This window comes from Ensifer sp. ENS11 (assembly GCF_014851895.1).
Taxonomy (GTDB): Bacteria; Pseudomonadota; Alphaproteobacteria; order Rhizobiales; family Rhizobiaceae; genus Ensifer; species Ensifer canadensis.
The window spans coordinates 1-55025 of record NZ_JACVAN010000002.1; the positions used below are offsets into that span (position 1 = coordinate 1).

At 59.9% G+C, this 55025-nt stretch carries 63 protein-coding genes and 4 tRNA genes; 16 read left to right on the forward strand and 51 right to left on the reverse strand.

All coding sequences use genetic code 11. From position 1 onward, the window contains the following. From IB264_RS04030 to IB264_RS04065, 8 genes are all read left to right on the forward strand, one after another. Positions 1-638, forward strand: a 638-nt coding sequence (locus tag IB264_RS04030) for a zinc-binding dehydrogenase (RefSeq protein ID WP_192433194.1), incomplete at its 5' end; no start/stop codon positions are given. Between the two features lie 80 nt (positions 639-718). Next, a complete protein-coding gene (locus IB264_RS04035) occupies positions 719-1159 on the forward strand; it encodes a YaiI/YqxD family protein (RefSeq protein WP_025426699.1) in 441 nt (146 codons plus the stop codon). 40 nt (positions 1160-1199) lie between these two features. Continuing rightward, entirely contained in the window at positions 1200-1847 is a 648-nt protein-coding gene (locus IB264_RS04040) for a DUF1345 domain-containing protein (RefSeq protein WP_025426698.1), read from the forward strand. 25 nt (positions 1848-1872) lie between these two features. Further along, the gene (gene fghA / locus IB264_RS04045) at positions 1873-2706 is read left to right on the forward strand and encodes an S-formylglutathione hydrolase (RefSeq protein WP_025426697.1); all 834 of its coding nucleotides are present in this window, start codon (positions 1873-1875) and stop codon (positions 2704-2706) included. A gap of 26 nt (positions 2707-2732) precedes the next feature. Further along, positions 2733-3110, forward strand: a complete 378-nt coding sequence (crcB, locus tag IB264_RS04050) for a fluoride efflux transporter CrcB (protein ID WP_025426696.1) — start codon at positions 2733-2735, stop codon at positions 3108-3110. Between the two features lie 37 nt (positions 3111-3147). Further along, the gene (locus tag IB264_RS04055) at positions 3148-4140 is read left to right on the forward strand and encodes an RluA family pseudouridine synthase (RefSeq protein ID WP_025426695.1); all 993 of its coding nucleotides are present in this window, start codon (positions 3148-3150) and stop codon (positions 4138-4140) included. Further along, on the forward strand, positions 4140-4805 hold the full coding sequence (locus IB264_RS04060) for an HAD-IA family hydrolase (RefSeq protein WP_025426694.1): 666 nt from the start codon (positions 4140-4142) through the stop codon (positions 4803-4805). Before IB264_RS04055 ends, IB264_RS04060 begins: the two co-directional genes overlap by 1 nt. Continuing rightward, on the forward strand, positions 4798-5583 hold the full coding sequence (locus tag IB264_RS04065; RefSeq protein ID WP_025426693.1) for an ATP12 family chaperone protein: 786 nt from the start codon (positions 4798-4800) through the stop codon (positions 5581-5583). Before IB264_RS04060 ends, IB264_RS04065 begins: the two co-directional genes overlap by 8 nt. A 60-nt stretch (positions 5584-5643) precedes the next feature. Here IB264_RS04065 and sugE read toward each other — a convergent pair whose 3' ends face one another. The 3 genes from sugE to IB264_RS04080 form a co-directional block, all read right to left on the reverse strand. Next, a complete protein-coding gene (gene sugE / locus IB264_RS04070; RefSeq protein WP_025426692.1) occupies positions 5644-5958 on the reverse strand; it encodes a quaternary ammonium compound efflux SMR transporter SugE in 315 nt (104 codons plus the stop codon). Positions 5959-6185: 227 nt separating this feature from the next. Continuing rightward, positions 6186-7493, reverse strand: coding sequence for a replication-associated recombination protein A (locus IB264_RS04075; RefSeq protein ID WP_025426691.1), 1308 nt, complete (start codon positions 7491-7493; stop codon positions 6186-6188). Then, positions 7490-8887: a DegQ family serine endoprotease gene (locus IB264_RS04080; RefSeq protein ID WP_025426690.1), complete on the reverse strand. Its 1398-nt coding sequence runs from the start codon at positions 8885-8887 to the stop codon at positions 7490-7492. Before IB264_RS04080 ends, IB264_RS04075 begins: the two co-directional genes overlap by 4 nt. 198 nt (positions 8888-9085) lie before the next feature. Here IB264_RS04080 and msrP point away from each other — a divergent pair, with 198 nt between their 5' ends. Beyond that, positions 9086-10033 carry a protein-methionine-sulfoxide reductase catalytic subunit MsrP gene (gene msrP, locus IB264_RS04085; RefSeq protein ID WP_025426689.1) on the forward strand — a complete coding sequence of 316 codons (948 nt, stop codon included), beginning with the start codon at positions 9086-9088 and terminating at the stop codon, positions 10031-10033. A gap of 2 nt (positions 10034-10035) precedes the next feature. Continuing rightward, positions 10036-10698 (forward strand): protein-methionine-sulfoxide reductase heme-binding subunit MsrQ, encoded by a 663-nt coding sequence (msrQ, locus tag IB264_RS04090; RefSeq protein ID WP_025426688.1) that lies wholly within the window; start codon positions 10036-10038, stop codon positions 10696-10698. Between the two features lie 40 nt (positions 10699-10738). On the opposite strand, the gene rplQ is transcribed toward msrQ, so the two are convergent. The 31 genes from rplQ to rpsL all read right to left on the reverse strand — a co-directional run bounded on the left by rplQ (position 10739) and on the right by rpsL (position 30080). After that, positions 10739-11164 carry a 50S ribosomal protein L17 gene (rplQ, locus tag IB264_RS04095; protein ID WP_025426687.1) on the reverse strand — a complete coding sequence of 142 codons (426 nt, stop codon included), beginning with the start codon at positions 11162-11164 and terminating at the stop codon, positions 10739-10741. A gap of 44 nt (positions 11165-11208) precedes the next feature. Then, positions 11209-12219, reverse strand: a complete 1011-nt coding sequence (locus IB264_RS04100; protein WP_025426686.1) for a DNA-directed RNA polymerase subunit alpha — start codon at positions 12217-12219, stop codon at positions 11209-11211. 103 nt (positions 12220-12322) lie between these two features. Further along, positions 12323-12712, reverse strand: coding sequence for a 30S ribosomal protein S11 (gene rpsK / locus IB264_RS04105; protein ID WP_003536496.1), 390 nt, complete (start codon positions 12710-12712; stop codon positions 12323-12325). A 228-nt stretch (positions 12713-12940) separates the two neighbouring features. Further along, on the reverse strand, positions 12941-13309 hold the full coding sequence (rpsM, locus tag IB264_RS04110; protein WP_025426685.1) for a 30S ribosomal protein S13: 369 nt from the start codon (positions 13307-13309) through the stop codon (positions 12941-12943). A 231-nt stretch (positions 13310-13540) separates the two neighbouring features. Continuing rightward, positions 13541-14119 (reverse strand): adenylate kinase, encoded by a 579-nt coding sequence (locus IB264_RS04115; protein WP_025426684.1) that lies wholly within the window; start codon positions 14117-14119, stop codon positions 13541-13543. Continuing rightward, entirely contained in the window at positions 14116-15456 is a 1341-nt protein-coding gene (gene secY / locus IB264_RS04120; RefSeq protein WP_025426683.1) for a preprotein translocase subunit SecY, read from the reverse strand. The genes IB264_RS04115 and secY overlap by 4 nt, the downstream gene beginning before the upstream one ends. Before the next feature lie 233 nt (positions 15457-15689). Beyond that, positions 15690-16160, reverse strand: a complete 471-nt coding sequence (rplO, locus tag IB264_RS04125; RefSeq protein ID WP_025426682.1) for a 50S ribosomal protein L15 — start codon at positions 16158-16160, stop codon at positions 15690-15692. A 13-nt stretch (positions 16161-16173) separates the two neighbouring features. Continuing rightward, positions 16174-16377, reverse strand: coding sequence for a 50S ribosomal protein L30 (rpmD, locus tag IB264_RS04130; protein ID WP_025426681.1), 204 nt, complete (start codon positions 16375-16377; stop codon positions 16174-16176). 12 nt (positions 16378-16389) lie between these two features. Next, positions 16390-16959 (reverse strand): 30S ribosomal protein S5, encoded by a 570-nt coding sequence (gene rpsE, locus IB264_RS04135; RefSeq protein ID WP_025426680.1) that lies wholly within the window; start codon positions 16957-16959, stop codon positions 16390-16392. Between the two features lie 128 nt (positions 16960-17087). Then, the gene (gene rplR, locus IB264_RS04140; RefSeq protein ID WP_025426679.1) at positions 17088-17450 is read right to left on the reverse strand and encodes a 50S ribosomal protein L18; all 363 of its coding nucleotides are present in this window, start codon (positions 17448-17450) and stop codon (positions 17088-17090) included. 12 nt (positions 17451-17462) lie between these two features. After that, a complete protein-coding gene (gene rplF, locus IB264_RS04145; protein ID WP_025426678.1) occupies positions 17463-17996 on the reverse strand; it encodes a 50S ribosomal protein L6 in 534 nt (177 codons plus the stop codon). Positions 17997-18036: 40 nt separating this feature from the next. Next, positions 18037-18435 carry a 30S ribosomal protein S8 gene (gene rpsH / locus IB264_RS04150; protein ID WP_025426677.1) on the reverse strand — a complete coding sequence of 133 codons (399 nt, stop codon included), beginning with the start codon at positions 18433-18435 and terminating at the stop codon, positions 18037-18039. A 12-nt stretch (positions 18436-18447) separates the two neighbouring features. After that, positions 18448-18753 (reverse strand): 30S ribosomal protein S14, encoded by a 306-nt coding sequence (gene rpsN / locus IB264_RS04155; RefSeq protein ID WP_025426676.1) that lies wholly within the window; start codon positions 18751-18753, stop codon positions 18448-18450. Positions 18754-18787: 34 nt separating this feature from the next. Continuing rightward, the gene (gene rplE / locus IB264_RS04160) at positions 18788-19345 is read right to left on the reverse strand and encodes a 50S ribosomal protein L5 (protein ID WP_025426675.1); all 558 of its coding nucleotides are present in this window, start codon (positions 19343-19345) and stop codon (positions 18788-18790) included. After that, a complete protein-coding gene (gene rplX, locus IB264_RS04165; RefSeq protein WP_025426674.1) occupies positions 19338-19649 on the reverse strand; it encodes a 50S ribosomal protein L24 in 312 nt (103 codons plus the stop codon). Before rplX ends, rplE begins: the two co-directional genes overlap by 8 nt. 14 nt (positions 19650-19663) lie before the next feature. Beyond that, the gene (gene rplN / locus IB264_RS04170; protein WP_003536525.1) at positions 19664-20032 is read right to left on the reverse strand and encodes a 50S ribosomal protein L14; all 369 of its coding nucleotides are present in this window, start codon (positions 20030-20032) and stop codon (positions 19664-19666) included. Between the two features lie 178 nt (positions 20033-20210). Continuing rightward, entirely contained in the window at positions 20211-20447 is a 237-nt protein-coding gene (gene rpsQ / locus IB264_RS04175) for a 30S ribosomal protein S17 (protein ID WP_025426673.1), read from the reverse strand. Positions 20448-20459: 12 nt separating this feature from the next. Then, positions 20460-20660 (reverse strand): 50S ribosomal protein L29, encoded by a 201-nt coding sequence (gene rpmC / locus IB264_RS04180; protein ID WP_025426672.1) that lies wholly within the window; start codon positions 20658-20660, stop codon positions 20460-20462. A 12-nt stretch (positions 20661-20672) separates the two neighbouring features. Then, the gene (gene rplP, locus IB264_RS04185; protein ID WP_025426671.1) at positions 20673-21086 is read right to left on the reverse strand and encodes a 50S ribosomal protein L16; all 414 of its coding nucleotides are present in this window, start codon (positions 21084-21086) and stop codon (positions 20673-20675) included. Between the two features lie 38 nt (positions 21087-21124). Beyond that, on the reverse strand, positions 21125-21838 hold the full coding sequence (rpsC, locus tag IB264_RS04190; RefSeq protein WP_025426670.1) for a 30S ribosomal protein S3: 714 nt from the start codon (positions 21836-21838) through the stop codon (positions 21125-21127). Next, the gene (gene rplV, locus IB264_RS04195; RefSeq protein WP_025426669.1) at positions 21838-22227 is read right to left on the reverse strand and encodes a 50S ribosomal protein L22; all 390 of its coding nucleotides are present in this window, start codon (positions 22225-22227) and stop codon (positions 21838-21840) included. The genes rpsC and rplV overlap by 1 nt, the downstream gene beginning before the upstream one ends. Positions 22228-22229: 2 nt before the next feature. After that, positions 22230-22508: a 30S ribosomal protein S19 gene (gene rpsS, locus IB264_RS04200; protein ID WP_025426668.1), complete on the reverse strand. Its 279-nt coding sequence runs from the start codon at positions 22506-22508 to the stop codon at positions 22230-22232. Positions 22509-22523: 15 nt separating this feature from the next. Further along, positions 22524-23363, reverse strand: a complete 840-nt coding sequence (gene rplB / locus IB264_RS04205) for a 50S ribosomal protein L2 (RefSeq protein WP_025426667.1) — start codon at positions 23361-23363, stop codon at positions 22524-22526. Positions 23364-23406: 43 nt separating this feature from the next. After that, positions 23407-23700, reverse strand: coding sequence for a 50S ribosomal protein L23 (locus tag IB264_RS04210; RefSeq protein WP_025426666.1), 294 nt, complete (start codon positions 23698-23700; stop codon positions 23407-23409). Beyond that, entirely contained in the window at positions 23697-24317 is a 621-nt protein-coding gene (rplD, locus tag IB264_RS04215; protein WP_192433197.1) for a 50S ribosomal protein L4, read from the reverse strand. Before rplD ends, IB264_RS04210 begins: the two co-directional genes overlap by 4 nt. A 12-nt stretch (positions 24318-24329) precedes the next feature. Continuing rightward, on the reverse strand, positions 24330-25016 hold the full coding sequence (gene rplC / locus IB264_RS04220) for a 50S ribosomal protein L3 (protein ID WP_025426664.1): 687 nt from the start codon (positions 25014-25016) through the stop codon (positions 24330-24332). A 140-nt stretch (positions 25017-25156) separates the two neighbouring features. Beyond that, the gene (rpsJ, locus tag IB264_RS04225) at positions 25157-25465 is read right to left on the reverse strand and encodes a 30S ribosomal protein S10 (protein ID WP_003507767.1); all 309 of its coding nucleotides are present in this window, start codon (positions 25463-25465) and stop codon (positions 25157-25159) included. A gap of 316 nt (positions 25466-25781) precedes the next feature. Continuing rightward, a complete protein-coding gene (gene tuf / locus IB264_RS04230; RefSeq protein ID WP_025426651.1) occupies positions 25782-26957 on the reverse strand; it encodes an elongation factor Tu in 1176 nt (391 codons plus the stop codon). Positions 26958-27029: 72 nt separating this feature from the next. After that, positions 27030-29129: an elongation factor G gene (gene fusA / locus IB264_RS04235; RefSeq protein ID WP_025426663.1), complete on the reverse strand. Its 2100-nt coding sequence runs from the start codon at positions 29127-29129 to the stop codon at positions 27030-27032. Between the two features lie 29 nt (positions 29130-29158). Next, positions 29159-29629 (reverse strand): 30S ribosomal protein S7, encoded by a 471-nt coding sequence (gene rpsG, locus IB264_RS04240; protein WP_025426662.1) that lies wholly within the window; start codon positions 29627-29629, stop codon positions 29159-29161. Between the two features lie 79 nt (positions 29630-29708). Beyond that, entirely contained in the window at positions 29709-30080 is a 372-nt protein-coding gene (gene rpsL / locus IB264_RS04245; protein WP_003507760.1) for a 30S ribosomal protein S12, read from the reverse strand. Between the two features lie 562 nt (positions 30081-30642). Here rpsL and IB264_RS04250 point away from each other — a divergent pair. Then, a complete protein-coding gene (locus IB264_RS04250) occupies positions 30643-30939 on the forward strand; it encodes a hypothetical protein (protein ID WP_025426661.1) in 297 nt (98 codons plus the stop codon). A gap of 119 nt (positions 30940-31058) precedes the next feature. Here the strand turns inward: IB264_RS04250 and rpoC are convergent, their stop codons facing one another. The 9 genes from rpoC to IB264_RS04295 all read right to left on the reverse strand — a co-directional run bounded on the left by rpoC (position 31059) and on the right by IB264_RS04295 (position 43502). Then, the gene (gene rpoC, locus IB264_RS04255) at positions 31059-35264 is read right to left on the reverse strand and encodes a DNA-directed RNA polymerase subunit beta' (RefSeq protein ID WP_025426660.1); all 4206 of its coding nucleotides are present in this window, start codon (positions 35262-35264) and stop codon (positions 31059-31061) included. Positions 35265-35450: 186 nt separating this feature from the next. Next, positions 35451-39590 (reverse strand): DNA-directed RNA polymerase subunit beta, encoded by a 4140-nt coding sequence (rpoB, locus tag IB264_RS04260; RefSeq protein WP_025426659.1) that lies wholly within the window; start codon positions 39588-39590, stop codon positions 35451-35453. Between the two features lie 266 nt (positions 39591-39856). Continuing rightward, positions 39857-40234 carry a 50S ribosomal protein L7/L12 gene (gene rplL, locus IB264_RS04265; RefSeq protein ID WP_025426658.1) on the reverse strand — a complete coding sequence of 126 codons (378 nt, stop codon included), beginning with the start codon at positions 40232-40234 and terminating at the stop codon, positions 39857-39859. 58 nt (positions 40235-40292) lie between these two features. Then, on the reverse strand, positions 40293-40811 hold the full coding sequence (rplJ, locus tag IB264_RS04270) for a 50S ribosomal protein L10 (RefSeq protein ID WP_025426657.1): 519 nt from the start codon (positions 40809-40811) through the stop codon (positions 40293-40295). A gap of 332 nt (positions 40812-41143) precedes the next feature. After that, positions 41144-41842 carry a 50S ribosomal protein L1 gene (rplA, locus tag IB264_RS04275; RefSeq protein ID WP_025426656.1) on the reverse strand — a complete coding sequence of 233 codons (699 nt, stop codon included), beginning with the start codon at positions 41840-41842 and terminating at the stop codon, positions 41144-41146. 4 nt (positions 41843-41846) lie between these two features. After that, positions 41847-42275, reverse strand: a complete 429-nt coding sequence (rplK, locus tag IB264_RS04280) for a 50S ribosomal protein L11 (protein ID WP_025426655.1) — start codon at positions 42273-42275, stop codon at positions 41847-41849. A 208-nt stretch (positions 42276-42483) separates the two neighbouring features. Then, on the reverse strand, positions 42484-43014 hold the full coding sequence (nusG, locus tag IB264_RS04285; RefSeq protein ID WP_025426654.1) for a transcription termination/antitermination protein NusG: 531 nt from the start codon (positions 43012-43014) through the stop codon (positions 42484-42486). Between the two features lie 16 nt (positions 43015-43030). After that, on the reverse strand, positions 43031-43231 hold the full coding sequence (gene secE, locus IB264_RS04290) for a preprotein translocase subunit SecE (protein WP_025426653.1): 201 nt from the start codon (positions 43229-43231) through the stop codon (positions 43031-43033). Between the two features lie 195 nt (positions 43232-43426). Next, positions 43427-43502, reverse strand: a tRNA-Trp gene (locus IB264_RS04295). A 276-nt stretch (positions 43503-43778) separates the two neighbouring features. Between IB264_RS04295 and IB264_RS04300 the strand changes: the two genes are divergently transcribed. Continuing rightward, positions 43779-44321, forward strand: a complete 543-nt coding sequence (locus IB264_RS04300) for a GrpB family protein (RefSeq protein ID WP_025426652.1) — start codon at positions 43779-43781, stop codon at positions 44319-44321. Positions 44322-44329: 8 nt separating this feature from the next. Here IB264_RS04300 and tuf (IB264_RS04305) read toward each other — a convergent pair whose 3' ends face one another. The 3 genes from tuf (IB264_RS04305) to IB264_RS04315 form a co-directional block, all read right to left on the reverse strand. Next, on the reverse strand, positions 44330-45505 hold the full coding sequence (gene tuf, locus IB264_RS04305) for an elongation factor Tu (protein WP_025426651.1): 1176 nt from the start codon (positions 45503-45505) through the stop codon (positions 44330-44332). Positions 45506-45777: 272 nt separating this feature from the next. After that, positions 45778-45851, reverse strand: a tRNA-Gly gene (locus IB264_RS04310). Between the two features lie 23 nt (positions 45852-45874). Next, positions 45875-45959 (reverse strand) — tRNA-Tyr (locus IB264_RS04315). 218 nt (positions 45960-46177) lie between these two features. Here IB264_RS04315 and IB264_RS04320 point away from each other — a divergent pair. Continuing rightward, on the forward strand, positions 46178-47053 hold the full coding sequence (locus IB264_RS04320; protein ID WP_025426650.1) for an RNA methyltransferase: 876 nt from the start codon (positions 46178-46180) through the stop codon (positions 47051-47053). Between the two features lie 179 nt (positions 47054-47232). Here IB264_RS04320 and IB264_RS04325 read toward each other — a convergent pair whose 3' ends face one another. Together IB264_RS04325 and IB264_RS04330 are read right to left on the reverse strand one after the other, a co-directional pair. After that, entirely contained in the window at positions 47233-47529 is a 297-nt protein-coding gene (locus tag IB264_RS04325) for a hypothetical protein (protein ID WP_025426649.1), read from the reverse strand. Between the two features lie 129 nt (positions 47530-47658). Then, a complete protein-coding gene (locus tag IB264_RS04330; protein WP_025426648.1) occupies positions 47659-48279 on the reverse strand; it encodes an FMN-dependent NADH-azoreductase in 621 nt (206 codons plus the stop codon). A 138-nt stretch (positions 48280-48417) separates the two neighbouring features. Here IB264_RS04330 and IB264_RS04335 point away from each other — a divergent pair, with 138 nt between their 5' ends. Beyond that, positions 48418-49359, forward strand: coding sequence for a LysR family transcriptional regulator (locus IB264_RS04335; RefSeq protein ID WP_025426647.1), 942 nt, complete (start codon positions 48418-48420; stop codon positions 49357-49359). Positions 49360-49478: 119 nt separating this feature from the next. Here the strand turns inward: IB264_RS04335 and IB264_RS04340 are convergent. After that, a tRNA-Thr gene (locus IB264_RS04340) sits at positions 49479-49554 on the reverse strand. A 159-nt stretch (positions 49555-49713) separates the two neighbouring features. Between IB264_RS04340 and IB264_RS04345 the strand changes: the two genes are divergently transcribed. Together IB264_RS04345 and IB264_RS04350 are read left to right on the forward strand one after the other, a co-directional pair. Next, complete coding sequence (locus IB264_RS04345) at positions 49714-50487, forward strand: NAD kinase (protein ID WP_025426646.1); 774 nt, start codon at positions 49714-49716, stop codon at positions 50485-50487. Positions 50488-50600: 113 nt separating this feature from the next. After that, positions 50601-51110, forward strand: a complete 510-nt coding sequence (locus IB264_RS04350) for a hypothetical protein (protein ID WP_025426645.1) — start codon at positions 50601-50603, stop codon at positions 51108-51110. Positions 51111-51252: 142 nt separating this feature from the next. Here IB264_RS04350 and prfB read toward each other — a convergent pair. Together prfB and IB264_RS04360 are read right to left on the reverse strand one after the other, a co-directional pair. After that, positions 51253-52384, reverse strand: a protein-coding gene (prfB, locus tag IB264_RS04355) for a peptide chain release factor 2 (protein ID WP_107027587.1) whose coding sequence is annotated in 2 segments (ribosomal slippage) — positions 51253-52314 and positions 52316-52384 — 1131 coding nt in all. Because the reading frame shifts where the segments join, the coding sequence is not laid out codon by codon here. A 97-nt stretch (positions 52385-52481) separates the two neighbouring features. Further along, positions 52482-54935 carry a penicillin-binding protein 1A gene (locus tag IB264_RS04360; protein ID WP_025426643.1) on the reverse strand — a complete coding sequence of 818 codons (2454 nt, stop codon included), beginning with the start codon at positions 54933-54935 and terminating at the stop codon, positions 52482-52484. Positions 54936-55025: the final 90 nt, after the last annotated feature.

The window sequence follows — 55025 nt, forward strand, 5'->3', positions numbered from 1 at the left end:
TCTGCTATATCGGCTGCGGCGTCACCACCGGCATCGGCGCGGTGATCAACACGGCCAAGGTCGAGATCGGCGCGACCGCGATCGTCTTCGGCCTCGGCGGCATCGGCCTCAATGTCATCCAGGGCCTGCGGCTTGCCGGCGCCGACATGATCATCGGCGTCGATCTCAACAACGACAAGAAGGCCTGGGGCGAACGCTTTGGCATGACCCACTTCGTCAATCCGAAGGAGGTTGGCGACGACATCGTGCCTTACCTCGTCAACATGACGAAGCGCGGGGCCGACCAGATCGGCGGCGCCGATTATACCTTCGATTGCACCGGCAACACCAAGGTGATGCGCCAGGCGCTCGAAGCCTCGCATCGCGGCTGGGGCAAGTCGGTGGTCATCGGCGTTGCCGGTGCCGGCCAGGAAATCTCCACCCGTCCGTTCCAGCTCGTCACCGGTCGCAGCTGGATGGGCACCGCCTTTGGCGGCGCCCGCGGCCGCACCGACGTGCCGAAGATTGTCGACTGGTACATGGAAGGCAAGATCGAGATCGATCCGATGATCACCCACACGATGCCGCTCGAAGACATCAACAAGGGCTTCGAGCTGATGCACTCCGGCGAGAGCATCCGCAGCGTGGTTCTCTACTAAGCTTAAAATCCGATTCAGGAAAGCGCCGGAATCGATTGTATTCCGGCGCTTTTTCGGTCCATTTGAGAAACGGATTCAGGATGATCTATGTCGATGCCGATGCCTGCCCGGTGAAGGCGGAAGTGCTGAAGGTGGCCGAGCGCCATGGCTTCAAGGTGACCTTCGTCGCCAACTCGGGCCTGCGACCGTCGCGCGACCCGATGGTCCACAACGTCATCGTGTCGGCAAGCTTCGACGCCGCCGACGACTGGATCGCCGAACGCGCGCATGAGGGCGATATCGTCGTGACTGCCGACGTGCCGCTTGCGGTTCGTTGCGTGGCCGCCGGCGCATTCGTCACCGGCCCGTCCGGGCGCGTCTTCGACAAGAGCAATATCGGCATGGCGTCTGCCATGCGCGACCTTGGCCAACACCTGCGCGAGACCGGCGAAAGCAAGGGCTACAATGCCGCCTTCACGCAACGCGACCGTTCGACCTTCCTCGAGACACTTGACCGACTCGCGCGCCAGACGAAAAAGTGAGGCGCGGCGTCAATCCGCAAGGGATCGCAGGGGCACTCCGATGACAGCGACGACAAGGCTCAGGCACTGGCCGTTCTACACCGCGCTCCCCTGTGCTCTTGCCAGCCTGCCCGTCATGTGGTTTGCCGCGCCGCGCTATAGTTTCGAAGTCTCAGCCGTCACTTTTTTCTGCGTCTACCTGATCATGAGCGCCCGGCGGCTGCGGATGATGACGGGCAAGCATCTCAAGACGCATGCGAGAAACACCGACGAACCCGAAGCGGTGATTTTCCTGGTCACTTTCGCAGCGGCCGCCACGGCGCTGGTCTCGCTGTTCTTCGCGTTGAACGGCGAAAGTAAGGGGCCAACGCTCGAACTGGCGCTAGCCTTTGCCTCGGTCGTTCTCGGCTGGGCGACCATCCACGTGATGGCGGCCATGCACTATGCCCATGTCTATTGGGTGCCTGACGACGGCGCGCAAACCCCTGCCCCGCAGCGCGGCCTCGATTTTCCCGAGACGCCGGAACCCGGCGGCTATGATTTCCTCTATTTTTCCTTCGTGATCGGCATGACCGCCCAGACTTCGGACGTCGCCATCACCACCACGGCGATGCGGCGCATCAACCTGATGCACGCCATCGTCTCCTTCTTCTTCAACACCGTGCTTGTCGCCGCTGCGGTCAACGCGGCCGTGCAACTCGCCGGCTGATCCCACGATATCCAAGGAGCATTTGATGAAAGTCCTTTCTCAGAACACCGCATTTGGCGGCATGCAGGGCGTCTTCTCGCACGAATCCGCGGCCTGCAAGGGCGAGATGACGTTTGCTGTCTTCGTCCCGCCACAGGCGATCAAGGAGCCGCGGCCGGTGCTCTGGTATCTCTCGGGCCTCACCTGCACCCATGCCAACGTGATGGAAAAGGGTGAGTACCGCCGTATGGCAGCCGAGCTCGGGCTGATCGTCGTCTGCCCCGACACCAGCCCGCGCGGCACGGAAGTTCCCGACGAACTCACCAACTGGCAGATGGGCAAGGGCGCAGGCTTCTACCTCGATGCCACGCAAACACCGTGGTCCGAGCACTATCAGATGTACAGCTACATCACCGAGGAGCTGCCGGCCTTCGTCAGCCAGCATTTTCGCATCGATATGAGCCGGCAGGGCATTTTCGGCCATTCGATGGGCGGTCACGGTGCAATGACCATCGCGCTCAAGCATCCGGACCGTTTCCGCAGCTGCTCGGCCTTTGCGCCGATCGTCGAGCCGTCGACGGCCGACTGGTCCATCGGCGCCTTCGAGAAATACCTCGGCGAGGACAGGGCCGCCTGGCGGCAATACGATGCCTGCGCGCTGGTCAAGGATGGTGCCCGCTTCCCGGAGTTCCTGATCGACCAGGGCAAGGCGGACAGTTTCCTCGACAACGGCCTGCGGCCATGGCTCTTCGAGGAAGCGATCAAGGGAACCGGCATCGACCTGACGCTGCGCATGCATGAGCGCTACGATCACTCCTATTACTTCATCTCGACCTTCATGGGCGATCATCTGAAGTGGCACGCCGAGCGGCTGGCCTGATCCCAGTGAAACGGCCGGAGGCTGCGATGTCCCAACTTCTTCTCGTCGGTGCCGGCGGCGCCATCGGATCGATGGCCCGCTATCTTGTCGGCCTTTGGACGGTTCAACGATGGGGCCCGGCCCTTCCATGGGGAACGCTCATGGTCAACGTCACCGGCTCGTTCCTGATCGGCTTGCTTGCGGAGCTGATCATGCGCAAGTTCGGCGCTTCGCCGGAGATGCGACTGTTCCTGATCACCGGCGTGCTGGGCGGTTACACCACCTTTTCGGCTTTTTCACTGGACGCCATTATGCTGCTCGAGCGTGGCGATGCTGCACTCGCGCTCGGCTACATCGCCGCCAGCGTCGTGCTTTCGATACTGGCGGTGTTTGCCGGGCTGGCCCTGATGCGCGCAATGGTCTAAAGGCTGCCTCTAAAGAACAGGAAGCAGGTTCGCTGAGATGGCAGGCATAGAACACAAGCAGGTGGACGGCGACGAGGCAGGCATGCGCCTCGATCGCTGGTTCAAGGTGCATTTCCCCGGACTGGGTTTCGGTCCGCTGCAGAAGCTGCTGCGCTCGGGCCAGATCCGTGTCGACGGCGGCCGCGTCAAATCCGACACGCGCCTGCAGACGGGCCAGACGGTCCGCATCCCTCCGCTTAACGTCGACGCCAAGGAGATAAAGACTGGCCCGATCGCCGGACGCGACCTTCGCCACTCGCCCGACGGGGAATTGCTGTCGCGCATGGTGCTGCACGAGGACGCGAAGGTTATCGTGCTGAACAAGCCGGCTGGGCTTGCGGTACAGGGCGGCTCCGGCGTCAACCGACACATCGACAAGATGCTCGAGGCATGGACCAACCAGCGTGGCGAAAAACCCCGTCTGGTTCATCGCCTCGACCGCGACACCTCCGGCGTTCTGGTGATTGCCCGCACGCGTGGCGCCGCGCAGAAGCTGACGGCTGCCTTCCGCGAGCGCGACACCAAGAAGACCTATTGGGCACTGGTGAAGGGCGTCCCGCGCAAGCGCGAGGACCGCATCTCGACCTGGCTGGTCAAGGAACAGACGCCGGACGGCGACCGCATGCGCATCGCCAAGCACGGTGAAGATGGCGCCGACCACGCCATTTCCTACTACCGTGTGCGCGAGCAGGCAGCACAGAACCTCGCCTGGCTGGAGATGGAGCCCTATACCGGCCGTACCCATCAGCTACGCGTGCATGCGCTGCACATCGGCCATCCGATCCTCGGCGACCCGAAGTATTTCGACGCCGATTTCAACTGGAGCCTGCCCGGCGGCATGCAGAACCGGCTGCACCTGCACGCACGCCATATCGATATCCCGCACCCGGATGGCGGTCGCCTGCGGGTGACTGCGCCGCTGCCGCCGCACATGGTCCAGAGCTGGAACCTGCTAGGCTTCGAAGAGAACGAGCCCGGCGAGGACGACTGATGAAACTGGCGCTTTTCGATTGCGATGGCACGCTGGTCGACAGCGGCGGTCTGATCCACGAAGTGATGGCACGGACCTTCGAAGCCTTCGAACTCGATCGACCCGAACTTTCCGCGACCAAGGGCATCATCGGCCTGACCCTTGACATCGCCATTGCTCGCCTGCTCGGACACGAGCATGTCGACGACCAGGCGCTGGCAATGACGGCCCATTACAAGGCGATTTTTGCCGGCGTGCGCGGCGAATCCGGATTTCAGGAGCTGCTGTTTCCCGGCATCGCGGAGATGATGCAGACGCTGTCCGGCCGCGACGAGCTGCTGATTGGCGCGGTCACCGGCAAATCGCGCCGCGGTCTGACGCATATCGCCGAGACCCACGGCTTCGACCGGATATTCTTCGTCTCGCGCACGGCCGACGACTGCCCTTCAAAGCCGCATCCAGCAATGGTCTCGGAATGCTGCTCGGAAGCCGGGATTGATCCGAGCGATACTGTCGTCATCGGCGATGCGATTTATGATATGCAGATGGCGAAGGCCGCCGGCGCCGCCGCCATCGGTGTTGCGTGGGGTTATGCCGACGTACCGGATCTCGTCGAGGCGGGGGCCGACTACATTGCACGGACGCCGGCCGACATCATGGAGTGGATGGAACACTATCATGCCTGATATTCGCGATGAACTCAGCGGTGCGTTGAGCCACGAGGACCCGGTCCGGCGCGCACAGATCCAGATGCTGAAGCCGCTGCCCAAGCGCTTCTACAAGGACGTCAGCATCGGCACTTCGGAAGACGGCGGCCACAGCGTGCTGCTTGACGGCCGACCGGTGCGCACGCCGGCGAAAAATCTGCTTGCGGTCCCGACCCTGAAGCTTGCCGAAATGCTGGCAGCCGAATGGGATGCGCAGGTCGAGGTCATCGACCCCGCCAAGATGCCGGTCACCCGGATCGCCAACACGGCGCTCGACGGTGTGGCGAAGGACCAGCGCTCGGTTTTCGAGGACATCTTACGTTTCGCTGGAACCGACTTGCTCTGCTACCGCGCGTCCAGCCCGGAAGGGCTCGTCGGACGGCAGAACGCCGTCTGGAACCCGGTGCTCGAATGGGCTGCGCAGTCGCTCGGCGCCCGCTTCATTCTGGCCGAGGGCGTCATCCACCAGGAACAGCCCGGTGAGGCAATCACCGCCTATGCAGAGGGCCTGCGCGCCTTTGCGACGCCGCTCGGCCTGACCTGCGTGCATACGATCACCACCTTGACCGGCTCGGCGCTGCTCGCGGTTGCGTTCGCGTCCGGCCGGCTGACCGCCGAACAGGCTTGGATTGCAGCCCATGTCGATGAGGACTGGCAGATCGAGCATTGGGGCACAGACGAGGAAGCGTTCAAGCGCCGCGAGGGCCGCTGGCAGGAGATGCAGGCGGCGACTGCCGTCCTCGACGCGCTGCGATAGCGGCGCGCCGGAACAGGCTGCGAAAGTCAGCTGCCCTTGCGAGAGATCTCTGACGTTGCGTTAGGCAGAAAGCTTCAGCCCGGCAATACCGGCAACGATCAGCGTGATGCAACCGAGGCGGACGAACGTCGCCGGCTCGGCAAAGAGGAAAATGCCGAGAATGACGGTACCGACCGTGCCGATGCCGGTCCAGACGGCATAGGCCGTGCCGAGCGGCAGCGTTCGGACCGCCAGACCAAGCAAGGCGATGCTAAGGATCATCGAACCGACGGTCAGGACCGTCGGCGTCAGCCGCGTGAAACCGTCGGTGTATTTGAGACCGATTGCCCAGCCGATTTCGAGGATACCGGCAAGCAGGAGGATTAACCAGGCCATTTCAAACTCCTAGAGTATGGAGCGAGGCCGTCCCCGCGGATGTTCGGTATCGAAAGTCTCAAAACCGTGCAGCCGTCTGCAACGCGGGTTCTATCTCACGGTTCTCTGACGGCAGCAAGATATGCCCGGGCAAATCAGCCCTGCACGCCCGGCAAGGCTTAAGCATTTCCAGCAAAAAGTGCGAAGCGGTTTCCCGCCAGGAAATGCGTCGCAACAGAGAGATGGAGTCAGTTCCGCTCACGCCGCAGCTTTGCCCACCATTCCAGCCGCTTGCGGATCTCTCGCTCGAAGCCGCGTTCCGGCGGGTCATAGAAGGTCTTGCGTCCCATCTTTTCCGGGAAATAGTCCTGGCCCGAAAACGCATCGGGCTCATCGTGGTCGTAACGATAGCCGTCGCCGTAGCCCTCGCCCTTCATCAACTTGGTCGGCGCGTTCAGAATATGCTTCGGCGGCAGAAGCGAACCGTTTTCCTTGGCCGCCCGCATGGCCGCTTTGTAAGCCATGTAGACACCATTCGATTTCGGTGCGGTCGCGAGATAGACGCAGGCCTGGGCCAACGCCAGTTCTCCTTCCGGCGAACCGAGATAATCATACGCATCCTTGGCGGCATTGCAGATCGCCAGTGCCTGAGGATCGGCAAGGCCGATATCCTCCACCGCCATGCGGACGAGGCGCCGTCCGAGATAGAGCGGATCCTCGCCGGCATCGAACATTCGGCAGAGATAATAAAGTGCCGCATCCGGGTCGGAGCCGCGCACCGATTTGTGCAGGGCCGAAATCAGGTTGTAGTGACCGTCCTGCCCCTTGTCGTAGACCGGCGCTCGTCGCTGCACGATCCTCTGCAGCGCGTCGACATCGAAGATCTCGTCCGCCCGCGCGGCGCGCCAGACCTCCTCGGCCAGCGTGAGCGCCGCCCGGCCGTCGCCATCGGCCATCCGGATCAGGCTTGCCCGGGCGTCCTCATCCAGCGGAAGAGGTTTGCCTTCCGTCTCTTCGGCGCGCTTCAGCAATTCTCGCAGGCTCTCTTCTCCATGCGGCTTGAACGTCAGCACACGGGCGCGTGACAAGAGAGCGGCGTTGAGTTCGAAAGACGGATTTTCTGTCGTCGCCCCGACCAAGATGACCGTGCCGTCTTCCATGACGGGCAAGAAGCTGTCCTGCTGGGCACGGTTGAAACGATGAATCTCATCGACGAAGAGCAAGGTCTGGCGGCCCGACATCCGCCGGGCCCTTGCCGATTCGAAAACCTTCTTGAGGTCGGCGACACCGGAAAAGATCGCCGAGATCTGCTCGAAGGCAAGCCCCGCCTCGCCCGACAGCAGCCGGGCGACCGTCGTCTTGCCCGTTCCAGGCGGTCCCCAGAAGATCATCGATCCGAGCGAGCCCGATGCGATCATGCGCGTCAACACGCCATCCACGCCCGTCAGGTGTTCCTGGCCGGTGACTTCGGACAGCGTGCGCGGCCGCAGACGATCGGCAAGCGGTCTTGCCGAGGTCATTTCCGGCGGCTCGGAGGACGAGAAGAGATCGCTCATCGGAAGAACTGACGAATGATCTGGCCATCGCGCTCGATTTCGACGCGCCAGAAGGAGGCACCCTCGGCCATCACGCTCTCCAATGTCTTCGAACTGTCGATCGACGCGCCGTTGACGGAGCGGATAATATCCTTCGGCGCCAGTCCGATGCGCGCGGCGGGCGAGCCACGGTTGATCTCGGTAACGACGACACCCTGCAGCGAGGTCGACATGCGCAGTTCGTCGGCCAATCGGGGAGAGAGATTGGCTACGACCGCACCGGCAAACGGATTGCGGCCCTCGATGAGGCGCTCGTCGCGGGGCGACGTCTCCGGTGCACGGTCGAGCTTCAGGCTGACATCGTGCGGTTTGCCGTTTTCGGAAACGGTGACGCGGGCCTCGTGGCCAATACCGACCGTGGTCAGGCGGTAGCCGAGGGCATCGGGATGTTCCACGGCGATGCCGTTGACCGCTGTGATCACCTGCCCCGGCTTGATGCCAGCTGAGGCTGCGGGCCCGTCGGTGACGACGGCGGTGACAAGCGCGCCGCGAGCGCGATCAAGGCCAAGAGCTTCCGCGACTTCTGAGGTCACGGGCTCGAAGGACGCGCCGATGAACGGACGCACGAAGGAGCCATTGCCGCCCTCGGCGGAGGCGACAAACACCTTTACCAGATTGGCAGGGATGGCAAAGCCGACGCCGTTCGAGCCGCCGCCCTTGGAGAAAATCGCGGTATTGATGCCGATCAGCGCACCGTTCATGTCGATCAGGCCACCGCCGGAATTGCCGGGGTTGATGGCGGCGTCCGTCTGGATGAAGAAGCCGAAATCGCCCGACGAAATCTGATTGCGGGCGAGCGCGGAAACGATGCCGCTCGTCACCGTCTGCCCGACGCCGAAGGGATTGCCGATCGCCAGAACGATATCGCCGACCTCGACCGCATCGGAATCGCCGATCGGGATGATGTCGAACGGACCATCGGACTGGATCTTCAGGACCGCAAGATCGAGGCGGTCATCCTTGAGCACGATCTTGCAGGGATATTCGCGGCCATCGGCAAGCGCCACCTTGATATCGTCGGCGCCTTCTATGACGTGGTTATTGGTAACGACGATGCCGTTCTTGCCGACGATCACGCCGGATCCGAGCGACGACTGCTTCTCGCTGCGGTTCGGCATGCGCTGCCCGAAGAACTCTTCGAAGAAGGGATCGCCCGAGAAGACCGACCGGCGCTCGACCACGCGCTCGGCATAGACGTTGACGACCGCATTCGCCGTCTGCTTGACCAGAGGCGAGAAGGAAAGCTGCATCTCGGTGCGCGACTGGGGCACGACCTTCGCATCCTGGGCCATTGCCGGACAGGCGAGAGAGACAGCGAGAACGAGCGTCGCAAGCGCCCTTGAACCAAAGATCATATGAAGCCTTCTCCTATTCGTCGCGGCTACGTTCAGATAGGATTTCGCAGGAAAAAAGGCAAACGTCACTGCGAGATACGCAAAGTCGGCGCCATCACGTAGAACGCACGAAAACGTGGTTATCCGCCTCTTTCTCAGTGATCGAAACTCTGGTCAGTTTGAGCAGACAAGACCCACACGTTGAAAGCGGAAAAGATCATGCCGGCCTATCGTCCACCGAGAATCGCATCGTCCGAAATCACGCCGGAGAGCTGCTTTCTCTCGCGCCGCGCCTTTCTAGCGACGACGGCAGGTGGTTTGCTGATTGCAGGCACTGGCGTCGGTTCGGTCCAAGCGGCTGCACTCGCCGCACCCAAGGGCAGATACACCGTCGAGGAGGATCTGACGCCGGAGGCCGACGTCACCGGCTACAACAATTTTTATGAGTTCGGGACCGGCAAGGCCGATCCTGCGGCCAACTCGGATACCTTCAAACCGACCCCATGGACCGTGAAGGTCGATGGTCTTGTCGGCAAGCCGAAGGAATTCGGGTTGGAGGAGCTTCTGGCGCTTCCAATCGAGGAGCGTGTCTACCGGATGCGTTGCGTCGAAGCCTGGTCGATGGTCATTCCCTGGACCGGGTTCCCGCTCGCAGCCCTGCTCGACAAAGTCGAGCCACTCGGCAATGCGAAATATGTCTCATTCGAGACCGTGGTGCGCCCCGAGGAGATGCCCGGCCAATCAGGCTTCTTTCAGGCTTTGCCCTGGCCTTACCGCGAGGGTCTGCGCCTCGACGAGGCGCGCCATCCGCTCACCATTCTCTCGGTCGGCGTCTATGGCAAGACCCTGCCAAATCAGAACGGTGCGCCGATCCGACTGGTCACTCCTTGGAAGTATGGCTTCAAGGGTATCAAGTCGATCGTGCGAATCTCGTTGACGGAAACGCCGCCGCCTTCGACATGGAACCTGTCGGCACCCAATGAGTACGGCTTCTATGCGAATGTTAACCCGACCGTCGACCATCCACGCTGGAGCCAGGCGACCGAAAACAGGATCGGTGGCGGTGGTTTCTTCGGCGCCAACCGACGCGATACCCTGCCCTTCAATGGCTATGCGGAAGAAGTCGCCGGTCTCTATGCCGGCATGGACCTGAGAGCGAACTTCTAAGAATGCCCAAGCTGCCCGCCCTGCCGAAACGCTTTCACTCCGCGTCCGTCTGGGGATTGTACGGGCTGGGCCTCTGTCCGGCCCTTGCCGCCTTTTACCTCGGCGCCACCGGACGCCTGCCTGGAAACCCCGTCAAGGAATTCGAGCACCTGCTCGGCATCTGGGCGCTGCGCTTTCTGGTCGCCACGCTGGCGATCACCCCCATCCGCGATATCTTCGGCGTCAACTGGCTGCGCTACCGGCGCGCACTCGGGCTGCTGGCGTTCTACTATGTGGTGATGCACTTCCTGGCCTATTTCCTGCTCGACCAGGTCCTGAACATCCCCGCCATCATCGCCGACATCGCCCGGCGCCCGTTCATCACCATCGGAATGGCCGGGCTGCTGATGCTCATCCCCCTGGCGCTGACATCCAACAATTGGTCGATCCGTAGGCTCGGCAGCAAATGGAACCAGTTGCACAAGCTTGCCTATGTGATCGCCGCGGCGGGAGCGCTGCATTTCGCCATGTCAGTCAAGGTGGTCGGCCTCGAGCAGATGACCTATCTGGCTTTGGTCACCTTGCTCCTTTGCTGGCGCCTGGTGCGCAAGCCCTATCTGAAGCGTAAACGGCAGGTCGCCAACCGACCGATCCGGACAGCGGAAACAGAAAAAGCGGCCGGGTGACGAACACCCGGCCGCTTTCAATTCAGCTTACCTGAAAAGATCAGGCTGCTTCTGCGGCGTCAGCTTCAGCTGCGACGCGAGCGCGATCCTTCGCACCCTTTGCATCGGTGTCGCGGTCAACGAATTCGATGACGGCGAGAGCAGCGTTGTCGCCCTGGCGGAAACCAGCCTTCATGATACGCAGGTAGCCGCCGTTGCGGGTGGCGTAACGCGATGCGATCGTGTCGAACAGCTTCGAAACGACAGCGGCGTCGCGGATCTGCGAGATCGCCTGACGACGAGCATGCAGGTCGCCGCGCTTGCCGAGAGTGACGAGCTTTTCAACGATCGGGCGGATTTCCTTAGCCTTCGGCAGGGTCGTAACGATCTGCTCGTGCTCGATCAGCGAAGCTGCCATGTTGGCAAACATCGCCTTGCGGTGGCTGGCGGTTCTATTCAGCTTGCGGCCGGCTTTACCGTGGCGCATTGCTATTCTCCTTCACTTGCAGGCATCTGCCCGCAGTCTAATGGTTAGTATTGGTCTTCGTAACGCTTGGCGAGATCTTCGATGTTCTCAGGCGGCCAGGACGGCACTTCCATGCCGAGGTGCAGGCCCATGGAAGCGAGAACTTCCTTGATTTCGTTCAGCGACTTGCGACCAAAATTCGGCGTGCGGAGCATTTCTGCTTCGGTCTTCTGAATGAGGTCGCCGATGTAGACGATGTTGTCGTTCTTCAGGCAGTTGGCCGAACGGACGGAAAGTTCCAGTTCGTCGACCTTCTTGAGAAGCGCCGGGTTGAAGGCGAGCTCGGTGACTGCCTCTTCCTCTGCTTCCTTCTGCGGCTCGTCGAAGTTGACGAAAACCGACAGCTGGTCCTGAAGGATGCGGGCCGCAAACGCGATCGCATCTTCACCGGTGACGGAGCCGTCCGTCTCGATGGACATCGTCAGCTTGTCATAATCAAGAACCTGGCCTTCGCGGGTGTTTTCCACCTTGTACGAGACCTTCTTGACCGGCGAGTACAGGCTGTCGACCGGGATGAGGCCGATCGGAGCATCTTCCGAACGGTTACGGTCAGCCGGAACGTAGCCCTTGCCGTTGTTGACGGTGAACTCCATGCGGATTTCAGCGCCCTCGTCGAGGGTGCAGATCACATGGTTCGGGTTGAGGATTTCGATGTCGCCAACCGTCTGGATGTCACCGGCGGTTACAACGCCCGGACCCTGCTTGCGCACAACCATGCGCTTTGCGTCGTCGCCATCCATCTTGATGGCGATTTCCTTGATGTTGAGCACGATGTCCGTCACGTCTTCCCGAACGCCCGGGATAGAGGAGAACTCGTGCAGGACGCCGTCGATCTGCACCGCGGTAACAGCAGCACCGCGAAGCGACGACAGCAGCACGCGGCGAAGCGCGTTGCCGAGCGTCAGACCAAAGCCGCGTTCAAGCGGTTCCGCGACCAACGTTGCCTTGGTGCGGCCCGAGGAGATGAACTCCACCTTGTTCGGCTTGATCAGTTCCTGCCAATTTTTCTGGATCATGTTTTGTGCCTTCCGTTCGTTGTCACCATCCAATCGTGACAACCGAGCCCCGAAGTCCGGGAGCACGCCGAAGCGCCCTCACCGGCATTTTGAACGCAAATGATCAGACGCGGCGCTTCTTGCGCGGGCGGCAACCGTTGTGCGGGATCGGGGTCACATCGCGGATCGAGGTGATCATGAAGCCCGCAGCCTGCAGCGCGCGAAGTGCGGATTCACGGCCGGAACCCGGACCGCAAACTTCAACTTCAAGCGACTTCATGCCGTGTTCCTGGGCCTTCTTGGCGCAGTCTTCAGCGGCGATCTGAGCGGCAAACGGGGTCGACTTACGCGAGCCCTTGAAACCCTTGGCACCGGCAGACGACCAGGCAATTGCGTTGCCCTGTGCGTCGGTGATGGTGATCATGGTGTTGTTGAACGACGAATTGACGTGCGCGACGCCAGACGTGATGTTCTTGCGTTCGCGACGGCGAACGCGGGTGGCTTCCTTGGCCATAGGATCCCTTTCTTAGATCTCTGCACCGCCGTAATTCCAGCGGCTCCACCGGGAAAGGAATTTTCGTCCCCTGCCCTGCTTCTTCAGTTTCATCCAGGACCGGTGGAACCGGCCCTGCAGGCATTTCGCAAAACCGGTTAGGCAATGCGACGGTCGGGCAACGCCCTTCCCAAACTGCAAAAGGAGGCCGGCGCGTGCGCCAGCCTCCCAATCTCCCTATTCGGGAAATTACTTCTTCTTACCGGCGATCGCCTTTGCCGGACCCTTGCGGGTGCGGGCATTGGTGTGGGTACGCTGACCGCGCACCGGCAGGCTGCGGCGATGACGCAGGCCGCGGTAGCAGCCCAGGTCCATCAGACGCTTGATGTTCATCGACGTGTCGCGACGCAGGTCACCTTCAACCTGGTAGTCGCGGTCGATCGTTTCGCGGATCTGAAGAACTTCAGCGTCCGTCAACTGATGCACGCGGCGATCAGCCGGAATACCGACCTTCTCGACGATTTCCTGTGCGAATTTCGGTCCGATCCCGTGAATGTAGGTCAGCGCGATAACAACGCGCTTTGCCGTCGGGATGTTGACGCCAGCGATACGTGCCACGTCTATTCTCCTTGCGTTCCAGTTGCCATCCGGCAATAGGTGCTTCGTTACGCGACTTCAAGAGCCGCACGTTGATTGAGGTTCGAGACACGTCAAAACCGACCGTACCCGGACTTCGTTTCGTTGAAGACCGCGCCGATCGCTCCCATGTCGCGAGTTGGCGCTGTCTTTGGCGGAATCAGCCGGAAAAGTCAACTCCCCGGCGGTTCCTTTTCGGCAAAGACCCAGGGTCTAGGCCAGAATCTTCTCGATCTGTGCAGTCACGGCGTCTACATCGGCCATGCCGTCGACCGTCTTAAGCTCACCGGTGCCGGCATAGTGCTCCGACAAAGGTGCGGTCTTTTCCCGATATTCCGTCAGCCGACGCTTGAAGGCTTCCGGATTATCGTCCGATCTGACCGAGCCGCCCGCAGCGATAGTTTCCGCTACGCGATTCTCCATACGCTTTACAAGCGCCGTCTCGTCGACCTTGAGCTCGATCACGGCATCGAGCTTCAAGCCCTTGCCTTTAAGCATCTGGCCGAGAGCGACCGCCTGCGGGACCGTGCGCGGATATCCGTCGAGGATAAAGCCGTTGGCACAATCCGGGGCGTCGATCCGGTCCGACACGATCTCGTTGACGATCGCATCAGAAACGAGCTGTCCGGCGTCCATAACAGCCTTGGCGCGCTTGCCGACGTCGGTCGCCTGGGCGACGGCCGCCCGCAGCATGTCACCTGTGGAAAGCTGCGGAATACCGTACCTCTCCGTCAGAAGCTTGGCTTGTGTCCCCTTGCCAGCTCCGGGCGGTCCCAAAAAAATCAGTCTCATCGTCCCCTCTTTCCTCCGCGCAGCTTCGACTTCTTGATCAGCCCCTCATACTGCTGAGCGATGAGGTGACCCTGGATCTGTGCTACCGTATCAAGGGTAACGCTGACAACAATCAAAAGCGACGTACCACCAAGGTAGAACGGCACGCCAGTCTGGGCGATGAGGATTTCGGGCAGGATACAGACGAAGATCAGGTAGATCGCTCCAAGCACGGTGATGCGCGTCAGAACGTAGTCGATGTATTCAGCCGTACGCTCGCCCGGGCGGATGCCCGGAATGAAGCCGCCATGCTTCTTCAGATTGTCGGCTGTGTCCTTCGGATTGAAGACGATGGCCGTGTAGAAGAAGGCGAAGAACGCAATCATGCCGCCGTAGAGCACCATGTAGAGCGGCTGGCCGTGACCGAGCGCGCTGACGATAGATGTGGCCCAGCCGGGCAACGCCGCGGTGTTGGCAAAACCAGCAAGCGTCGCCGGCAGCAGCAGCAGCGACGATGCGAAGATCGCCGGGATAACACCCGCAGTGTTGAGCTTCAGCGGCAAGTGCGACGTGTCGCCCTGGAACATGCGGTTGCCGACCTGGCGCTTCGGATACTGGATCAGAAGACGACGCTGGGCGCGTTCGACGAAGACGATGAGCGCGATGACGGCAACGACCATGACGATGATCGCCAGGATCAACGGGGTCGAAAGCGCACCGGTGCGGCCAAGCTCGAGCGTTCCGGCAAGAGCCGTCGGCAGATGGGCGACGATGCCGGCGAAGATGATCAGTGAGATGCCGTTACCGATGCCCCGCGATGTGATCTGCTCGCCGAGCCACATCAGGAACATCGTGCCGCCGAGCAGCGAGATAACCGTGGAAATACGGAAGAACCAACCCGGATCGTTCACGAGGCCGTTGCCGCTCTCAAGGCCGACGGCAATGCCATAGGCCTGCATGACGCCGAGAAGCACCGTGCCGTAGCGGGTGTACTGATTGATGATCTTGCGACCCTGTTCGCCTTCTTTCTTCAGCTGTTCCAGCGCCGGAACGACGGAGGTCATCAGCTGAACGATGATCGAGGCAGAGATATAGGGCATGATGCCGAGCGCGAAGATCGCCATGCGCTCCACTGCGCCGCCCGAAAACATGTTGAAGAGCCCGAGAATGCCGCCGCTCTGGCCTTGGAAGGCCTGCGCAAACGCGTCCGGGTTGAGGCCGGGCAGCGGGATATAGGTGCCAAGACGGTAGACCAAAAGCGCACCAAGCGTGAACCACAGTCGTTTCTTCAGATCTTCCGCCTTGGCGAAAGTCGAGAAATTCAGGTTCGAGGCGAGCTGTTCCGCTGCAGAAGCCATGCAATTCTCCGCGTACCAAATCTCGGAATCAGCGGGAGTACCCTGTCCGTTCCGGAAGGACTAACTTTTCGTCTTGAAAACCGGACGCGAGGCGATTGTGTCTGCAATCGGATGCCTCACCGTGGTTTCCGCTATGTCCGCCGAGGCGAGCGATTCGCCATCGCGGACGTGAGGCTCACATATGGGAGCAAAACCGCCCGGAGTGAAGCACCCCGGGCGGTTGATCAGTAATATTATTCGGCAGCAGCCGAAAGCAGCTTGATGGAGCCGCCAGCCTTTTCGATCTTTTCGATCGCCGGCTTGGAAGCACCTGCAACTTCGAGCGAGATCTTCGCCTTCAGTTCGCCATCGGCCAGGACGCGAACGCCGTCCTTTTCGCGACGGATCACGCCGGCAGCCTTGAGAGCTGCTGCATCGACGGTCTTCGAAGCGTCAAGCTTCTTGGCGTCGATAGCCGTCTGGATGCGGCCGAGCGACACGACAACAAACTCCGAAGCGAAGATGTTGTTGAAGCCGCGCTTCGGCAGACGACGGTAGATTGGCATCTGGCCGCCTTCGAAGCCGTTGATGGCAACGCCCGAACGAGCCTTCTGACCCTTCACACCGCGACCGGCAGTCTTGCCGGAGCCGGAACCGATGCCACGGCCAAGACGCTTGCGGTTCTTGGTCGAGCCTTCGTTGTCCTTGATTTCATTCAGTTTCATGAGCTTATCCCCCTCACTTCTCGTCGACGACGCGAACGAGGTGCTGGACCGACCGGATCATGCCGCGAACAGCTGGGGTATCTTCCAGCGTGCGAACCCGGTGCATCTTGTTGAGGCCCAGGCCGATGAGCGTCTGACGCTGTACGGCCGGACGGCGAATGGGGCTACCGATCTGCTCGACGGTAACCGTCTTCGCAGCGTTTTCTTTCTTAGCCATCTGTCAGCTCCCTTATTCTTCGGAAGCAGCGCCGGAGGAAACACGACGAGCCTGGAGCGTGGCGTACTTCATGCCGCGCTGAGCTGCGATGTCCTTCGGGTGCATCTGGTTCTTGAGGGCGTCGAACGTTGCGCGAACCATGTTGTACGGGTTCGACGAACCGGTCGACTTAGCGACGACGTCGTGAACGCCGAGCGTTTCGAAAACGGCGCGCATCGGGCCACCAGCGATAATACCGGTACCGGCCTTGGCCGAACGCAGCAGCACCTTGCCGGCGCCGTGACGGCCGTGAACGTCGTGATGCAGGGTACGACCACCACGCAGCGGGACGAAGATCAGATCGCGCTTGGCGGCTTCCGTTGCCTTGCGGATGGCTTCCGGCACTTCGCGCGCCTTGCCATGACCGAAGCCAACGCGGCCCTTCTGGTCGCCAACGACGACGAGAGCTGCGAAACCGAAACGACGACCGCCCTTCACCACCTTGGCGACGCGGTTAATTGCTACGAGCTTATCGACAAATTCGCTGTCGCGCTCTTCGCGGTTCTGGCGATCTTCGCGAGAACCCCTTCTTTCCTGTGCCATTGTCCTTTTCCTTTTTCTTTTCCGGGTGCAATCGGCAGATTGACAAAAGTCGCCCCCGTCCTGTGGATCGGAAGCGACCGGAAACTTATGAGGGTTCCAGGCGGGCGCAAGGCCCGCCTGGCAACCGATCAGAAGTTCAGACCACCTTCACGTGCAGCTTCGGCCAAAGCCTTGATGCGACCATGATAGATGAAGGCGCCACGATCAAAGACAACGTCCTTGACGCCAGCCTTTACGGCGCGCTCAGCGATGAGCTTGCCGACGGCAGCAGCAGCTGCCGCGTCAGCGCCCGTCTTCAAAGACGAACGCAGATCGGTGTCGAGCGTGGAGGCAGACGCAAGCGTCTTGCCGGCCACGTCGTCGATAACCTGTACGTAGATGTTCTTCGACGAGCGATGAACCGACAGGCGCGGACGGCCATTCGCGACCGCCTTGATTTGACGGCGCACGCGGTTGGCGCGACGCACAAGAGTATCTTTCCTGCTAGCCATTTCGCGTGATCCTTACTTCTTCTTGCCTTCTTTGCGGACAATCCGCTCGCCGGCATACTTGACGCCCTTGCCCTTGTAGGGCTCGGGGCCGCGGTATTCGCGGATTTCCGCTGCAACCTGGCCGACCTGCTGCTTGTTGATGCCGGAGACGACGATTTCCGTCGGCTTCGGTACAGCGATCGTGATGCCTTCCGGCGTCTGGTAGACCACGTCGTGGCTGAAACCGAGTGCCAGCTGCAAGTTCTTGCCCTGCAGCGAAGCGCGGTAACCAACGCCGTTGATTTCGAGCTTGCGCTCGTAACCGTCCTTAACACCCTTCAGGATGTTCTCGATCATCGTGCGGGACATGCCCCACTTGGAACGAGCATCCTTGCTCTGGTTGAGCGGCTGTACAACAACCGCGTTGTCTTCGAGCGCTACCGATACTTCGTCGTTTGCAACAAAGAACAGTTCGCCCTTAGGGCCCTTCGCCGTTACCTTCTGGCCATCAACGCTTGCCGTGACGCCTGCAGGAACTTGAACGGGCTTTTTACCGATACGAGACATTTTTATACCTGTCTGTTCGCTATGGAGATCATGTTACGTCTTAGAAGACGGAGCAAAGAATCTCGCCACCAACATTCTGTTCGCGTGCCTGATGATCGGCCATCACACCCTTCGGAGTCGAAAGGATGGTGATGCCGAGGCCGTTCGCGACCTGCGGAATGGACTTAACCGAGACATAAACTCGGCGGCCCGGCTTGGAAACGCGTCCGATCTCACGGATTACGGAAGCGCCTTCGTAGTACTTCAGTTCGATGTTCAGCTCGGCCTTGCCGTTGCCAAATACGACTTCAGAGTATCCACGGATGTAGCCTTCAGCCTGAAGGACATCCAGAACACGTGCGCGGAGCTTCGAAGCCGGCGTGGAAACGCTCGACTTGCGGCGTGCCGCGCCGTTACGGATACGGGTGAGCATATCGCCCAGCGGATCAGTCATTGCCATGTGCCCGTCTCCTTACCAGCTCGACTTGACAATACCCGGCACGCGGCCGGAATTGCCCAGTTCGCGAAGCGCAATACGCGACATGCGAAGTTTACGATAGTAGGCGCGCGGACGGCCCGTAACTTCACAACGGTTGCGGATGCGGGTCTTGGAACCATCACGCGGCAGTTCAGCCAGCTTGATGGTTGCCTTGAACCGCTCTTCGATCGGCAGAGACTGGTTCATGATGATTGCCTTCAGAGCGGCGCGCTTAGAGGCTTGCCCGGCAACCAGTTTGCGGCGGCGCTTGTTCTTTTCAACTGCGCTCGTTTTCGCCATAACAGTTATCCTTCTTTACGCTTGTCGTTACGGATTACTGACGGAACGGGAAGTTGAACTCTGTGAGCAGAGCGCGTGCTTCGTCGTCGTTAGTAGCCGTCGTGCAAACGATGATGTCCATGCCCCACATCTGATCAACCTTGTCGTAGTTGATCTCAGGGAACACAATGTGCTCCTTGACGCCCATGGCGAAGTTGCCACGGCCATCGAAGGACTTCGGGTTGAGGCCACGGAAGTCGCGAACACGCGGAAGAGCGATGTTCACGAGACGATCCAGGAACTCATACATCCGAACGCCGCGCAGGGTAACCTTGGCACCAATCGGCATGCCTTCGCGCAGCTTGAAGCCAGCGATGGAGTTGCGAGCGCGGGTGATTACCGGCTTCTGACCAGCAATCGCAGCGAGGTCGGCAGCTGCGACGGTCGGCTTCTTGGAGTCGCCGGTCGATTCTCCAACACCCATGTTGATGACGATCTTGTCGAGGCGCGGGATCTGCATTTCGTTGGCGTAGGAGAACTTCTCCTGCATAGCCGCACGAATACGCTCGACATATTCCTTCTTGAGCCGGGGCTCATAAGCGGACTTAGCCATCGATCACTACTCCCGAACGCTTGGCCACGCGGACCTTCTTGTCACCGTCGATCTTGAAGCCGACGCGGGTCGGCTTGCCGTCCTTCGGATCGGCAATCGCGATGTTCGAAAGATGGATCGAGGCTTCCTTGTTGATGATGCCGGCTTCCTGGCTCTGGGTCTGGCGCTGGTGACGCTTCACCATGTTCACGCCACGCACTACAGCCCGATCTTCCTTCGGCATAACCTGTACGACTTCGCCGGTACGGCCCTTGTCCTTACCGGTGAGAACGACGACCTTGTCGCCTTTACGAATCTTTTGCATCTCTCAACGCTCCCTTAGAGTACTTCCGGAGCCAGCGAGATGATCTTCATGTGGTTCTTGGCGCGAAGTTCGCGCGGAACCGGTCCGAAGATACGGGTGCCGATCGGCTCTTTCTTGTTATCGATAAGAACGGCTGCGTTTGTGTCAAAACGAATGACGCTGCCATCCGCACGGCGGATGTCTTTCGCGGTGCGAACGACAACAGCCTTCATGACATCACCCTTCTTCACGCGGCCGCGCGGAATGGCTTCCTTGATCGAAACGACAATGATGTCGCCGATCGACGCGTACTTACGCTTGGAGCCGCCCAGCACCTTGATGCACATGACACGACGTGCGCCGGAATTATCCGCCACGTCGAGGTTTGTTTGCATCTGAATCATGTCAGGTCGCCTTCTTGTTGTTACCAGGCCGGTTGGGTCTAGACCCCCTCGCCCGGCTTATTGTGCCTATCTCAAAGCAAAAGAACGCCCGGACTCGAGCGTTCCTCTACTTCAATTGCGTGCTTCATACAGATATTTGCCCAAGACGCAAGGGTCTCGCGGTCAAATCCCGTAGAAATCAAGCCTGGGCGGCAACCACCGTCCAGCGCTTATCCTTGGAGATCGGCGCGCATTCCTCGATGGAAACAACGTCACCAACCTTGTACTGGTTGTTTTCGTCGTGCGCCTTGTACTTCTTCGAACGGCGGACGGTCTTCTGGAGAATCGGGTGCGCAAAGCGGCGCTCGACTCTGACGACGACGGTCTTGTCGTTCTTGTCGCTGACGACTGTGCCCTGCAGAATGCGTTTCGGCATATTTTGTGGTCCTTAGGCCTTGGCTTCTGCCGCCTTCTGGCGGGCAATTGTTTTGACGCGTGCGATGTCCTTACGGACTTCGTCAATACGCGACGACTTTTCGAGCTGGCCGGTTGCCTTCTGGAAACGCAGATTGAACTGCTCTTTCTTCAGCTTGGCAAGCTCTTCGTTGAGTTGATCGGCGCTCAGAGCGCGAACATCTGCGGCTTTCATGAGATTCACTCCTTACTCTGCGATACGCTGCACGAAGCGCGTCTTGACAGAGAGCTTGGCAGCACCAAGACGAAGTGCCTCACGGGCGAGTTCTTCGCTGACACCATCGATCTCGAACATCATACGACCAGGCTTGACCTTGCATGCCCAGTATTCAACCGAGCCCTTACCCTTACCCATGCGGACTTCGGTAGGCTTGGCGGTGACCGGAACGTCAGGGAACACACGGATCCAGACGCGGCCGGCACGCTTCATATGGCGGGTGATCGCGCGGCGGGCCGCTTCGATCTCGCGCGCATTGACGCGGTTTGGTTCTTGAGCCTTCAGGCCGAATTCACCAAAGGAAAGATCAGATCCGCCCTTGGCTACGCCCTTGATGCGGCCCTTGAATTGCTTGCGATACTTCGTACGCTTTGGCTGCAACATTTTTTTAATTCTCCGATATTGGCTGCCACGCGCGCATGTTACGCGTTTTCGCGACGACGGTCTCTGCTGCTGCCGCCCTGGTTGTCACTCTCGATCGCGCGACGCTCGGAAGCCATCGGATCGTGCTCAAGGATCTCGCCCTTGAAGATCCAGACCTTGATGCCGCAGATACCGAAAGCGGTTTGAGCTTCAGACGTACCGTAGTCGATGTCCGCACGCAGAGTGTGCAGCGGAACGCGACCTTCGCGGTACCATTCGGTACGAGCGATTTCGGCACCACCGAGACGACCGGCGCAGGTGATCTTAATGCCTTCGGCGCCAAGACGCATGGCCGACTGAACAGCGCGCTTCATCGCACGGCGGAAAGCCACGCGGCGCTCGAGCTGCTGAGCGATCGACTGGGCAACGAGCGTTGCGTCAACTTCCGGCTTGCGCACTTCAACGATGTTGAGGTGGGTTTCGGAGTTGGTCATCTCGGAAAGCTTCTTGCGGAGCTTTTCGATGTCTGCGCCCTTCTTGCCGATGATCAGGCCCGGACGAGCCGAGTGGATCGTTACGCGGCACTTCTTGTGCGGACGCTCGATCACGACCTTGGCAATGCCAGCGGCCTTCAGCTCTTCCATCAGGTAAGCGCGGATCTTCAGGTCTTCGTGAAGAAGCTGACCGTATTCCGCGTTATCAGCGAACCAACGGCTATCCCAGGTCCGGTTGATGCCGAGACGGAAACCGATCGGATTAATCTTCTGGCCCATTATGCGGCCTCCCCTTTGGCTTCCACTTCACGAACGACGATCGTCAAGTGAGAGAACGGCTTTTCAACACGCGATGCACGGCCGCGACCACGAGCGTGGAAGCGCTTCATCACAATCGACTTGCCAACATACGCCTCAGCGACGATGAGCGAATCAACGTCGAGGTCGTGGTTGTTCTCAGCGTTTGCGATCGCGGATTCAAGCGTCTTCTTGACCGTTTCCGAGATCCGCTTGCGCGAGAACTCGAGTTCGGCCAGAGCGCGCTCGACCTTCTTGCCGCGGATCATCGCTGCAACCAGGTTGAGCTTCTGGGGGCTGACGCGGATCGTGCGCGCAATTGCCTGCGCTTCATTATCCTTCAGCCGGCGTTCGGCTTTTGCCTTGCCCATTGTTACTTCCTCTTTGCCTTCTTGTCCGCACCATGACCGTAATAGGTCCGGGTCGGAGAGAATTCACCGAACTTGTGTCCGACCATTTCTTCTGACACCGAAACGGGAACATGCTTGTTGCCGTTGTAGACGCCGAAGGTGAGACCCACGAACTGCGGAAGGATCGTGGAGCGACGGCTCCACATTTTGATCACTTCGTTACGACCGCCGTCACGAACCTTCTCAGCCTTCTTGAGAAGATAGCCGTCAACAAACGGACCTTTCCATACTGAACGAGCCACTTGAGACTTCCTCTCTTACTTCTTGCGCTGGTGACGCGACCGCATGATGAACTTGTCGGTCGACTTGTTGGAGCGCGTCCGCTTGCCCTTCGTCGGCTTGCCCCAAGGGGTAACCGGGTGGCGACCACCGGACGTACGGCCTTCACCACCGCCGTGCGGGTGGTCAACCGGGTTCATGACGACGCCGCGAACGTGCGGCTTCTTACCGCGCCAGCGCGAACGACCAGCCTTACCGTCATTGATGTTGCCGTGATCGGGGTTCGATACAGCACCGATGGATGCGAGGCAAGAGCCGTGCACGAGGCGCTGTTCACCCGAGTTCAGGCGAAGGATTGCCATGCCCTGGTCACGACCAACGAGCTGCGCGTAGGTACCGGCCGAGCGAGCCAGCTGGCCGCCCTTACCCGGCTTCATTTCCACGTTGTGGATGATGGAGCCGACCGGGATGAACTGCAGCGGCATGGTGTTGCCGGGCTTGACGTCGACTGCTGCCTTTTCCGAAGCGATGACCTTGTCGCCGGCAGCGAGACGCTGCGGAGCGAGGATGTAGGCCTGTTCGCCATCGGCGTAGGTTACCAGCGCGATGAACGCGGTGCGGTTCGGGTCATATTCCAGACGCTCGACGGTGCCTTCTACGTCGAACTTGCGACGCTTGAAGTCGACCAGACGGTAGGTCCGCTTGTGACCGCCGCCCTGGAAGCGAACGGTGATACGGCCGAGGTTGTTGCGACCGCCCTTGGAGTGCAGACCTTCGGTCAGCGCCTTTACCGGCTTGCCCTTGTAGAGGCCGGACCGGTCAACGATGACCAGCTGGCGCTGGCTCGGGGTCGTCGGATTGAAACTTTTCAATGCCATTTTATTGTTCCCTTTTGGGTTTTTACCCTAATGGGCCTATCCGTTAGAGACCGGTGGAGACGTCGATGGACTGACCGTCGGCGAGCGTGATGATCGCCTTCTTCACGTCCTTCTGCTTTCCGGTAAAGCCGCGGAACCGCTTGGTCTTGCCCTTGCGGACGAGCGTGTTCACGGCCGTAACCTTGACGCCGAACAGAGCTTCGACAGCAGCCTTGATTTCAGGCTTCGAAGCACCCTTGGCGACGTTGAAGACGATCTGGTTCTGTTCGGAAACCAGCGTCGACTTTTCAGTGATCGAGGGAGACACGATCACGTCGTAGTGGCGAAGATCCGTCATTTGAACCGCTCCTCCAGAGCTTCCACGGCAGCCTTGGAAAGCACGAGCTTGCCACGGCGCAGAATGTCGTAAACGTTGATGCCCTGAACCGGCAGAACGTCCACATTCGGGATGTTCTGAGCGGCGAGCTTGAAGTTGTTCTCGATTTCAGCGCCGCCGATGATCAGAGCATTGGTCAGACCGAGCGAGGCGAATACGCCAGCCAGGGTCTTCGTCTTTGCTTCTGCGGCAACGAGATCATCGAGAACGATGATGTTTTCAGCCTTCAGCTTGGCAGACAGAGCGTGGCGAAGGCCGAGTGAACGAACCTTCTTCGGCAGGTCATGGGCGTGGCTGCGAACAACCGGGCCATGAGCCTTACCACCGCCACGGAACTGTGGAGCACGAGCGGAGTGGTGGCGGGCGCGGCCCGTACCCTTCTGCTTGTACATCTTGGCGCCGGTGCGCGAAACTTCCGCGCGGCCCTTGGCCTTGTGTGTGCCCTGCTGCTTCTTAGCGAGCTGCCAGCGAACGACGCGGGCGATGATGTCTTCACGGGGTTCGAGACCGAAAATGGCGTCCGAAAGGGAAACCTTTCCCGCGTCCTTGCCCTCGAGGGTTTTGACGGTGAGATCCATTATTCGGCTCCCTTACTTCGATGCTTCGGCGCGCACGGCCGCGGGGCGCGGTGCGCCTTCCGGGGTGCCCGACTTGATGGCGTCACGAACGACGATCCAGGCACCCTTGGAGCCGGGGACAGCGCCCTTGACCAGGATCAGACCGCGGTCTTCATCGGTCGATACGACTTCGAGGTTCTGCGTGGTGACGCGCGTCTGGCCCATGTGACCAGCCATGCGCTTGCCCTTCCAGACGCGGCCCGGATCCTGGTTGGAACCGGTCGAACCATGCGAACGGTGCGATACGGAAACGCCGTGCGTTGCACGCAGACCGCCGAAGTTGTGGCGCTTGATGGCGCCGGCAAAGCCCTTACCGATCGTGGTACCGGTGACGTCGACGAGCTGGCCCGCAACGAAATGGTTGGCGGTCAGTTCGGAGCCGATGTCGATCAGATTGTCCGCGGAAACGCGGAATTCGACGAGCTTCGCCTTCGGTTCGACGTTGGCGGCAGCAAAGTGGCCGCGCATCGCCTTCGGCGTGTTCTTGACCTTGGCAGTGCCGGCGCCCAACTGGACAGCGGTATAGCCGTTCTTGTCGTCCGTGCGCTGGGCTACCACCTGGCAGTTTTCCAGCCGCAATACTGTTACCGGGATATGCTCGCCGGCGTCGTTGTAGACGCGCGTCATTCCCACTTTCTGTGCAATCACACCTGAACGCATCGGTTCATTCCTCTTGAGAGTTAACGTCGGGGCGAACCCCTTCGCATCTCTTGTTTAAGGTCTCCCTCTGATCCTTGCGGAACGCCGGGTCGCCCGTTTCTGGAAGCCGTTGGACCGAAGCCCACGTACCTTCCTTGTTATTAAAGCTTAATTTCCACGTCGACGCCGGCAGCGAGGTCGAGCTTCATCAGCGCGTCAACGGTCTGCGGAGTCGGATCTACGATATCGAGAAGGCGCTTGTGGGTACGCATTTCGAACTGTTCGCGGCTCTTCTTGTCGACGTGCGGCGAACGGTTGACCGTAAATTTTTCAATGCGCGTCGGCAGCGGTACTGGACCGCGCACGCTGGCACCGGTGCGCTTGGCCGTCGAGACGATTTCGCGTGTCGAGGCATCGAGGATCCGGTGATCAAACGCCTTGAGGCGGATGCGGATGTTCTGGCCGTTCATACGACTTATCCTTGTTCATGTTAGTTGCGGTTTCCGTGGAGAAACGCGCATTGAACTTCGTTTGATGTTCGGCCAGTCCGCTAATTTTTCAAAGATCGGAGGGACAAGGTTTCCCCTGCCCCTTCCTATTTGAGCGGCCGTGGCCGGCCTGTACTTTCGCGATCGCACTATGCCGACGCACCATGCAAATCACGCTTGCGCGCCATTTGCACTATTTCGGCGTCGTCGGCAAGCCGTGCGACCAACTAAATCATGCTGGGCGGCTATGTCCGAGGCGCATAACAATGCGCCTCGCCTCATTCCGCCCGTTCGCCGATTACTCGACGATCGAAGCGACGATGCCGGCGCCGACGGTACGGCCACCTTCGCGGATAGCGAAGCGCAGCTTTTCTTCCATCGCGATCGGAACGATCAGCTCAACGGCAACCGTGACGTTGTCGCCAGGCATAACCATTTCCGTGCCTTCCGGAAGCGTAACGATACCCGTCACGTCCGTCGTGCGGAAGTAGAACTGCGGACGGTAGTTCGTGAAGAACGGCGTATGACGGCCGCCTTCTTCCTTCGTCAGGATGTAGGCTTCGGCCATGAACTTCTTGTGCGGCTTGACCGAACCCGGCTTGCACAGGATCTGGCCACGCTCAACGCCGTCACGGTTAACACCACGGATCAGCGCGCCGATGTTGTCGCCGGCCTGGCCCTGGTCGAGCAGCTTGCGGAACATTTCAACGCCGGTAACCGTCGTCTTCGACGTGTCGCGGATGCCGACGATTTCAACTTCTTCGCCAACCTTGACAATGCCGCGCTCAACGCGACCGGTCACAACCGTACCACGGCCCGAGATCGAGAACACGTCTTCGATCGGCATCAGGAACGGCAGGTCGATCGGACGCTCAGGCGTCGGGATGTAGGCGTCAACAGCGGCCATCAGCTCGCGGATCGCGTCTTCGCCGATCTTCTTGTCCGAATCTTCAAGAGCAGCAAGTGCCGAACCCTTGATGATCGGAATGTCGTCGCCCGGGAATTCGTAGGACGACAGCAGTTCGCGAACTTCAAGCTCGACGAGCTCGAGAAGCTCGGCGTCGTCAACCTGGTCGACCTTGTTGAGGAACACGACGATGGCCGGAACGCCAACCTGGCGAGCAAGCAGGATGTGCTCGCGGGTCTGCGGCATCGGGCCGTCAGCAGCCGAGCAAACCAGGATCGCGCCGTCCATCTGCGCTGCACCGGTGATCATGTTCTTGACGTAGTCGGCGTGGCCGGGGCAGTCGACGTGCGCGTAGTGACGGTTCGCCGTCTCATACTCAACGTGAGCCGTCGAAATCGTGATACCACGGGCCTTTTCTTCCGGAGCAGCGTCGATCTGGTCGTACGCCTTGTACTCGCCGAAGTACTTCGTGATCGCTGCAGTCAGCGACGTCTTGCCATGGTCAACGTGGCCAATCGTGCCAATGTTAACGTGCGGCTTGTTGCGCTCAAATTTGCTCTTTGCCATTTTCGGCTCTCCGTTTCCTGTCCCCTGTCGGGGAAACCTTATCTATCTGTTTTCAGCGAAAGGGTATTCCGGTCACTTCTGACCGGAATACTTTGCCTGGATTTCCTGTGCGACGTTCGACGGGACCGGCGAGTAATGATCGAAGGTCATCGTGTACTGGGCGCGGCCCTGAGACATCGAGCGCAGGTTGTCCACGTACTTGAACATGTTCGCCAACGGGACGTTCGCATTGATGACGACGGCAACACCGCGTGCTTCCTGGCCCTGGATCTGGCCACGGCGCGAGTTCAGGTCGCCGATAACGTCACCGACGTAATCTTCCGGCGTTACGACTTCGACCTTCATCATCGGCTCGAGGAGCTGAGCGCCGGCCTTCTTGGCTGCTTCACGGAAGCAGGCACGCGAAGCGATTTCGAACGCCAGAACCGACGAGTCGACGTCGTGGAAGGCACCGTCGATGAGCGTCGCCTTGACGCCCAGCATCGGGAAGCCAGCCAGCGGACCCGAAGACAGAACGCTTTCGATGCCCTTCTGGACGCCGGGGATGTATTCCTTCGGAACAGCACCGCCAACGATCTTGGACTCGAACTTGAAGTCTTCGCCATCCGGGTTCGGTTCGAAGACGATCTTGACGCGCGCGAACTGGCCGGTACCACCGGACTGCTTCTTGTGCGTGTAGTCTTCTTCGTGCTGACGCGTGATGGTTTCGCGGTAGGCAACCTGCGGCGCGCCGACGGTTGCTTCGACCTTGAATTCGCGACGCATGCGGTCAACCAGGATGTCGAGGTGGAGTTCACCCATGCCTGCGATGATCGTCTGGCCGGACTCTTCGTCGGTCTTGACGCGGAACGACGGGTCTTCTGCAGCCAGGCGGTTGAGCGCGAGGCCCATCTTTTCCTGGTCGCCCTTGGTCTTCGGCTCGATCGCGATCTGGATAACCGGCTCCGGGAATTCCATGCGCTCGAGGATAACCGGCTTCAGCGGGTCGCAGAGCGTATCGCCAGTGGTGGTTTCCTTGAGGCCAGCCAGAGCAACGATGTCGCCAGCAAAGGCTTCTTCGATGTCTTCACGGCTGTTGGAATGCATCTGAAGCATACGGCCGACGCGCTCGCGCTTTTCCTTGACCGTGTTCATGACCGACGTGCCCTTTTCGAGCTTGCCGGAGTAGATACGGGCGAAGGTGAGCGAACCGACGAAGGGGTCGTTCATGATCTTAAAGGCGAGCATCGAAAGCGGCTCGCTGTCGTCAGCGTGGCGCTCGGTCTCGGCTTCGGTCTTGACGTCGATGCCCTTGATCGCCGGGATGTCCATCGGCGACGGCAGGTAGTCGACAACGGCGTCGAGAAGCGGCTGAACGCCCTTGTTCTTGAACGCGGTGCCGCAGAACATCGGGTGGAACTTCACGTCGATGGTGCCGCGGCGAACGAGCGCACGGATCTGGTCGTTATCAGGCAGGTTGCCTTCGAGATACGCTTCAGTCGCAGCTTCATCGATCTCGACAACGGTCTCGATCAGAAGTTCGCGGTACTTCTGCGCTTCTGCCTTCATGTCATCAGGAATTTCGACGACGTCCCACTGGGCGCCGAGCGATTCGTCGCGCCAGATGAGAGCGTTCATCTCGATCAGGTCGATGACGCCCTTGAACTCGGTCTCAGCGCCGATCGGCAGCTGCATGACGACCGGGATCGCACCGAGGCGCGACTTGATCATCGAGACAGAGCGGTAGAAGTCAGCGCCGGTCTTGTCCATCTTGTTGCAGAAGATCATGCGCGGAACGTTGTACTTCTCAGCCTGACGCCAGACGGTTTCCGTCTGAGGCTCAACACCGGCGTTGGCGTCGAGCAGCGCGATGGCGCCGTCGAGAACGCGCAGCGAACGCTCGACTTCGATGGTGAAGTCAACGTGGCCGGGGGTGTCGATGATGTTGAAGCGGCGGGTCTTGCCATCACGACCCTTCCAGAAGGTCGTGGTCGCAGCAGACGTGATAGTGATGCCGCGTTCCTGCTCCTGCTCCATCCAGTCCATGGTAGCGGCGCCGTCGTGGACTTCGCCGATCTTATGGGACTTACCGGTGTAGTAGAGAATACGTTCGGTCGTCGTCGTCTTGCCGGCGTCGATGTGCGCCATAATACCGAAATTGCGGTAGTCTTCGATTTTGTATTCGCGAGCCATAGGGACTCCCTTTCGAAATTGGTCGTCGATTACCAGCGGTAGTGCGAGAATGCACGGTTGGCGTCGGCCATCTTGTGCGTGTCTTCGCGCTTCTTGACGGCGCTGCCACGGTTGTTCGCAGCGTCCATGAGTTCGCCGCAGAGGCGATCAACCATGGTCGTTTCGTTGCGCTTGCGGGCAGCAGCAATCAGCCAGCGGATGGCGAGCGCCTGACGGCGTTCCGGACGAACGTCGACGGGAACCTGGTAGGTTGCACCACCAACGCGGCGCGAACGGACTTCGACGTGCGGAGCGATGTTGTCGAGGGCCGAATGGAACACGGCGATCGGCTCCTGCTTCAGCTTGCCCTGAACGGCATCGAAGGCACCGTAAACGATGCTTTCAGCAACCGACTTCTTACCATGAAGCATGATGGCGTTCATGAACTTGGTGACAACCAGATCGCCGAACTTCGGATCCGGGTTGATCTCGCGCTTTTCTGCACTGTGACGACGTGACATACGTTTTGTCTCTCAACTGTTGACTGGCGCCTTAACACGCGGAGAACCTCGCGCAGCGCCGAATTCGTGAAACCCGAAATTACTTCGGACGCTTCGCACCATACTTGGAGCGGCGCTGCTTGCGGTTCTTGACACCCTGCGTATCGAGAACGCCACGGATGATGTGGTAACGGACACCCGGAAGGTCCTTTACGCGGCCGCCGCGGATCATGACAACCGAGTGTTCCTGAAGGTTGTGACCTTCACCCGGGATATAGCCGATGACCTCGAAACCGTTGGTCAGGCGAATCTTGGCAACCTTACGCAGAGCCGAGTTCGGCTTCTTCGGGGTCGTCGTGTAGACGCGGGTGCAAACACCACGCTTCTGCGGGTTTTCCTGCAGAGCAGGAACCTTGTTGCGCTTTACCTGTGCCTGACGCGGCTTGCGGATCAGCTGGTTTACGGTAGGCATGTAACCATCCCTTGCAAAATCTTGTCTCGTTACCCTTGCGGGCGGATCGTTGCCGTCTCCGGCGATACGGACACCTGTAAAATGCGCAAACGAGGACCGATCCGCTTTGTCGCGGATGGCCCTACAAAAAGCAGAGGACACAGCATTTCGCGCGTCATGCGTGCAGCATTTTTTGTAGTCAGCGTGCGTTTCGAACCTTGTTTGAGGCGAACTCCAGAACGCGACGTTCCGAACCAGCCAGCCTCACATGGGCTCCGATGCGGCGGGGTGTACTGATTTCAAGGCCGACAGTCAAGGGCAATTAACAAATATTCTCCCGCCAACAGACCCGCCATGCCCGGAAAACAAGGCTTTGGCGGGTGTCGGGGTGGGTCCTGGCGACCCTGTCTGCACTTGAACACAGACAGCTTCGAACAGGGTTAAGGAATCGGCAACCAGTTTGTGACGGTTTTCCACCGCCATGATTCTGCCGAGTCGCCAAAGCCTGTGGCCTCGCAGCTATTTCTTTCGCGCTGCACTGAAAAGGGCGCTAAAGTCGGCCGCGCACTCGAAAGGATATTCAATGAGCGTCACGCCTGACAACGACAATGCACCGGACGAGCCGATGGTCTTCATCATCATCGGCAAGGCCTATGAGACCGACGGAGACGACGAAGGCGTGGACATTCACGTGATGTTGCGCGCACCCGACGACGATACGGCCGTGCGCGAGGCGCTGAACGCGCTCGCCGAGGAAGGCTTCCTGGAGGCCGACCTCGATCAGATCGGCACACTGACAGACGTGCCGAACGAGGAGCCGCATGCCTCGGCCTACCAGGGCGCCCTCGAAGGCGAAGTTGCGATCATCCGTTTCAGCTGAGGCCGTCGACGCCCCAACGTCGCCTCCCCTTCCAGCCTACCACAATGAAAAAGCCGCCCGGATCGCTCCGGGCGGCTTTTCTGATTTGAGGAAACGAGGGCGAGAACGCCCTCCTCCCATTATTCGGCCGCTGCGTTTTCCTTCGCGAGATCGGCGAGCATCGGGGTGGCAACATCTGCGCCCGTACCCTTGCGACGCTCTTCGAGAATCATCTCGTCGCGCGCCGTCGCGATGCGGCGGATCTGCGTCATCGTTCCGCCGGTACCAGCCGGGATCAGACGGCCGACGATGACGTTTTCCTTCAGACCCTGCAGGCCGTCGACCTTGCCGGCGATCGCCGCTTCGGTCAGCACCTTGGTGGTTTCCTGGAACGACGCCGCCGAGATGAACGACGGTGTCTGCAGCGAGGCCTTGGTGATGCCGAGCAGGACCGGATCGCCGTATGCCGGCTTCTTGCCCTGTTCGATCAGGCCGTCGTTGACGTCTTCGAGCTCGATGCGATCGACATTGTCACCGACGATGTAGGTCGAGTCGCCGGCATCGGTGATTTCCACCTTCTGCAGCATCTGACGAACGATGACTTCGATGTGCTTGTCGTTGATCACAACGCCCTGCAGTCGGTAGACTTCCTGGATTTCGTTGACCAGGTAGGAAGCGAGTGCTTCCACTCCCTTGATCGCCAGGATGTCGTGCGGCGCCGGGTTGCCGTCGAGGATGTAGTCGCCCTTTTCGATGTAGTCGCCATCCTGAAGATGGAAGGGCTTGCCCTTCGGGATCAGGTATTCGACCGGCTCAACACCGTCTTCAGCAGGCTCGATCAGAACGCGACGCTTGTTCTTGTAGTCGCGGCCGAAGCGGATCGTACCATCGATCTCAGCGATGACGGCGTGATCCTTCGGACGACGTGCTTCGAACAGTTCGGCAACGCGCGGCAGACCACCGGTGATATCCTTGGTCTTGGCGCTTTCCAGCGGCGAACGTGCCAGCACGTCACCCTGGGAAACCTTCGTGCCCGGTTCAACCGAGAGAATGGCGTCAACCGAAAGCATGAAGCGGGCGTCACCACCACGCGACAGCTTCAGGACCGCGCCGTTCTTGTCCTTGATGACGATCGCCGGCTTCAGGTCGGTACCGCGCGGCGTCGAACGCCAATCGATAACCTGACGCTTGGTGATGCCGGTGGACTCGTCGGTCGCTTCGAGCACGGAGATGCCGTCGACGACGTCTTCGAAGTGAACGGTACCTTCCACTTCCGTCATCATCGGACGGGTGTAGGGGTCCCACTCGGCAAGACGCTGACCGCGCTTCACCTTGTCACCATCGTCGACGAAGATCTTCGAACCGTAGGCGACACGCTGCGAGGAGCGCTCGACACCACGTTCGTCGAGGATCTGGACGGCCATGTTACGACCCATGGCGACAAGGATGCCGTCAGAGTTGCGCAGCATGTTGCGGTTCTTGATCTGTACCGTGCCTTCGTAGGACGCTTCCAGGAACGACTGGTCGACCACGGTCGCCGTACCGCCCAAGTGGAAGGTACGCATGGTGAGCTGGGTGCCCGGTTCACCGATCGACTGTGCAGCGATAACGCCAACCGCTTCGCCCATGTTGACCGGCGTACCACGTGCCAGGTCGCGGCCGTAGCAGACGCCGCAAACGCCCGTCTGGATTTCGCAGGTCAGCGCCGAACGGATGCGGATCGACTGGATACCAGCCTTTTCGATCTCGATGACGTCGGGTTCCAGGATCATCCGGCCGGCGTCGACGAGACGAACGCCCGTGACCGGGTGATCGATGTCGTCCAGAGCCGTACGGCCAAGAATACGAGCGCCAAGCGAAGCCACAACCTGACCGGCATCGACGATCGCCGTCATGGTGAGGCCATTCTCGGTGCCGCAATCGACGGAGTTGACGATGCAATCCTGCGCCACGTCGACGAGACGACGCGTCAGGTAGCCCGAGTTCGCGGTCTTCAAGGCGGTGTCGGCCAGACCCTTACGGGCACCGTGGGTCGAGTTGAAGTACTCGTTAACGGTCAGACCTTCCTTGAAGTTCGAGATGATCGGCGTCTCGATGATTTCACCCGACGGCTTGGCCATCAGGCCGCGCATGCCGCCCAGCTGACGCATCTGGTTCGGAGAACCACGGGCGCCGGAGTGCGACATCATGTAGATCGAGTTCATCGGCTTCTGACGGCCGTTGTCGTCAAACTCCACAGCCTTAATGCGGGCCATCATTTCGTCGGCGACCTTCTCGGTAGCCTTGCCCCAGGCGTCAACGACCTTGTTGTACTTTTCGCCCTGGGTGATGAGGCCGTCATTATACTGCTGCTCGTATTCCTTCACGAGCGCTTCAGTATCGCCGACGATCTTCACCTTGGTGTCCGGAATGACCATGTCGTCCTTGCCGAACGAAATGCCGGCGCGGCAAGCATGGGCAAAGCCGAGCTGCATGATGCGGTCGCAGAAGATGACCGTGTCTTTCTGACCGCAGTGACGGTAGACCGTGTCGATCATCTTGGAGATGTTCTTCTTGGTCATTTCCTGGTTGCAGGTCTCGAACGGCACGTTGACGTTGCGCGGCAACAGTTCACCGATGATCATGCGGCCAGGCGTGGTTTCGTAGATCTTCGAAACCGGGTTGCCCTCGGCATCGACGGTCTTGAAACGGCCACGGATCTTGGCGTGCAGTGTCACGGACTTGGTTTCGAGCGCGTGATGCAGCTCGCCCATGTCAGAAAACGCCATGCCTTCGCCGGGCTCGTTCTGGTTCAGGATCGACAGATAGTAGAGACCCAGAACCATGTCCTGCGACGGAACGATGATCGGCGCGCCGTTAGCCGGGTGCAGAATGTTGTTCGTCGACATCATCAGCACGCGTGCTTCGAGCTGCGCTTCGAGCGACAGCGGCACGTGAACGGCCATCTGGTCGCCGTCGAAGTCGGCGTTGAAGGCCGTGCAGACGAGCGGGTGCAGCTGGATGGCCTTGCCTTCGACCAGGGTCGGTTCGAAGGCCTGGATGCCCAGGCGGTGCAGCGTCGGTGCGCGGTTCAACAGAACCGGATGCTCGCGGATGACCTCGTCCAGGATATCCCAGACTTCCGGCTTTTCCTTTTCGACGAGCTTCTTGGCCTGCTTGACGGTCGAGGAATAACCCTTGGCGTCGAGGCGAGCGTAGATGAACGGCTTGAACAGCTCGAGCGCCATCTTCTTCGGAAGACCGCACTGGTGCAGCTTCAGCTCCGGACCGGTCACGATAACCGAGCGGCCGGAGTAGTCGACGCGCTTGCCGAGCAGGTTCTGACGGAAGCGGCCCTGCTTGCCCTTGAGCATGTCGGACAGCGACTTCAGCGGACGCTTGTTGGCGCCGGTGATGACGCGACCGCGACGGCCGTTGTCGAACAGCGCGTCCACAGATTCCTGCAGCATGCGCTTTTCGTTGCGGATGATGATGCCTGGAGCGCGCAGTTCGATCAGACGCTTCAGACGGTTGTTACGGTTGATCACGCGGCGATAGAGATCGTTCAGATCCGACGTCGCGAAACGGCCGCCGTCGAGCGGCACGAGCGGGCGCAGGTCCGGCGGGATCACCGGAACGACCTTCATGATCATCCATTCCGGGCGATTGCCGGAATCCATGAAGTTCTCGACGATCTTCAACCGCTTCATCAGCTTCTTCTGCTTCAGATCCGAGGTGGTCTCGGCCAGATCCGAACGCAGATCGCCAGCGATCTTCTCGAGGTTCATCGAAGCGAGCATTTCATAGATCGCTTCAGCACCGATCATCGCGGTGAACTGATCTTCGCCGAACTCGTCGACGGCGAGCATGTAGTCTTCTTCGCTGAGGAGCTGGTTTTCCTTCAGCGACGTCAGACCGGGCTCGGTGACGATGTAGTTCTCGAAGTAGAGAACGCGCTCGACATCCTTCAGCGTCATGTCGAGCAGCGTCGAAATGCGGCTCGGCAGCGACTTCAGGAACCAGATGTGGGCAACGGGAGCGGCGAGCTCAATATGGCCCATGCGCTCACGGCGAACGCGCGACAGCGTAACTTCAACGCCGCACTTTTCGCAGATGATGCCCTTGTACTTCATGCGCTTGTACTTGCCGCACAGGCATTCGTAATCCTTGATCGGACCGAAGATACGAGCGCAGAAGAGACCGTCACGTTCCGGCTTGAACGTACGATAGTTGATCGTCTCCGGCTTCTTGATCTCACCGTAAGACCAGGAAAGAATCTTCTCCGGCGAGGCGATCGAAATCCGGATGGAATCGAAAGTCTGTGCAGGCACCTGCGGATTGAAAAGATTCATGACCTCTTGGTTCATGCCTGTCTCCTTTACGGGCTTAACGCCCTGAGCTTGGCGAGAGTGCCGACAAATCCCGGGCGCCGGCCCCTCTGCCCCATAAACAGCTAAAACCGCATTTGATGCGGCCCCGTTCCTCTCGCTTGCCAATGAAGCCTTGCGGAGGAAGCGGTGCGCGCCGCGACGCGGCACGCACCTTGATGTTTCTTATTCGGCTGCGTCAGGCAGCTGCGCTGCACCGAGTTCGTCGACCTTGGTGTTCTCGAGTTCGACCGAGAGGCCCAGCGAGCGCATTTCCTTGACGAGAACGTTGAAGCTCTCGGGAATGCCCGCTTCGAAGGTATCGTCGCCACGGACGATCGCTTCGTAGACCTTCGTACGACCGGCCACGTCGTCCGACTTCACCGTCAGCATTTCCTGCAGGGTGTAGGCGGCGCCGTAGGCTTCGAGCGCCCAGACTTCCATTTCCCCGAAGCGCTGACCGCCGAACTGCGCCTTGCCGCCCAGCGGCTGCTGGGTGACGAGCGAGTAAGGACCGATCGAACGGGCGTGGATCTTGTCGTCGACAAGGTGGTTCAGCTTCAGCATGTAGATGTAGCCGACGGTCACCTGGCGGTCGAATTGATCGCCGGTACGGCCATCATAAAGCGTCGACTGACCGGTTACCTTCAGGCCCGCCTGCTCCAGCATCTCGTTGACGTCAGCTTCGACAGCACCGTCGAAGACCGGCGTCGCGATCGAAACGCCACGACGGGTCTGCTCGGCAAGCCGTACGATCGACTCGTCGTCGTACTGCTTGATCGGCTCACCCTTCGGGCCCGACCCGATGACGCTGTCGATGGTGTCGCGCAGCGGCTGGATATCGGCACCTGCCTTGTAGGCATCGAGCATCGCGCCGATCTTCTTGCCCATGCCGGCGCAAGCCCAGCCAAGATGGGTTTCGAGGATCTGGCCGACGTTCATGCGCGAAGGCACGCCGAGCGGGTTCAGAACGACGTCGACGTGCGTACCATCTTCCAGGAACGGCATGTCTTCGATCGGCACGATACGCGACACGACACCCTTGTTGCCGTGACGGCCGGCCATCTTGTCGCCCGGCTGGATCTTGCGCTTAACAGCGACGAAGACCTTGACCATCTTCATGACGCCCGGAGGCATTTCGTCGCCGCGCTGGACCTTTTCGACCTTGTCCATGAAGCGCTGTTCAAGGCGCGACTTGGATTCGTCGTACTGGGCGCGAAGCGCTTCGATCTCGCCCTGAGCCTTCTCGTCTTCGATGGCAAACATCCACCACTGCGAGCGGGGATATTCGCTGACGACGAGGTTGGACAGCTCAGTGCCCTTCTTGAAGCCCTTCGGACCTGCAACCGCGGTGTGACCGCGCAGCATGTCGACGAGACGTGCGTAGACGTTACGATCGAGGATCGCCTGTTCGTCGTCGCGGTCCTTGGCCAGTCGTTCGATTTCCTCGCGCTCGATCGCCATCGCGCGCTCGTCCTTCTCAACGCCGTGGCGATTGAAGACGCGAACTTCGACGACGGTGCCGAACGTGCCCGGGGGCATGCGCATGGACGTGTCGCGCACGTCGGAAGCCTTTTCACCGAAGATGGCGCGCAGAAGCTTTTCTTCCGGCGTCATCGGGCTTTCGCCCTTCGGCGTGATCTTGCCGACCAGGATATCGCCCGGCTGAACCTCAGCACCGATGTAGACGATGCCGGCTTCGTCGAGATTACGCAGCGCTTCTTCCGAAACGTTCGGAATGTCGCGGGTAATTTCTTCCGGACCCAGCTTGGTGTCACGCGCCATCACTTCGAATTCTTCGATGTGGATGGAGGTGAACACGTCGTCACGCACGATGCGCTCGGACAACAGGATCGAGTCTTCGTAGTTGTAGCCGTTCCACGGCATGAACGCGACGAGCGCGTTGCGGCCGAGTGCCAGATCGCCGAGATCGGTCGACGGACCATCAGCAATGATGTCGCCCTTGTTCAGAACGTCACCGACGGTGACCAGCGGGCGCTGGTTGACGCAGGTGTTCTGGTTCGAACGCTGGAACTTCTGCAGACGGTAGATATCGACGCCCGACTTCGACGGATCGAGGTCTTCGGTGGCGCGGATAACGATACGGGTCGCATCGACCTGGTCGACGACACCGCCACGACGGGCTGCAATGGCAGCGCCGGAGTCGCGGGCAACGACCGGTTCCATGCCGGTACCGACGAACGGAGCTTCGGCGCGCAGCAGAGGCACGGCCTGACGCTGCATGTTCGAGCCCATCAGTGCGCGGTTGGCGTCGTCGTTCTCCAGGAACGGGATGAGCGCCGCGGCGACCGAAACGAGCTGCTTCGGCGAAACGTCCATCAGGTTGATGTTGTCACGCGGTGCCAGCATAACTTCGCCGGCATGACGGCAAACGACGAACTCTTCCGAGAACGCACCATCGCTATCGAGAACCGAGTTTGCCTGGGCGACGTGGTACTTCGCTTCTTCCATTGCGGAGAGATAAACGACGTCGTTCGTCACCTTGCCGTCAACGATCTTACGGTACGGGCTTTCGATGAAGCCGTACTTGTTGACGCGGGCAAAGGTTGCAAGCGAGTTGATCAGACCGATGTTCGGGCCTTCCGGCGTTTCAATCGGGCAGATACGGCCGTAGTGCGTCGGGTGAACGTCACGGACTTCGAAGCCTGCGCGCTCGCGGGTCAGACCACCCGGGCCAAGTGCCGAAAGACGGCGCTTGTGGGTGATTTCCGAAAGCGGGTTCACCTGGTCCATGAACTGCGACAGCTGCGAGGAGCCGAAGAATTCGCGGACGGCGGCGGCAGCCGGCTTGGCGTTGATCAGGTCCTGCGGCATGACGGTATCGATTTCGATCGACGACATGCGTTCCTTGATCGCGCGCTCCATGCGCAACAGACCAAGGCGGTACTGGTTTTCCATCAGTTCGCCGACAGAACGAACACGGCGGTTGCCGAGGTTGTCAATGTCGTCGATTTCGCCCTTGCCGTCACGCAGCTCGACCAGCATCTTGACGACAGCCAGGATGTCTTCCTTGCGCAGGATACGAACGGTATCAGCCACTTCAAGGTCGAGACGCATGTTCATCTTCACGCGACCGACGGCCGAGAGGTCGTAACGCTCGGCATCGAAGAACAACGTGTTGAACATGGCTTCCGCAGAATCCATGGTCGGCGGTTCGCCCGGACGCATTACGCGGTAGATATCGAACAGAGCATCCTGACGGTTCTCGTTCTTGTCTACGGTCAGCGTGTTGCGGATGTAGGCGCCGACATTGATATGGTCGATGTCGAGAACCGGGATTTCGTCGAAGCCGGCCGACAGAATGACGGGAAGCGTCTTCTCGTCGATCTCGTCGCCTGCTTCGAGGTAGATTTCACCGGTCGAGAAGTTGACGATGTCTTCGGCAAGGTAGTTGCCATAGAGGTCGTCATCGGTCGCTTTCAGGGCCTTGAGACCCTTGTCCTGCAACTGGCGCAGCAGGCGCGGCGTCAGCTTCTTGCCAGCTTCGACAACCACTTCGCCGGTATCGGCGTCGACCATCTCGGTGATCGCCTTCTGGCCCTTCAGCGCATCCGGCTGGAACGGCACGCGCCAGCCAGCGCCGTCGCGCTGGTAGAGCGACTTCGTGTAGAAGGTGTCGAGGATCTCCTCGCCGTCCATGCCGAGCGCCATCAAAAGCGAAGACACGGGGATCTTGCGGCGGCGGTCGATACGGGCGTGGACGATATCCTTGGCATCGAACTCGATGTCGAGCCAGGAACCGCGATACGGGATCACGCGGGCAGCGAAGAGCAGCTTGCCGGAAGAGTGGCTCTTGCCCTTGTCATGGTCGAAGAACACGCCCGGAGAGCGGTGCATCTGCGAAACGATAACGCGCTCGGTGCCATTGACGATGAAGGTACCGTTGTCGGTCATGAGCGGCATATCGCCCATGTAGACGTTCTGTTCCTTGATGTCCTTGATCGACTTCGCGCCGGTATCCTCGTCAATATCGAACACGATCAGGCGCAGGGTCACCTTGAGCGGTGCTGCGTAGGTCAGATCGCGCTGACGGCATTCTTCGACGTCGAACTTCGGCTGTTCGAATTCGTAGGACACGAACTCGAGCATCGAAGCGCCGGAGAAATCCTTGATCGGGAAAACCGATTTGAAAACGGCTTGAAGGCCCTCATCAGGGCGTCCGCCCTTGGGCTCTTCAACCATAAGAAACTGGTCGTAGGATGCCTTCTGAACCTCGATGAGGTTCGGCATTTCTGCGACTTCTGGAATTTTACCAAAAAACTTGCGTACGCGCCTGCGACCGTTAAACGAAAGGGTCTGAGCCATCGTCGCTCCTTGTCAATCTTGCATCCGGGCCTGCAACGGACGGGAACCGATGGCCAGTCGACCCCGTCAATCAATGAGTAGTTCAATCTCGTCTAACTTGCGGAAAACGCCCAGCGCGGATTGCTGTGCTGAATTCCGTTCGAGACCATCCTCTTGAAGAACCCATTACCCAAAAGCCGTTTTGCGACAGGCTTTTGGGTAATATGTTCTAAAAACGGTCAAAGAGAGGCGGCCGAAATGGCCACCTCCCCTTGCAAAACGCCGAATTACTTGACGTCAACCTTGGCGCCAGCGTCTTCGAGCTTCTTCTTGAGGTCAGCAGCTTCAGCCTTCGAAACGGCTTCCTTGACCGGCTTCGGAGCGCCTTCGACCAGGTCCTTGGCTTCCTTGAGGCCGAGACCGGTGATGGCGCGGACTTCCTTGATGACGTTGATCTTGTTGGCGCCAGCGTCAACGAGGATAACGTCAAATTCGGTCTTTTCTTCTTCGACCGGAGCAGCAGCACCGGCGCCGCCAGCAGCAGCAACAGCTACCGGAGCAGCTGCAGAAACGCCCCACTTCTCTTCGAGCAGCTTGGAAAGCTCAGCAGCTTCCAGGACGGTCAGCGAGGAGAGGTCTTCAACGATCTTTGCGAGATCAGCCATTTTACTTTTCCTTTTGTTCGGTTCGAACTGGTTTTAAATACAACAGCGAAAATCCGCCTTAGGCGGCTTCGTCCTTCTTGGCATAGGCGGCGAACACGCGGGCAAGCTGGCTTGCCGGTGCTGCAACAACCGTAGCAACGCGGGTTGCCGGGGCATTGAGAAGGCCCAGCAGCTTTGCGCGCAGCTCGTCCAGCGAAGGCAGGGTCGCAAGCGACTTGACTGCTTCGGCGGTGAGCGTGGTTGTTCCCATGGAACCACCGAGAACAACGAGCTTGTCGTTGGTCTTGGCGAAATCCATGACGACCTTAGGAGCCGTGATCGGGTCTTGGCTGAATGCGATCAGCGTCTGACCCTTGAAGAGATTTGTCATCCCTTCCGACTCGGTGCCCTGAAGAGCGATCTTGGCCAGGCGGTTTTTCGCGACTTTGACGGTGCCGCCAGCAGCGCGCATCTTCGAACGGAAGTCGTTCATCTGCGCAACTGTGACACCAGCATAGTGGGCCACGACAACCGAACCGGAAGCCTTGAAGACTTCGTTCAGCTCCGTGACGAATTCGCGTTTTTCCGCTCTTTCCACTGTCTGTCTCCAGTTGACAGGGTTGCATGAACTGCAGCCCCTGCCGGGTTTGCCTTTGTCACCAGGGATCTCAAAAAAGATCCCAAGTAACGCTTGAGGATCCTGTCCCTTGGCGTTCCCGGAAAGCCGGGTCTGACACAAGGCAAGCGAGGCTCGAACCGAATTTCGACGCCTCCGGCGTCATCGTGAAATTCAGATCTTACCCGTCTCATGCAGGCCGAAGTGATTAAGGTAAAACCACCCGCAATCTCGGACAGGAGTTCCGGATCGAGATCCGGATTTCCGGCCCCGAAGGGCCGGAAATTATTGCTCGGGCCGAAGCCCGAAATTCATTAGGCGACGCTGAGCGTTGCCGGGTCGATCTTCAGGCCCGGGCCCATGGTCGACGAAATCGCTACGCGCTTGACGTAGTTGCCCTTGGCGCCAGCAGGCTTCGCCTTGACGACCGCGTCAGCGAAGGCGCGGATGTTTTCTTCCAAAGCCTTGGCGTCGAACGAAGCCTTGCCGATGCCGGCGTGGATGATACCAGCCTTCTCGACGCGGAATTCGACGGCGCCGCCCTTGGATGCCTTGACGGCACCGGCAACGTCCATGGTGACCGTTCCGACCTTCGGGTTCGGCATCATGCCGCGCGGGCCGAGAACCTTACCGAGGCGGCCGACGAGCGGCATCATGTCCGGGGTCGCGATGCAACGATCGAAGTCGATCTTGCCGCCCTGAACGATTTCGACGAGCTCTTCAGCGCCGACGATGTCTGCACCGGCAGCCTTGGCTTCATCAGCCTTGGCACCACGTGCGAACACGGCAACACGAACCGTGCGGCCCGTGCCGTTCGGCAGGTTGACGACGCCGCGAACCATCTGGTCGGCGTGGCGCGGGTCAACGCCAAGGTTCATCGCGACTTCAACAGTCTCGTCGAACTTGGCAGTTGCACGTTCCTTGACCAGCGATACGGCTTCGGTGAGGCCGTAGATCTTCGTCGGGTCGATGCCCTCGCGGGACTTCTGTACACGCTTTGCAATCTTCGCCATGGTCTTAGCCCGCCACTTCCAGGCCCATGGAGCGGGCAGAGCCCTCGACCATTGCCATTGCGCCTTCGATATCGGCCGCGTTGAGGTCCTTCATCTTGGCCTCTGCGATCGTGCGGATCTGAGCCTTGGTGATCGAGCCAGCCTTGGCCTTACCTGGGGTCTTCGAACCGGACGTGATCTTCGATTCACGCTTCAGGAAGTAGCTGACCGGCGGCTGCTTCATGACGAAGGTGAACGACTTGTCCTGGTAATAGGTGATGACGACCGGGATCGGCATACCCTTTTCCATTTCCTGCGTGGCGGCATTGAACGCCTTGCAGAATTCCATGATGTTAATGCCACGCTGACCGAGTGCAGGACCGATCGGCGGGGACGGATTGGCCGACCCTGCCTTCACCTGCAGCTTGAGCTGGCCTGCAACTTTCTTAGCCATTTCTCTCTGCCTCTCATTGCCTCATCGCGACGGATCGAAACGAGGAACTGTTGCGCCGGTTTCCCGGCATGTAGCCGATCAGGGATCGGCGGCTGCGGTTGCGTGGTGCGGACCCTTCGTCCCGGCTAAGGCCGACGTCCTTCCACGCGCATGCGGATTTCTCCGCCAGGGCAGGCCTAAACGACTTGCCCAATCTCTTTTGATCTTCTCAGACCTTCTCGACCTGGCCGTATTCCAGTTCGACCGGGGTCGCACGACCGAAGATCGAAACCTCGACCTTCAGGCGCGACCGCTCCTCGTCGACATCCTGAACGATGCCGTTGAACGAGGCGAACGGACCATCCGAGACGCGAACCTGCTCGCCGATCTCAAAGGAGACGGACGGCTTCGGACGCTCGACGCCATCCTGGACCTGGCCGAGGATACGATCGGCTTCATGATCCGGAATCGGAACCGGCTTGCTGTCGGTCCCGAGGAAACCGGTGACCTTCGGCGTGTTCTTGATGAGGTGAAAGGCCTCATCCGTCAGGTTGGCGCGCACCAGGACGTAACCCGGGAAAAACTTGCGCTCGGCATCAACCTTGCGGCCGCGGCGAATCTCGACAACCTTTTCGGTCGGAACAAGGATCTTCTCGAACAGATGCGAAAGACCTTTTTGCTTGGCCTTTTCCTCGATCGATTCAGCTACCTTCTTTTCGAAATTCGAATAGGCGTGAACAATATACCAGCGTGCAGCCATACTACCCTCCACCCAATCAAGCGCCAGCGTTGAGGACTAGGCCAATCAGCCAACCCATCAACTGGTCCGCAGCAAAGAAGAAGGCAGCGGCAAAAAAGACCATGACAAAAACCATCAGCGTCGAGATCATCGTCTCGCGCCTGGATGGCCAAGTTACTTTCGACGCCTCTGAGCGAACCTGCTGCAGAAACGTAAACGGATTCGTTTTGGATGCCATGTAATGCTCACGCCATTACGGCGCGTAAAGCCGATGATTCAGCCCCACGCACCGCGTGTCTGTTTGGACCCTACATAAAGACCGATTCTACAAATCACAAGAGGCATTCGGTCTTTTCTGTGAATTTCGATGGTCGGCTTATCCGACCTCCTTCCACCTTACCCGGCTTTGAGCCGCTTGCAAAGGCGAAGGCAATGGCAGGGGCAGCCGGGCTTGAACCGACGACCTGCGGTTTTGGAGACCGCCGCTCTACCAACTGAGCTATACCCCTAGATCGCTTCAGCCGGTCATTCTCGAACCGGTCAGCGCATCAAGTCAGCGGCTTATTATTCAGTTTATCGGGCGATGACAAGCGTCTTTGACGGAAAAGAGCAAAAATCCTCAATCAAGTCTTCCCCCCTCCGCCCAGACGGCCGCTCGCCCGCCATATGACCTAGCGAAAACGCATTGTTTTCAATGATGCCACCTCCTCCTCTGCGATTTTCGAGCACCGTTTCGAAGCCAACAGATAGGATTGCGAATCGGTCGAGTGCGACAAGGCAAACCTATGACTGATATCCGCCTGGTTGAATATGATCCGTTCTGGCCAGAGGATTTTGCAGCGCGTCGCCGCGTCATCGCAGGCCTCCTGGCGCCACTCATTGCCGACATTCAACACGTTGGCAGCACAGCCGTACCCGGACTGGCGGCCAAGCCGAAGATAGATATCGACGCCGTCCTTCAATCTGAAGGCGACATTCCGGTAGCGCTCGAAAGCGCGGCTACGGCCGGCTATCACTTCCACGGAGATCCCTACGGCAATGGCCTATGGACACTCACCATGAGCGGGGCGCCCTATGGTACCCGCCTCTATATATGCGGGCCTGACAACCACGCGCATCAAGCGCGCATCCTGTTTCGCGACTACCTGCGCCGACACACGGGAGTCGCGCGACAGTACGAACTGCTCAAACGGAAACTGATCATCCAGGCAAGAGGCAATTGGGACATCTACGCCAGCGGAAAGAGCGAGTTCATCGCCGGCGTCCTGCGTCGGGCTCAAAACGAAAAGCCCCGCTGTTTCCAGCGGGGCCTTTTTGAAGCGAAATAACCCTGAGATTACTCGACGATCGAAGCAACGATGCCGGCGCCGACGGTACGGCCACCTTCGCGGATAGCGAAGCGCAGCTTTTCTTCCATCGCGATCGGAACGATCAGCTCAACGGCAACCGTGACGTTGTCGCCAGGCATAACCATTTCCGTGCCTTCCGGAAGCGTAACGATACCCGTCACGTCCGTCGTGCGGAAGTAGAACTGCGGACGGTAGTTCGTGAAGAACGGCGTATGACGGCCGCCTTCTTCCTTCGTCAGGATGTAGGCTTCGGCCATGAACTTCTTGTGCGGCTTGACCGAACCCGGCTTGCACAGGATCTGGCCACGCTCAACGCCGTCACGGTTAACACCACGGATCAGCGCGCCGATGTTGTCGCCGGCCTGGCCCTGGTCGAGCAGCTTGCGGAACATTTCAACGCCGGTAACCGTCGTCTTCGACGTGTCGCGGATGCCGACGATTTCAACTTCTTCGCCAACCTTGACAATGCCGCGCTCAACGCGACCGGTCACAACCGTACCACGGCCCGAGATCGAGAACACGTCTTCGATCGGCATCAGGAACGGCAGGTCGATCGGACGCTCAGGCGTCGGGATGTAGGCGTCAACAGCGGCCATCAGCTCGCGGATCGCGTCTTCGCCGATCTTCTTGTCCGAATCTTCAAGAGCAGCAAGTGCCGAACCCTTGATGATCGGAATGTCGTCGCCCGGGAATTCGTAGGACGACAGCAGTTCGCGAACTTCAAGCTCGACGAGCTCGAGAAGCTCGGCGTCGTCAACCTGGTCGACCTTGTTGAGGAACACGACGATGGCCGGAACGCCAACCTGGCGAGCAAGCAGGATGTGCTCGCGGGTCTGCGGCATCGGGCCGTCAGCAGCCGAGCAAACCAGGATCGCGCCGTCCATCTGCGCTGCACCGGTGATCATGTTCTTGACGTAGTCGGCGTGGCCGGGGCAGTCGACGTGCGCGTAGTGACGGTTCGCCGTCTCATACTCAACGTGAGCCGTCGAAATCGTGATACCACGGGCCTTTTCTTCCGGAGCAGCGTCGATCTGGTCGTACGCCTTGTACTCGCCGAAGTACTTCGTGATCGCTGCAGTCAGCGACGTCTTGCCATGGTCAACGTGGCCAATCGTGCCAATGTTAACGTGCGGCTTGTTGCGCTCAAATTTGCTCTTTGCCATGGGTACGTTTCCTGTGGTCAAGTATGATTGATCAGCCGGCGGGGCCGGTTTGTGGAGCCGTTTAAGGGTTTCAAGGGATTTGCGCAAGACTTAATTGCGTACGCCCGGACCGGCCACGGCCGCCTTTTCCTACCTCATGTAAGAATGGCGCATCGAAGATGCAAGCCGGGCAGATTCCCGAATCACTTCGTCGCGTGACGAAAGAACAAACAACAGCTTACGATGAGCAGTTGAAGCGTCGCATTAAAAAGGAGAAAACGTCAGCGCGCTGCTGGAGCGGGTAGCGGGAATCGAACCCGCGTATTCAGCTTGGAAGGCTGCTGCTCTACCATTGAGCTATACCCGCGGGCCTTCGATCCAGAAGCAGAATGGTGGAGGGAGTTGGATTTGAACCAACGTAGGCTGAGCCAACGGATTTACAGTCCGTCCCCTTTAACCACTCGGGCATCCCTCCATTATTCTGTCGGGATCAAGTCGACCAAGCATTTGAGATCGTGAGACATCCAGCGATTTGTCGTTGCCGCCTCTCGATCTGCGCCGGGTATATGACGGCCCGCCTTGCTCCTGTCAACACGCCAGAACGGAAAATTTGTGAAATTCTCCACAGGTCCGCTTTGTCCACCACTATCGAATTCCGTTCCCAGGCCAAGCGAAGCGCTCTATAAGGCAGGCATGAGCAAAGATGATACGGGCGACAAGAGCGCCAAGAACACCCATTACGCCACTCTCAGACGCGCCCACCGCGACGCCAAGCGCGAGCGCGGAGAAATTCCGACGCCAAAGCAGGATCGCTGGCGCAAGCAGCCGGGCGACTGGAAGCCGCCCGTGCTCGCACCCGAACAGGTGCTGCTCTATGGCCTGCATACCGTTCGCGCGGCACTCGACAACCCGGCGCGCAAGATCGTTCGCCTGTGCGTGACCCAGAACGCTGCGACGCGTCTGGAGCTCGGCGAGTTCTCCGAACTTCCCTTCCCGGTCGAGACCGTGGCGCCGCAGGACCTCGACAAGATCCTCGGGCCCGACGCCATTCACCAGGGCGTGATGCTTGAAACCAAGCCGCTGCCGCTGCGCAAGCTCGAGGCACTCAGCGAATCCAGGCTCATTCTCGTGCTCGACCAGGTCACCGATCCGCACAATGTCGGCGCGATCATGCGTTCGGCCGTTGCGTTCGATGCTGGCGCCTTGATCACCACCATCCGTCACAGCCCGACCGAATCAGGCGTTCTTGCGAAATCAGCCTCCGGCGCCCTGGAAATGATCCCCTATATCCAGATCACCAATCTCGCCGACACGATCGACGAACTGCACCGCCTCGGCTTCCACACGATCGGGCTCGATTCGGAAGGACCGGCCCCGCTCGAAGGCACCTTCGCCGGCGACAAGGTCGCGCTGGTGCTTGGTTCGGAGGGCAAGGGTCTCAGGCAGAAGACACGGTCGACCGTCAAGGCGCTCGCCCGCCTCGACATGCCCGGCGCAATCAAGTCGCTGAATGTGTCGAATGCGGCAGCGATCGCCATGTATGCGGCGCGTCAGTTCCTGAGCAAATAAGACGGCCGGTCGTTAAGATCGCCAAACACCTGTGAAGCTCTCCGGCTACTTGAAGCCGGAGAGGCTAGCCCGCCGAATAGAGCCATTGATTGGCGATACCGGAAGCATCCGCGGGTGTCTACCTCGACGCTGGGGAACCGATCCCCGTGTAGCAGCTGCGATGCACGCCGTTGCTGTCGTCAGAAACGCGTCGCTATATCTTCGTCAACTCGAAGCCATAGGCTCTGATTGCTCGCCGTCGGGCATCCGTCGCGAAGCTTCTTCCAGGTGGTGACGTTGAGGTTCATCTCGCAGCGCGCAAGATAGGAAATGCCGCCGACGCGCAGGCAGGCGATCTGCCCGAGCTCGTATTTCGAGCCATCGCGATTGCGGCAGGTGCAGCGCGTGTCCGGCGGCGACGCATACCCGACATCGGCGGCCACCAGCGCGACCACCGCAGCGATGACAGCCAAGGGCCTTCTCCGCCGGTCTTTCATGAGCGCATCATAATACAGATCCGCTGACACGAAAACGGACAATGCCGGCTGCATGCTCAACCGGCACCGTCCGCAATGGGGCCAACGCCCCTTCATCGGACCACTGACGTGATCCGATGAACTCTTGTTTTAGCTGGCCAGACGAAGGACAGTGCCTTCGGCAATGGTCTTTTCTGCCTCGGCGATCGCGAACTGCTTGGAGTCGGCGCTGAGGTTCAGGCCCTCGGCGCGCACAAATTCGACGTCTGTGATACCGAAGAAGCCGAAGACCGTCTTCAGGTAGGATTCCTGATGATCCATCGCCGAAGCCGGGCCGGCGGAATAGTGGCCACCGCGGGTCGAAGCAATGATAACCTTCTTGCCCTTGGCGAGGCCTTCCGGGCCAGATTCGGTGTAACGGAAGGTCTTGCCGTTCACGGCGAGACGGTCGATCCAGGCTTTGAGCTGGCTCGGAATGGAGAAGTTGTACATCGGCGCGCCGACGATGACAGTGTCGGCAGCCAGGAATTCTTCGAGCATCTCGCGGCCGATCTTGACTTCGGCAGCCAGGTCGGCGTCAACACCTGCGAGATCGGCAGGCGCCATGATCTGTGCGCCGGTCAGATGCGGGATCCGGCTGGTGGCGAGATCGCGGTAGGCAACTTTGGCATCCGGACGGTCTGCCTTGATCTGAGCGGTGATCGCCGCCGTCAGGCGACGGGAAACGGAGTGATCACCCAGAATACCGGAGTCGATGTGAAGGACGTTCATGTGAAGCACCTTTGTGTTGGCGTTGCGGTGCATCACATATGATTGGAAAACAATCGCGCGATAAGTCAGCGGTTATTTGACATACTGTTTCCGGATAGAAACAGTGAGACCGCGATCGGCGATGGGAGACGGAAATAGATGCAGGACCTGAACGACCTCGCCCTCTTCGCGGCCGTCGTGCGCAACAACGGCTTCAGTGCCGCGGCGCGTGATCTGAATATCCCCAAATCCAAGCTCAGCAAACACGTGGCGCGCCTCGAAGAGCAGCTCGGCGTCCGGCTGCTGGAGCGTTCGACGCGCAAGCTTCGCGTTACCGAGATCGGACGCGTCTTCTACGAACATTGCCAGAGCCTGCTCGATGGCGTTGCCGTGGCAGAGGCCGAGATCGCCGCCGTCAAGGCCGAGCCGACCGGTACGGTCAGGCTCGCCTGCCCGCTCGGCTTCACGCCGATGCTCGCCGACATCCTGCCTGCGTTCCATCGCCGTTATCCCGGCGTTCGCCTGCTGATTACTGCCACCAACCGGCGGATCGATCTGATCGAGGAAAGGATCGACGTGGCGTTGCGCGCCCGCGATCAACTGGACACCGACAATCAGCTGATCATTCGCAGGTTCGGAGAAGTGCGCCAGAGGTTGGCGGCGAGCCCCACCCTGCTCACCCGCTTCGACGACGTCACCATCGAAAATCTCAACGAGATGCCGACACTGTCGATGAACGAGCAGCACGCCACCGACGTCTGGCGCCTCGTCGATAGCGAAGGCAACACCACCGAAATTTCGCACCGGCCGATCATCGGCTGCAGCGATTTCCTCATCCTCGAGCGCGCAGCGATCGAGGGCATGGGCGTAGCGTTGCTGCCCGACCACATCTGCGAACGCGCCTTCCGCGCCGGCGTGCTTGCCCCGGTGCTGCCAGAATGGAGCTCGGGCGACGTCGTCGTCCACCTCGTCTTCCCCTCACGCCACGGCATGCTGCCGGCGACGCGCGCCCTGATAGACTACCTCGCCGACAATTTGCTGAACGCCCTGCAAAAATGCAGAGAGATCACGCCCCGGGGCGCTGGGACGTTCGATATCTGAAACGCTGTGCCAACCGGCCGACAAGTCGCGTGGTGCCTGGCCGCAATAGCGGTGATTTCGCCAAAAAGCACACGACCGCCTCATGAGGCGGTCAAAAATCCAGCAAGTAATTGAAAAAGTGGTGCCCCCACCAGGACTCGAACCCGGGACCCCCTGATTACAAATCAGGTGCTCTACCAACTGAGCTATAAGGGCACTTTCAGCGGTGGGAGTTATCATAATCTCACAGCGTGTAAAGCAAAATTGCGAATTCTCCCAATTTTTCAGATGCGTTTAGGGTCAGGCCGTGCCAGAAACGAAGCCTAGGCTCGGCCACCGCGGCGATGCTCAACATGTTGAACGGACTGAAAATTCATGGCTCGCACGTTCACTTCCCTCGCATTCCTTGCCTCTCCAGCGGAAGAGGCGCAAAAGGCGGCGGCTGATCTGAAGGCCATCTACGGCGATCATGAGGCCGACAAGGCCGACGTGATCGTCGCGCTCGGCGGTGACGGCTTCATGTTGCAGACGCTGCACCAGACGATGAATTCGGGCAAGCTCGTCTATGGCATGAACCGGGGGTCTGTCGGGTTCCTGATGAATCGCTACAGCACCGAAAATCTGACGGCGCGCATCTGCAATGCCGTCGAGAATGCCTTTCACCCGCTGGAGATGCAGACCACTGACGGTGAAGGCGCGACATTCACGGCGCTCGCCATCAACGAGGTCTATCTGTTCCGGCAATCCTACCAGGCAGCCAAGCTGCGCGTCGTCATCGACGGCAAGACCCGGCTCGAGGAATTGACCTGCGACGGATTGCTGCTGGCCACGCCCGCCGGCTCCACCGCCTATAATCTCTCGGCCCATGGTCCGATCCTGCCGCTGGAAGCCCCTCTTCTGGCGCTGACGCCCGTCAGCCCGTTCCGTCCGCGGCGGTGGCGCGGCGCCCTGCTGCCAAACCATGTCACCGTCGAGATCGAAATCCTCGAGGCCAACAAGCGCCCGGTCAACGCCGTTGCCGACCACCAGGAGGTCAAGTCGGTGGCGAAGGTGCGTATCGCCGAATCGGAAAACATGACCGCCCGCATTCTCTCGGATCCCGATCATTCCTGGTCGGACCGCATCCTGGCCGAGCAATTTTCCAATTGAGCCGACGTTCTGAACGCGCGATATGGTATGATTTCCGCGATCGCCGGATCATCGGCGAAGGACCAATTTTGCAGCCAGCGCCGCGTCGCAGTTCGAACGGGAAATCAAAAGCAATGCACAAGCCTCTCCTCCTTGCGCTTCTTCTCGCCATGGCCGGCGCGAACGCCCATGCCGAGGATGCGAGCGTGGTTTCGCCCGAAGTGACCTTTGTCACCAGCACAGGCTACTGGGAAGAAAGCGGCGATCGGCTTTCGGCGCTGGACCCGAACGGCACGCAGGCGGAAGCAACCACTAAGCCGAAGAGTGCCGAAGGCGCACGGCGCGGCTACTACAAGCTGATCGCGCTGCGGCAACAGGACGGCACCGCACATATTCACCTGCAGCAGATCGAGGCGACGCCCGCTGGGCCGGAAGTCGTCTCATCCGCCGAACTCGAGGAATTCTCGTCGCTGAGGGCTTATGTCACGGACATACGGCCGGAAACATCCACAGGCGTGACCGCGCAGCCCGGCATGTTCGCGACCGTTTATCTGAAGACCGACCCTGCCGCCCGCGAGCCGGAGAGTTGGACGGTCCTGATCGACGATCTCGGCGACATCAAGGTCGAGCGGGCATCGAACTGAAGCGCATCGCGATCTCCAATGACCGCGCGCACTTTGCGTGCCACGCTCTAAGCCAAAAACAAAGGCCGGATGAAAACACCCGGCCTTCTTCGTCCCGTACGTCCTACGTCATGCCGGCACACGAGCGCCGAGCAGTGCCAGACTAGTTCAAATCATCCACGACGGCATCAGCACCACCGCTGACGCGGTGGGCAAGGGCTGCCTCCATGAACTCGTTCAACTCGCCGTCCAGTACATCACCCGGCGCCGTGCTTTCGACGCCGGTGCGCATGTCCTTGACCAGCTGGTAGGGCTGCAGCACGTAGGAGCGGATCTGGTGGCCCCAGCCGATATCGGTCTTCGATGCTGCTTCGGCGTTGGCCGCGTCTTCGCGCTTCTTCAACTCGGACTCGTAAAGGCGGGCGCGCAGCATGTCCCAGGCTTTGGCCCGGTTCTTGTGCTGAGAACGTTCTTGCTGGCACTGTACGACGATACCGGAAGGCATATGCGTGATGCGCACCGCAGAGTCGGTGGTGTTGACGTGCTGGCCGCCGGCGCCCGACGAGCGATAGGTGTCGATACGGCAATCGCTCTCGTTGATGTCGATCTGGATCGAGTCGTCGACAACCGGATAGACCCAGATCGAAGAGAACGACGTATGGCGACGCGCGTTGCTGTCATAGGGCGAGATGCGAACCAGGCGGTGGACGCCCGATTCGGTCTTCAGCCAACCATAAGCATTGTGGCCCTTGACGAGCAGTGTGGCCGATTTGATGCCAGCCTCTTCGCCGTCCTGAATTTCCATCAGTTCGACCTTGTATCCCTGGCGCTCGGACCAGCGGGTGTACATGCGCAACAGCATGTTGGCCCAATCCTGGCTCTCGGTGCCGCCGGCACCGGAATGCACTTCGAGATAGGTGTCGTTCTGGTCCGCTTCGCCGGACAGCATCGCCTCGACCTGCTTCTTGGCCGCTTCATTGCGCAGTTCGCGCAACGCCTGTTCGGCGTCGGCAACGATGGCGGCATCGCCCTCTTCTTCACCGAGCTCGATCAGTTCGATGTTGTCGCTGAGCTGCTGCTCGAAACGGCGCAGGCCGTTGATGCCATCGTCGAGTTGCTGGCGCTCGCGCATCAGCTTCTGCGCTTCGGCCGCATCATTCCAGAGCGACGGATCTTCCGCCTTGTTATTCAACCAGTCCAGTCGTCTTACCGCCTGATCCCAGTCAAAGATGCCTCCTCAGCAGGCTTATGGCCTGCTTGATTTCGTCGACAATGTTCTCGATTTCGCTGCGCATGATCCTGCTTCTTGTGAACCCGATTTAACGTGAGCGTCAAATAGCGATGCCCGCCGCTGATGTAAAGGCGGCGGGCATCGGGAGACTGGGAAAGGGCCTAGAACAGGCCGTTGGAACCGGATGTGACAGCCTGGTTTGCCTGCGGGGAATTCTTCAAAATTTCCTCCGGCGGCACGTACTGGTCGAGGCCGCCGATGACCGAGAAGGTATCGGCCGGGCCGGTGCCAGGCTTGAAGGCTTCGATGATCGTGTCCGGCTCGCCCTCGTAGGCCGCCATGCCGGTCTTGCGGTTGACGGCGATCATGTTCATGCCTTCCGGCACCACGAACTTGCCCGGGCGCGAACCCTTGACGGCTTCCTGCATGAAATTGTTGAAGATCGGCACGGCAAGGCTGCCACCTGTCGCGCCGCGACCGAGCGGGGCCGGATTGTCGAAGCCGAGGTAGAGGCCGGCGACGAGATCAGGCGTGTAGCCGACGAACCAGGCGTCCTTCTCGTCGTTGGTGGTGCCGGTCTTGCCGGCAACAGGGCGATCGAGCGTGATCTTGCCGGCGGCGGTGCCACGCAGGACCACCCCCTCCATCATCGAGGTGATCTGGTAGGAGGTCATCGGGTCGAGAACCTGTTCGCGGTTGTCGGTCAAGACAGGTTCTTCCTGGTTGCCCCAATCAGCCGCGTTGCAGTTGTCGCAGGTCCGGTCTTCATGACGGAAGATCGTCTTGCCGTAGCGGTCCTGGATCCGGTCGATCAGCGAAGGCTTGATCTGCTTGCCGCCATTGGCAAGAACCGAATAGGCCGAAACCATGCGCAGCACCGTCGTTTCGCCCGAGCCCAACGACATCGCCAGCAGCGGTGGCATCTTGTCGTAGATGCCGAAGCGTTCGGCATATTCGGCAACGATGTTCATGCCCATGTCGTTCGCAAGGCGAACCGTCATCAAGTTACGCGATTTCTCGATGCCGAGGCGCAGCGTCGACGGGCCGGCCGAGCCGCCGCCATAGTTCTCAGGGCGCCAGACCTGGCCACCGGCAACGATTTCGATCGGCGCATCGAGAATAACGGATGCGGGCGTATAGCCGTTGTCGAGCGCAGCAGCATAAACGAACGGCTTGAACGAGGAACCCGGCTGGCGCATCGCCTGGGTCGCGCGGTTGAATTCCGACTGACCGTAGGAAAAGCCGCCGACCATCGCCAGCACGCGGCCGGTCTGCGGATCCATCGCGACGAGGCCACCCTGGACCTTCGGCGGCTGACGCAGGCGGTATTCACCCTTTTCTGCCAACGGCTCGACATAGACGACGTCGCCCGGGCCCAGCACACCTTCAGGCGACTTGGCGGATTTGCGTTCGCCAGCGGCCGAGCGATAGGCCCACTGCATGTTCTTTGCGGAGATATGACCGGTCACGCGTTCTGCGATGATCTTGCCGGAGGCTTCCTTGTCCGGCTGGATGCCGATCTCGACACCCTGACCATCGGCCGAAAGCACGACAGCGAGCTTCCATTCCGGCACGTCGGCCAAGGACACGACCTTGCCGAGCGGCTCGCCCCAGTCGCCGCCGATCTCGATCGACTTGACCGGACCGTGGAAACCGCGGCGTTCGTCATAGCTGAGCAGCCCGTCTTGCAGCGCCTTGCGCGCGGCGATCTGCATGCGCGGATCGAGTGAGGTACGGACCGAAAGGCCACCTTCATAAAGCGCGTTGTCGCCGTACTTCTGAATGATCTGCCGACGCACTTCCTCGGCAAAGAAATCGGATGCGAAGAGATGTGCGCCACCGCGGCGAGGATTGACGCCGAGCGGCTGCTTCTTGGCGTCTTCGCCGTCGGTCTTGGTGACGTAGCCGTTCTCGACCATACGGTCGATGACCCAGTTGCGTCGCTCGATCGCAGCATCCACCTTGCGGAAAGGATGGTAGTTGGCCGGACCCTTCGGCAGAGCCGCAAGGTACGCAGTTTCTGCGATGGTCAGTTCTGTCACCGATTTATCGAAATAGGTGAGTGCTGCACCGGCGATGCCATAGGAATTGAGGCCGAAGAAGATCTCGTTGAGATAGAGTTCGAGAATACGGTCCTTGCTATAGGCCTGCTCGATACGGAAGGAGAGGATCGCTTCCTTGACCTTGCGGTCGATCGTCTGGTCCGACGAAAGCAGGAAGTTCTTGGCCACCTGCTGCGTGATCGTCGACGCGCCGACGGGGCGGCGACCCGATCCGAAATTCTGGAGATTGACGGTGATGGCACGCGCGAGACCGGTGATGTCGACGCCCGGGTGCTGATAGAAGTTCTTGTCTTCGGCCGAAATGAATGCCGCCTTGACACGGTCCGGGATCGCCTGGATCGGCAGATAGAGACGCCGCTCGCGGGCGTACTCCGCCATCAGCGCGCCGTTACCGGCGTGAAAGCGCGTGGTGACCGGCGGAGAATACTTCGCCAATACCTCGTAATCCGGCAAATCTTTGGTGACGCTGCCGAGATAGATGGCAACGGCCGCGGCGACACCGAGCAGCAAGAACGCACCAATGCCGAAGAAATATCCAATCAGTCTGATCATCAGTCAGATACCGGTACCTTATTATCGTCCAATCGCCAGGCCGCAAAAGCCAATCGAGACGCTTCCCGTCCCAACGGTCCGCATTTCGTC

Coding starts and splice junctions, on each gene's coding strand:
- IB264_RS04035 (WP_025426699.1), top strand. CDS start 719: ATGATCTATGTCGATGCCGATGCCTGCCCGGTGAAGGCGGAAGTGCTG.
- IB264_RS04040 (WP_025426698.1), top strand. CDS start 1,200: ATGACAGCGACGACAAGGCTCAGGCACTGGCCGTTCTACACCGCGCTC.
- fghA (WP_025426697.1), top strand. CDS start 1,873: ATGAAAGTCCTTTCTCAGAACACCGCATTTGGCGGCATGCAGGGCGTC.
- crcB (WP_025426696.1), top strand. CDS start 2,733: ATGTCCCAACTTCTTCTCGTCGGTGCCGGCGGCGCCATCGGATCGATG.
- IB264_RS04055 (WP_025426695.1), top strand. CDS start 3,148: ATGGCAGGCATAGAACACAAGCAGGTGGACGGCGACGAGGCAGGCATG.
- IB264_RS04060 (WP_025426694.1), top strand. CDS start 4,140: ATGAAACTGGCGCTTTTCGATTGCGATGGCACGCTGGTCGACAGCGGC.
- IB264_RS04065 (WP_025426693.1), top strand. CDS start 4,798: ATGCCTGATATTCGCGATGAACTCAGCGGTGCGTTGAGCCACGAGGAC.
- sugE (WP_025426692.1), bottom strand. CDS start 5,958: ATGGCCTGGTTAATCCTCCTGCTTGCCGGTATCCTCGAAATCGGCTGG.
- IB264_RS04075 (WP_025426691.1), bottom strand. CDS start 7,493: ATGAGCGATCTCTTCTCGTCCTCCGAGCCGCCGGAAATGACCTCGGCA.
- IB264_RS04080 (WP_025426690.1), bottom strand. CDS start 8,887: ATGATCTTTGGTTCAAGGGCGCTTGCGACGCTCGTTCTCGCTGTCTCT.
- msrP (WP_025426689.1), top strand. CDS start 9,086: ATGCCGGCCTATCGTCCACCGAGAATCGCATCGTCCGAAATCACGCCG.
- msrQ (WP_025426688.1), top strand. CDS start 10,036: ATGCCCAAGCTGCCCGCCCTGCCGAAACGCTTTCACTCCGCGTCCGTC.
- rplQ (WP_025426687.1), bottom strand. CDS start 11,164: ATGCGCCACGGTAAAGCCGGCCGCAAGCTGAATAGAACCGCCAGCCAC.
- IB264_RS04100 (WP_025426686.1), bottom strand. CDS start 12,219: ATGATCCAGAAAAATTGGCAGGAACTGATCAAGCCGAACAAGGTGGAG.
- rpsK (WP_003536496.1), bottom strand. CDS start 12,712: ATGGCCAAGGAAGCCACCCGCGTTCGCCGTCGCGAACGCAAGAACATC.
- IB264_RS04115 (WP_025426684.1), bottom strand. CDS start 14,119: ATGAGACTGATTTTTTTGGGACCGCCCGGAGCTGGCAAGGGGACACAA.
- secY (WP_025426683.1), bottom strand. CDS start 15,456: ATGGCTTCTGCAGCGGAACAGCTCGCCTCGAACCTGAATTTCTCGACT.
- rplO (WP_025426682.1), bottom strand. CDS start 16,160: ATGAAACTGAATGAAATCAAGGACAACGAAGGCTCGACCAAGAACCGC.
- rpmD (WP_025426681.1), bottom strand. CDS start 16,377: ATGGCTAAGAAAGAAAACGCTGCGAAGACGGTTACCGTCGAGCAGATC.
- rpsE (WP_025426680.1), bottom strand. CDS start 16,959: ATGGCACAGGAAAGAAGGGGTTCTCGCGAAGATCGCCAGAACCGCGAA.
- rplR (WP_025426679.1), bottom strand. CDS start 17,450: ATGGCTAGCAGGAAAGATACTCTTGTGCGTCGCGCCAACCGCGTGCGC.
- rplF (WP_025426678.1), bottom strand. CDS start 17,996: ATGTCTCGTATCGGTAAAAAGCCCGTTCAAGTTCCTGCAGGCGTCACG.
- rpsH (WP_025426677.1), bottom strand. CDS start 18,435: ATGGCAATGACTGATCCGCTGGGCGATATGCTCACCCGTATCCGTAAC.
- rpsN (WP_025426676.1), bottom strand. CDS start 18,753: ATGGCGAAAACGAGCGCAGTTGAAAAGAACAAGCGCCGCCGCAAACTG.
- rplE (WP_025426675.1), bottom strand. CDS start 19,345: ATGGCTAAGTCCGCTTATGAGCCCCGGCTCAAGAAGGAATATGTCGAG.
- rplX (WP_025426674.1), bottom strand. CDS start 19,649: ATGCAAAAGATTCGTAAAGGCGACAAGGTCGTCGTTCTCACCGGTAAG.
- rplN (WP_003536525.1), bottom strand. CDS start 20,032: ATGATTCAGATGCAAACAAACCTCGACGTGGCGGATAATTCCGGCGCA.
- rpsQ (WP_025426673.1), bottom strand. CDS start 20,447: ATGCCGAAACGCATTCTGCAGGGCACAGTCGTCAGCGACAAGAACGAC.
- rpmC (WP_025426672.1), bottom strand. CDS start 20,660: ATGAAAGCCGCAGATGTTCGCGCTCTGAGCGCCGATCAACTCAACGAA.
- rplP (WP_025426671.1), bottom strand. CDS start 21,086: ATGTTGCAGCCAAAGCGTACGAAGTATCGCAAGCAATTCAAGGGCCGC.
- rpsC (WP_025426670.1), bottom strand. CDS start 21,838: ATGGGCCAGAAGATTAATCCGATCGGTTTCCGTCTCGGCATCAACCGG.
- rplV (WP_025426669.1), bottom strand. CDS start 22,227: ATGGGCAAGGCAAAAGCCGAACGCCGGCTGAAGGATAATGAAGCGCAG.
- rplB (WP_025426667.1), bottom strand. CDS start 23,363: ATGGCATTGAAAAGTTTCAATCCGACGACCCCGAGCCAGCGCCAGCTG.
- IB264_RS04210 (WP_025426666.1), bottom strand. CDS start 23,700: ATGACGGATCTTCGCCACTACGACGTGATCGTGTCTCCCTCGATCACT.
- rplD (WP_192433197.1), bottom strand. CDS start 24,317: ATGGATCTCACCGTCAAAACCCTCGAGGGCAAGGACGCGGGAAAGGTT.
- rplC (WP_025426664.1), bottom strand. CDS start 25,016: ATGCGTTCAGGTGTGATTGCACAGAAAGTGGGAATGACGCGCGTCTAC.
- rpsJ (WP_003507767.1), bottom strand. CDS start 25,465: ATGAACGGCCAGAACATCCGCATCCGCCTCAAGGCGTTTGATCACCGG.
- tuf (WP_025426651.1), bottom strand. CDS start 26,957: ATGGCAAAGAGCAAATTTGAGCGCAACAAGCCGCACGTTAACATTGGC.
- fusA (WP_025426663.1), bottom strand. CDS start 29,129: ATGGCTCGCGAATACAAAATCGAAGACTACCGCAATTTCGGTATTATG.
- rpsG (WP_025426662.1), bottom strand. CDS start 29,629: ATGTCACGTCGTCACAGTGCAGAAAAGCGCGAGATCAACCCGGATCCG.
- rpsL (WP_003507760.1), bottom strand. CDS start 30,080: ATGCCTACCGTAAACCAGCTGATCCGCAAGCCGCGTCAGGCACAGGTA.
- IB264_RS04250 (WP_025426661.1), top strand. CDS start 30,643: ATGAGCGTCACGCCTGACAACGACAATGCACCGGACGAGCCGATGGTC.
- rpoC (WP_025426660.1), bottom strand. CDS start 35,264: ATGAACCAAGAGGTCATGAATCTTTTCAATCCGCAGGTGCCTGCACAG.
- rpoB (WP_025426659.1), bottom strand. CDS start 39,590: ATGGCTCAGACCCTTTCGTTTAACGGTCGCAGGCGCGTACGCAAGTTT.
- rplL (WP_025426658.1), bottom strand. CDS start 40,234: ATGGCTGATCTCGCAAAGATCGTTGAAGACCTCTCCTCGCTGACCGTC.
- rplA (WP_025426656.1), bottom strand. CDS start 41,842: ATGGCGAAGATTGCAAAGCGTGTACAGAAGTCCCGCGAGGGCATCGAC.
- rplK (WP_025426655.1), bottom strand. CDS start 42,275: ATGGCTAAGAAAGTTGCAGGCCAGCTCAAGCTGCAGGTGAAGGCAGGG.
- nusG (WP_025426654.1), bottom strand. CDS start 43,014: ATGGCTGCACGCTGGTATATTGTTCACGCCTATTCGAATTTCGAAAAG.
- secE (WP_025426653.1), bottom strand. CDS start 43,231: ATGGCATCCAAAACGAATCCGTTTACGTTTCTGCAGCAGGTTCGCTCA.
- IB264_RS04300 (WP_025426652.1), top strand. CDS start 43,779: ATGACTGATATCCGCCTGGTTGAATATGATCCGTTCTGGCCAGAGGAT.
- tuf (WP_025426651.1), bottom strand. CDS start 45,505: ATGGCAAAGAGCAAATTTGAGCGCAACAAGCCGCACGTTAACATTGGC.
- IB264_RS04320 (WP_025426650.1), top strand. CDS start 46,178: ATGAGCAAAGATGATACGGGCGACAAGAGCGCCAAGAACACCCATTAC.
- IB264_RS04325 (WP_025426649.1), bottom strand. CDS start 47,529: ATGAAAGACCGGCGGAGAAGGCCCTTGGCTGTCATCGCTGCGGTGGTC.
- IB264_RS04330 (WP_025426648.1), bottom strand. CDS start 48,279: ATGAACGTCCTTCACATCGACTCCGGTATTCTGGGTGATCACTCCGTT.
- IB264_RS04335 (WP_025426647.1), top strand. CDS start 48,418: ATGCAGGACCTGAACGACCTCGCCCTCTTCGCGGCCGTCGTGCGCAAC.
- IB264_RS04345 (WP_025426646.1), top strand. CDS start 49,714: ATGGCTCGCACGTTCACTTCCCTCGCATTCCTTGCCTCTCCAGCGGAA.
- IB264_RS04350 (WP_025426645.1), top strand. CDS start 50,601: ATGCACAAGCCTCTCCTCCTTGCGCTTCTTCTCGCCATGGCCGGCGCG.
- IB264_RS04360 (WP_025426643.1), bottom strand. CDS start 54,935: ATGATCAGACTGATTGGATATTTCTTCGGCATTGGTGCGTTCTTGCTG.